Annotated in this window: 52 protein-coding genes (2 of these 52 only partly in view); 33 read left to right on the top strand and 19 right to left on the bottom strand. The window is 70.7% G+C overall.

Features of this window, described 5'->3' with window-relative positions:
* The 3 genes in view from FHR82_RS47240 to FHR82_RS04480 are tightly spaced (at most 14 nt apart) and all read right to left on the bottom strand, a layout consistent with a single transcriptional unit that may run on beyond the window.
* Positions 1-1,092, bottom strand: partial view of an FAD-dependent monooxygenase gene (locus FHR82_RS47240; protein WP_184808908.1) — the 5' portion only. The gene continues 129 nt to the left of window position 1, outside the view; only the first 1,092 of its 1,221 coding nucleotides appear in the window; it begins with the start codon at positions 1,090-1,092; the stop codon falls past the left edge of the window.
* Positions 1,089-2,933 (bottom strand): dihydroxy-acid dehydratase, encoded by a 1,845-nt coding sequence (gene ilvD, locus FHR82_RS04475; protein ID WP_184808909.1) that lies wholly within the window; start codon positions 2,931-2,933, stop codon positions 1,089-1,091. The genes FHR82_RS47240 and ilvD overlap by 4 nt, the downstream gene beginning before the upstream one ends.
* Before the next feature lie 14 nt (positions 2,934-2,947).
* A complete protein-coding gene (locus FHR82_RS04480; protein ID WP_184808910.1) occupies positions 2,948-3,439 on the bottom strand; it encodes a PH domain-containing protein in 492 nt (163 codons plus the stop codon).
* Positions 3,440-3,729: 290 nt separating this feature from the next.
* On the opposite strand from FHR82_RS04480, the gene FHR82_RS04485 reads away from it, so the two are divergent.
* From FHR82_RS04485 to cimA, 8 genes are all read left to right on the top strand, one after another.
* Entirely contained in the window at positions 3,730-5,571 is a 1,842-nt protein-coding gene (locus FHR82_RS04485; protein ID WP_184808911.1) for an acetolactate synthase large subunit, read from the top strand.
* An 83-nt stretch (positions 5,572-5,654) separates the two neighbouring features.
* The gene (gene ilvN / locus FHR82_RS04490) at positions 5,655-6,161 is read left to right on the top strand and encodes an acetolactate synthase small subunit (protein WP_184808912.1); all 507 of its coding nucleotides are present in this window, start codon (positions 5,655-5,657) and stop codon (positions 6,159-6,161) included.
* Between the two features lie 39 nt (positions 6,162-6,200).
* Positions 6,201-7,214: a ketol-acid reductoisomerase gene (gene ilvC / locus FHR82_RS04495; RefSeq protein WP_184808913.1), complete on the top strand. Its 1,014-nt coding sequence runs from the start codon at positions 6,201-6,203 to the stop codon at positions 7,212-7,214.
* A gap of 54 nt (positions 7,215-7,268) precedes the next feature.
* The gene (locus FHR82_RS04500; RefSeq protein WP_184808914.1) at positions 7,269-7,565 is read left to right on the top strand and encodes a DUF397 domain-containing protein; all 297 of its coding nucleotides are present in this window, start codon (positions 7,269-7,271) and stop codon (positions 7,563-7,565) included.
* Between the two features lie 31 nt (positions 7,566-7,596).
* Positions 7,597-8,286: a phage shock envelope stress response protein PspM gene (gene pspM, locus FHR82_RS04505; protein WP_184808915.1), complete on the top strand. Its 690-nt coding sequence runs from the start codon at positions 7,597-7,599 to the stop codon at positions 8,284-8,286.
* A 259-nt stretch (positions 8,287-8,545) separates the two neighbouring features.
* Positions 8,546-10,144 (top strand): phosphoglycerate dehydrogenase, encoded by a 1,599-nt coding sequence (gene serA / locus FHR82_RS04510; protein ID WP_184808916.1) that lies wholly within the window; start codon positions 8,546-8,548, stop codon positions 10,142-10,144.
* A gap of 107 nt (positions 10,145-10,251) precedes the next feature.
* Entirely contained in the window at positions 10,252-11,301 is a 1,050-nt protein-coding gene (locus tag FHR82_RS04515; RefSeq protein WP_184808917.1) for a 3-isopropylmalate dehydrogenase, read from the top strand.
* Between the two features lie 561 nt (positions 11,302-11,862).
* Positions 11,863-13,509, top strand: a complete 1,647-nt coding sequence (gene cimA, locus FHR82_RS04520) for a citramalate synthase (protein WP_184808918.1) — start codon at positions 11,863-11,865, stop codon at positions 13,507-13,509.
* Here the strand turns inward: cimA and FHR82_RS04525 are convergent.
* Positions 13,482-14,138: a S1 family peptidase gene (locus FHR82_RS04525; protein ID WP_184808919.1), complete on the bottom strand. Its 657-nt coding sequence runs from the start codon at positions 14,136-14,138 to the stop codon at positions 13,482-13,484. The genes cimA and FHR82_RS04525 overlap by 28 nt on opposite strands.
* Positions 14,139-14,241: 103 nt before the next feature.
* Between FHR82_RS04525 and FHR82_RS04530 the strand changes: the two genes are divergently transcribed.
* Positions 14,242-15,012, top strand: a complete 771-nt coding sequence (locus FHR82_RS04530) for a fumarylacetoacetate hydrolase family protein (RefSeq protein WP_184808920.1) — start codon at positions 14,242-14,244, stop codon at positions 15,010-15,012.
* Between the two features lie 52 nt (positions 15,013-15,064).
* The gene (locus FHR82_RS04535; RefSeq protein ID WP_184808921.1) at positions 15,065-15,445 is read left to right on the top strand and encodes a DoxX family protein; all 381 of its coding nucleotides are present in this window, start codon (positions 15,065-15,067) and stop codon (positions 15,443-15,445) included.
* Positions 15,446-15,530: 85 nt separating this feature from the next.
* On the opposite strand, the gene FHR82_RS04540 is transcribed toward FHR82_RS04535, so the two are convergent.
* On the bottom strand, positions 15,531-16,178 hold the full coding sequence (locus FHR82_RS04540) for a FadR/GntR family transcriptional regulator (RefSeq protein WP_446471753.1): 648 nt from the start codon (positions 16,176-16,178) through the stop codon (positions 15,531-15,533).
* A 114-nt stretch (positions 16,179-16,292) separates the two neighbouring features.
* On the opposite strand from FHR82_RS04540, the gene FHR82_RS04545 reads away from it, so the two are divergent.
* The 4 genes from FHR82_RS04545 (at position 16,293) to FHR82_RS04560 (ending at position 21,450) form a co-directional block, all read left to right on the top strand.
* Complete coding sequence (locus FHR82_RS04545; protein ID WP_184808923.1) at positions 16,293-17,600, top strand: ABC transporter substrate-binding protein; 1,308 nt, start codon at positions 16,293-16,295, stop codon at positions 17,598-17,600.
* A 100-nt stretch (positions 17,601-17,700) separates the two neighbouring features.
* Positions 17,701-18,549 carry a carbohydrate ABC transporter permease gene (locus FHR82_RS04550; RefSeq protein WP_221463283.1) on the top strand — a complete coding sequence of 283 codons (849 nt, stop codon included), beginning with the start codon at positions 17,701-17,703 and terminating at the stop codon, positions 18,547-18,549.
* A gap of 61 nt (positions 18,550-18,610) precedes the next feature.
* Positions 18,611-19,432: a carbohydrate ABC transporter permease gene (locus tag FHR82_RS04555; protein WP_184808925.1), complete on the top strand. Its 822-nt coding sequence runs from the start codon at positions 18,611-18,613 to the stop codon at positions 19,430-19,432.
* A 47-nt stretch (positions 19,433-19,479) separates the two neighbouring features.
* Complete coding sequence (locus FHR82_RS04560) at positions 19,480-21,450, top strand: alpha-galactosidase (protein WP_184808926.1); 1,971 nt, start codon at positions 19,480-19,482, stop codon at positions 21,448-21,450.
* Here FHR82_RS04560 and FHR82_RS04565 read toward each other — a convergent pair.
* Positions 21,443-22,423: a lactonase family protein gene (locus FHR82_RS04565; protein ID WP_184808927.1), complete on the bottom strand. Its 981-nt coding sequence runs from the start codon at positions 22,421-22,423 to the stop codon at positions 21,443-21,445. The genes FHR82_RS04560 and FHR82_RS04565 overlap by 8 nt on opposite strands.
* A gap of 74 nt (positions 22,424-22,497) precedes the next feature.
* Here FHR82_RS04565 and FHR82_RS04570 point away from each other — a divergent pair, with 74 nt between their 5' ends.
* Genes FHR82_RS04570 through FHR82_RS04590 form a run of 5 tightly spaced genes read left to right on the top strand, consistent with a single transcriptional unit; the run spans position 22,498 to position 29,684 of the window.
* Positions 22,498-24,618, top strand: a complete 2,121-nt coding sequence (locus FHR82_RS04570) for a DUF8189 domain-containing protein (RefSeq protein ID WP_184808928.1) — start codon at positions 22,498-22,500, stop codon at positions 24,616-24,618.
* Between the two features lie 22 nt (positions 24,619-24,640).
* Positions 24,641-25,342 carry an SDR family NAD(P)-dependent oxidoreductase gene (locus tag FHR82_RS04575; protein ID WP_221463284.1) on the top strand — a complete coding sequence of 234 codons (702 nt, stop codon included), beginning with the start codon at positions 24,641-24,643 and terminating at the stop codon, positions 25,340-25,342.
* A gap of 12 nt (positions 25,343-25,354) precedes the next feature.
* Positions 25,355-26,506: a galactonate dehydratase gene (gene dgoD / locus FHR82_RS04580; RefSeq protein WP_184808929.1), complete on the top strand. Its 1,152-nt coding sequence runs from the start codon at positions 25,355-25,357 to the stop codon at positions 26,504-26,506.
* The gene (locus FHR82_RS04585) at positions 26,503-27,387 is read left to right on the top strand and encodes a DUF4380 domain-containing protein (protein ID WP_221463285.1); all 885 of its coding nucleotides are present in this window, start codon (positions 26,503-26,505) and stop codon (positions 27,385-27,387) included. Before dgoD ends, FHR82_RS04585 begins: the two co-directional genes overlap by 4 nt.
* Positions 27,384-29,684 (top strand): glycosyl hydrolase family 95 catalytic domain-containing protein, encoded by a 2,301-nt coding sequence (locus tag FHR82_RS04590; RefSeq protein WP_184808931.1) that lies wholly within the window; start codon positions 27,384-27,386, stop codon positions 29,682-29,684. The genes FHR82_RS04585 and FHR82_RS04590 overlap by 4 nt, the downstream gene beginning before the upstream one ends.
* Here FHR82_RS04590 and FHR82_RS04595 read toward each other — a convergent pair.
* From FHR82_RS04595 to FHR82_RS04605, 3 genes are all read right to left on the bottom strand, one after another.
* The gene (locus FHR82_RS04595) at positions 29,660-30,121 is read right to left on the bottom strand and encodes a hypothetical protein (RefSeq protein ID WP_184808932.1); all 462 of its coding nucleotides are present in this window, start codon (positions 30,119-30,121) and stop codon (positions 29,660-29,662) included. The genes FHR82_RS04590 and FHR82_RS04595 overlap by 25 nt on opposite strands.
* Positions 30,122-30,195: 74 nt before the next feature.
* Entirely contained in the window at positions 30,196-30,777 is a 582-nt protein-coding gene (locus tag FHR82_RS04600) for a pyridoxamine 5'-phosphate oxidase family protein (RefSeq protein WP_184808933.1), read from the bottom strand.
* A gap of 193 nt (positions 30,778-30,970) precedes the next feature.
* The gene (locus tag FHR82_RS04605; protein ID WP_184808934.1) at positions 30,971-33,358 is read right to left on the bottom strand and encodes a Tex family protein; all 2,388 of its coding nucleotides are present in this window, start codon (positions 33,356-33,358) and stop codon (positions 30,971-30,973) included.
* A 169-nt stretch (positions 33,359-33,527) separates the two neighbouring features.
* Between FHR82_RS04605 and FHR82_RS04610 the strand changes: the two genes are divergently transcribed.
* The 3 genes from FHR82_RS04610 (at position 33,528) to FHR82_RS04620 (ending at position 36,244) form a co-directional block, all read left to right on the top strand.
* The gene (locus FHR82_RS04610) at positions 33,528-34,001 is read left to right on the top strand and encodes a MarR family winged helix-turn-helix transcriptional regulator (protein WP_184808935.1); all 474 of its coding nucleotides are present in this window, start codon (positions 33,528-33,530) and stop codon (positions 33,999-34,001) included.
* Between the two features lie 12 nt (positions 34,002-34,013).
* Positions 34,014-35,612, top strand: a complete 1,599-nt coding sequence (locus FHR82_RS04615) for a DHA2 family efflux MFS transporter permease subunit (RefSeq protein WP_311770868.1) — start codon at positions 34,014-34,016, stop codon at positions 35,610-35,612.
* 83 nt (positions 35,613-35,695) lie between these two features.
* On the top strand, positions 35,696-36,244 hold the full coding sequence (locus tag FHR82_RS04620; RefSeq protein WP_184808936.1) for a hypothetical protein: 549 nt from the start codon (positions 35,696-35,698) through the stop codon (positions 36,242-36,244).
* Position 36,245: 1 nt separating this feature from the next.
* Here FHR82_RS04620 and FHR82_RS04625 read toward each other — a convergent pair whose 3' ends face one another.
* Positions 36,246-37,289 (bottom strand): WD40/YVTN/BNR-like repeat-containing protein, encoded by a 1,044-nt coding sequence (locus FHR82_RS04625; RefSeq protein WP_184808937.1) that lies wholly within the window; start codon positions 37,287-37,289, stop codon positions 36,246-36,248.
* Positions 37,290-37,388: 99 nt separating this feature from the next.
* On the opposite strand from FHR82_RS04625, the gene FHR82_RS04630 reads away from it, so the two are divergent.
* Entirely contained in the window at positions 37,389-37,883 is a 495-nt protein-coding gene (locus tag FHR82_RS04630; RefSeq protein ID WP_184808938.1) for a PH domain-containing protein, read from the top strand.
* The gene (locus tag FHR82_RS04635) at positions 37,880-39,376 is read left to right on the top strand and encodes a PH domain-containing protein (RefSeq protein WP_184808939.1); all 1,497 of its coding nucleotides are present in this window, start codon (positions 37,880-37,882) and stop codon (positions 39,374-39,376) included. The genes FHR82_RS04630 and FHR82_RS04635 overlap by 4 nt, the downstream gene beginning before the upstream one ends.
* A gap of 17 nt (positions 39,377-39,393) precedes the next feature.
* Here the strand turns inward: FHR82_RS04635 and FHR82_RS04640 are convergent, their stop codons facing one another.
* Positions 39,394-40,143 carry a 23S rRNA (adenine(2058)-N(6))-methyltransferase Erm(C) gene (locus FHR82_RS04640; protein ID WP_184808940.1) on the bottom strand — a complete coding sequence of 250 codons (750 nt, stop codon included), beginning with the start codon at positions 40,141-40,143 and terminating at the stop codon, positions 39,394-39,396.
* A gap of 211 nt (positions 40,144-40,354) precedes the next feature.
* Between FHR82_RS04640 and FHR82_RS04645 the strand changes: the two genes are divergently transcribed.
* From FHR82_RS04645 to FHR82_RS04665, 5 genes are all read left to right on the top strand, one after another.
* On the top strand, positions 40,355-41,374 hold the full coding sequence (locus FHR82_RS04645) for an NAD(P)/FAD-dependent oxidoreductase (RefSeq protein ID WP_184808941.1): 1,020 nt from the start codon (positions 40,355-40,357) through the stop codon (positions 41,372-41,374).
* Positions 41,375-41,516: 142 nt separating this feature from the next.
* Positions 41,517-42,908, top strand: a complete 1,392-nt coding sequence (locus tag FHR82_RS04650) for an FAD-binding oxidoreductase (RefSeq protein WP_184808942.1) — start codon at positions 41,517-41,519, stop codon at positions 42,906-42,908.
* 38 nt (positions 42,909-42,946) lie between these two features.
* Positions 42,947-44,500: an acetolactate synthase large subunit gene (locus FHR82_RS04655; RefSeq protein WP_184808943.1), complete on the top strand. Its 1,554-nt coding sequence runs from the start codon at positions 42,947-42,949 to the stop codon at positions 44,498-44,500.
* Between the two features lie 45 nt (positions 44,501-44,545).
* On the top strand, positions 44,546-44,836 hold the full coding sequence (locus tag FHR82_RS04660; protein ID WP_184808944.1) for an NAD(P) transhydrogenase subunit alpha part 2: 291 nt from the start codon (positions 44,546-44,548) through the stop codon (positions 44,834-44,836).
* Positions 44,833-46,218 (top strand): NAD(P)(+) transhydrogenase (Re/Si-specific) subunit beta, encoded by a 1,386-nt coding sequence (locus FHR82_RS04665; RefSeq protein ID WP_184808945.1) that lies wholly within the window; start codon positions 44,833-44,835, stop codon positions 46,216-46,218. Before FHR82_RS04660 ends, FHR82_RS04665 begins: the two co-directional genes overlap by 4 nt.
* A 217-nt stretch (positions 46,219-46,435) precedes the next feature.
* On the opposite strand, the gene FHR82_RS04670 is transcribed toward FHR82_RS04665, so the two are convergent.
* Positions 46,436-46,960 (bottom strand): isochorismatase family protein, encoded by a 525-nt coding sequence (locus tag FHR82_RS04670; protein ID WP_184808946.1) that lies wholly within the window; start codon positions 46,958-46,960, stop codon positions 46,436-46,438.
* Between FHR82_RS04670 and FHR82_RS04675 the strand changes: the two genes are divergently transcribed.
* Positions 46,959-47,834: an oxygenase MpaB family protein gene (locus FHR82_RS04675; protein WP_184808947.1), complete on the top strand. Its 876-nt coding sequence runs from the start codon at positions 46,959-46,961 to the stop codon at positions 47,832-47,834. The two genes, FHR82_RS04670 and FHR82_RS04675, sit on opposite strands and share 2 nt — an antisense overlap.
* Before the next feature lie 230 nt (positions 47,835-48,064).
* Here FHR82_RS04675 and FHR82_RS04680 read toward each other — a convergent pair whose 3' ends face one another.
* Positions 48,065-48,406 (bottom strand): histone-like nucleoid-structuring protein Lsr2, encoded by a 342-nt coding sequence (locus tag FHR82_RS04680; RefSeq protein WP_184808948.1) that lies wholly within the window; start codon positions 48,404-48,406, stop codon positions 48,065-48,067.
* An 85-nt stretch (positions 48,407-48,491) separates the two neighbouring features.
* Between FHR82_RS04680 and FHR82_RS04685 the strand changes: the two genes are divergently transcribed.
* Complete coding sequence (locus tag FHR82_RS04685) at positions 48,492-49,442, top strand: pyridoxal-phosphate dependent enzyme (RefSeq protein ID WP_184808949.1); 951 nt, start codon at positions 48,492-48,494, stop codon at positions 49,440-49,442.
* Here FHR82_RS04685 and FHR82_RS04690 read toward each other — a convergent pair.
* Positions 49,432-50,745, bottom strand: a complete 1,314-nt coding sequence (locus FHR82_RS04690; protein ID WP_184808950.1) for a hypothetical protein — start codon at positions 50,743-50,745, stop codon at positions 49,432-49,434. The genes FHR82_RS04685 and FHR82_RS04690 overlap by 11 nt on opposite strands.
* Positions 50,746-50,907: 162 nt before the next feature.
* On the opposite strand from FHR82_RS04690, the gene FHR82_RS04695 reads away from it, so the two are divergent.
* Entirely contained in the window at positions 50,908-51,399 is a 492-nt protein-coding gene (locus FHR82_RS04695; RefSeq protein WP_184808951.1) for a DUF3145 domain-containing protein, read from the top strand.
* 19 nt (positions 51,400-51,418) lie between these two features.
* Positions 51,419-52,006 (top strand): hypothetical protein, encoded by a 588-nt coding sequence (locus FHR82_RS04700; RefSeq protein ID WP_184808952.1) that lies wholly within the window; start codon positions 51,419-51,421, stop codon positions 52,004-52,006.
* A gap of 7 nt (positions 52,007-52,013) precedes the next feature.
* On the opposite strand, the gene FHR82_RS04705 is transcribed toward FHR82_RS04700, so the two are convergent.
* The 5 genes from FHR82_RS04705 to FHR82_RS04725 form a co-directional block, all read right to left on the bottom strand.
* Complete coding sequence (locus FHR82_RS04705) at positions 52,014-52,943, bottom strand: peptidoglycan-binding protein (protein ID WP_221463286.1); 930 nt, start codon at positions 52,941-52,943, stop codon at positions 52,014-52,016.
* Positions 52,944-53,090: 147 nt separating this feature from the next.
* Positions 53,091-54,338 carry a beta-ketoacyl-[acyl-carrier-protein] synthase family protein gene (locus tag FHR82_RS04710; protein WP_184808953.1) on the bottom strand — a complete coding sequence of 416 codons (1,248 nt, stop codon included), beginning with the start codon at positions 54,336-54,338 and terminating at the stop codon, positions 53,091-53,093.
* A 40-nt stretch (positions 54,339-54,378) separates the two neighbouring features.
* Positions 54,379-54,630, bottom strand: a complete 252-nt coding sequence (locus FHR82_RS04715) for an acyl carrier protein (RefSeq protein WP_184808954.1) — start codon at positions 54,628-54,630, stop codon at positions 54,379-54,381.
* 52 nt (positions 54,631-54,682) lie between these two features.
* The gene (locus FHR82_RS04720; protein WP_184808955.1) at positions 54,683-55,657 is read right to left on the bottom strand and encodes a beta-ketoacyl-ACP synthase III; all 975 of its coding nucleotides are present in this window, start codon (positions 55,655-55,657) and stop codon (positions 54,683-54,685) included.
* Positions 55,658-55,665: 8 nt separating this feature from the next.
* On the bottom strand, positions 55,666-56,559 hold the 3' portion of the coding sequence (locus FHR82_RS04725) for an ACP S-malonyltransferase (protein ID WP_184808956.1). It continues 36 nt past the right edge of the window; the window shows 894 of its 930 coding nt (coding positions 37-930); its start codon lies beyond the right edge, outside the window; the stop codon is at positions 55,666-55,668.

Consider the following 56,559-nt stretch of genomic DNA (forward strand, 5'->3'; position numbering starts at 1 on the left):
GGCGCCGATCCGGCGACCGAGCTCGACCAGTGAGCGGGCGACCGGCCCGCGCCCGCGCTCGTACTCGGCGAGCGCGGCGTCCAGGTCGGCGTCCTGGTGGCCGGCCCACGCCCGGCCCAGCGCCAGTGCCTCCTGCAGGGCCTTCGTCGCGCCCGCGCCGGAGTGCGGCCGGGTGACCGCCCCAGCGTCACCCATGAGCAGCACCCGCCCGGCGACCAGCCGCCCGGCCAGCAGGTCGAACACCGGCTGCACCATGAGCTCGTCCCGCTCGGTGCGGCGGATGATCTCCGCGTACGCGGCCGGGAAGTGCCGGTCCACCACCGCGTCGAGGAAGGTGAGCAGCTCGTCGTCGACGCGGCGGACCGCCAGCTCGGCGGGCGCGGGGTCGGCGGGCATGCCGGGGATGCGGTAGTACAACCCCCAGGTCATCCGGTGTTCCGCCGTCGCGTCCGGCACCAGCACGAACAGGCAGTGGCCGTGTGGCAGGACGATCGTGGCGAACGACCGGTCGACCGGGCCGAGCCGGTCGACCAGGTCGGCCACGCGGTCGATCGGATAGCTCCCGCGCCACAGGCCGTACCCCGCGTACACGGGCCGGGCGGCCGGGTCCACCACGGCACGCACCACCGAGCGGTACCCGTCGGCGCCGATCACCAGGTCGAACGGGTGCCGCTGCCCGTCCGACGTCACGACCCGCGCCTCGCCGGGTGCGGACTCGACGCCGGTCACCTGGGTGCCGACCCGGTAGTCGGCACCGTCCACCCTGGCGCGCAGCGCCCGCCACAGCAGGCTCCAGTTGTGGTAGCGGGCGCGGAACGGCTGGCGCCACAGCTCCCGCCCGCGGTCGCCGTCGCGGACGAGCCACACCCGCTCGGTGTAGAGCATCGCGGGCAACCGAGGATCCACCAGTCCCGCCGCGTCCAGCTCGGCCCGCACCAGCTCGGGGATCCCTATGCCGTAGTTGCGGTCACGCAGCTCGTCCGGGTTGCGTTCGAACACCGTGACGGCACAGTCCAGCTCTCGCAGTACGTGTGCGGCCGCGCAGCCGGCGATGCTGCCGCCGACGATCCCCACTCTCGGCGGGACGCTCACTTGTTGACGTCGCGGACCGCTCCCTGCGACGCGTCCGTGGCCAGGCGGGCGTAGGCGCGCAGCGCCGCCGTCACCGGGCGCTGGCGGTCCACCGGCTGCCACGGCCGCTCGCTCGACTCCATCTTCGCGCGGCGGTCGGCCAGGACCGCCGGGTCGACCAGCAGTTCGAGGCGCCGCTCGTGCACGTCGATCAGGATGCGGTCGCCGTCCTCCACCAGGCCGATCGTGCCGCCGCCCGCCGCCTCCGGGGAGATGTGGCCGACCGAAAGGCCCGACGAGCCACCCGAGAAGCGGCCGTCGGTGATCAGTGCGCACTTCTTGCCGAGGCCCGCGCCCTTGAGGAACGCGGTCGGGTGCAGCATCTCCTGCATGCCCGGCCCGCCCGCGGGGCCTTCGTACCGCACGACCAGGACCTCACCCGGCTGGATCTGCTTGCCCAGGATCACCGACACGGCCTGCTCCTGGCTCTCGACGACCCGCGCGGGGCCCTCGAAGTGGAACAGCTCCTCGTCGATCCCGGCCGCCTTGATGATCGCGCCGTTCTCGGCCAGGTTGCCGCGCAGCACGGCGAGACCACCCTCGGCGGTGTAGGCGTGCTCGACGTCGTGGATGCAGCCACCGGCGGCGTCGGTGTCCAGCGACGTCCACCGGTTCGCCGTGGAGAACGCCTTCGTCGTGCGCACCCCGCCCGGCGCGGCGTGGAACAGCTCCACCGCCTCCTCGGACGGGGACGAGCCGCGGATGTCCCACGAACCCAGCCACTGCGCCAGCGACGGCGAGTGGATCGTGTGCACGTCCTCGTTCAGCTTCCCGCCGCGCCACAGCTCACCGAGGATCGCGGGGATGCCGCCGGCCCGGTGCACGTCCTCCATGTGGTAGTCCGAGTTCGGCGACACCTTCGACAGGCACGGCACGCGCCGCGAGATCGCGTCGATGTCGGCCAGCGTGAAGTCGACCTCACCCTCGCGGGCGGCGGCGAGGATGTGCAGCACCGTGTTGGTGGACCCGCCCATCGCCATGTCGAGCGCCATCGCGTTCTCGAACGCCGCGCGCGTCGCGATCGAGCGCGGCAGCACGGAGTGGTCGTCCTCGCCGTAGTACCGCTTCGCCAGCGCCATCACGGTGGTCCCGGCCCGCTCGAACAGCGCGCGGCGCGCCTCGTGCGTGGCGAGTGTCGAGCCGTTGCCGGGCAGCGCGAGCCCCAGCGCCTCGGTCAGGCAGTTCATGGAGTTGGCCGTGAACATGCCGGAGCACGATCCGCAGGTCGGGCACGCCGACTGCTCCACCGCGGCGAGGCCGAGCTCGTCGACCTTGTCGTTCGCCGACGCCGAGATCGCGGTGATCAGGTCCGAGGACGGGTGCGCGACGCCGTCGACGACGACCGCCTTGCCCGCCTCCATCGGCCCACCGGACACGAACACGGTCGGGATGTTGAGCCGCATGGCGGCGTTCAGCATGCCCGGCGTGATCTTGTCGCAGTTCGAGATGCAGACGAGCGCGTCCGCCGCGTGCCCGTTGACCATGTACTCCACGGCGTCGGCGATGACCTCGCGCGACGGCAGCGAGTACAGCATCCCGCCGTGGCCCATGGCGATGCCGTCGTCGACCGCGATCGTGTGGAACTCGCGTGCGGTGCCGCCCGCCGCGCGCACCGCGTCGGCCACGATGTCGCCGAGGTCGCGCAGGTGGACGTGGCCAGGCACGAACTGCGTGTACGAGTTGGCGATGGCCACGATCGGCTTGCCGAAGTCGCTGTCGGTCATGCCGGTGGCACGCCACAGCGCCCTGGCGCCCGCCGCGTTGCGGCCGTGGGTGGTGACGCGGGAACGGAGCTCAGGCACGGCTCCTCCAACTTCTATTCAGCCTTGGCTTCTTCCCGAGGCTCCGCCGGCTGCTCCTCGGCGGGAGCGGGGGCCTCGGTGGACGCTTCGGTGGGTGCTTCGGTGGGTGCTTCGGTGGGTGCTTCGGTGGGGTCGTCCAGCCGCCCGCCGCTGATCAGCGACAGGGCGGGGAGGTGGCGGGTGCGGACGTTGGGCAGCGGGAGTTCTTTCCCGGCCTCGTCGACGGCACGTACCCAGGACCGCGCCGACACCTTCAGCGCGCGCACGTCCGACCACGGCAGCACGTGCCTGCCGAACAGCGTCCGTGCCACGAGCCGGTCCCCGTCGGCGATGGTGCGGACCCGCAGGATCCAGGCGATCGTGAAGAGCGGGATCACGTAGACGGCGTACAGCCCGGGCGCGGCCCACGCGAACGGCGTGGCGGTGATGGCGAACAGCAGCGCACCCAGCACGGCCGTGGACGGGATCCGGAACACGAGCCGTGACGGCAGCTGGGGAACGGTCACATCTACATCGTGCCACGTCGCGCCGACGCCCCGGACCGCGCGGGTGGGCCCGGGGTCCACCATCCGAGATCACAATCCCGCAGAGTTGACGCCCCTAGGCCGACCGCACTAACGTCTGCGGCGTGCCCCAGAAGACCGGTCTCGTACTTCCCCAGCGCGTTCGACGCTGAGGAAGTCAGCTGCGTCGAACGCGCGACCCTCGTACGGCCCCACGTGGTCGACGGGGGTTTTTTCGTGTGTGAGGCACATCTGGAGAGCCTGGTAGAGACCCCGACAAGAGGCTGAAGCCGATGACCAGCGCGACACAGCGGCCGACCCCGGCCGCCGCAACCCCCGGGCCCCGCCCCGCGGGCCCCCGACCCAAACCAGCCCCACCGACCGGCACGCCGGTCCGTGTGACCGGCGCACAGTCGCTCGTCCGGTCCCTCGAGGCGGTAGGCGTCGAGGTGGTGTTCGGCATTCCGGGCGGGACCATCCTGCCCGCGTACGACCCGTTGCTCGACTCCACGAAGGTCCGGCACGTCCTCGTCCGGCACGAGCAGGGCGCCGGCCACGCGGCCACGGGATACGCGCAGGCCACCGGCAAGGTCGGCGTCTGCATGGCGACCTCGGGGCCGGGCGCCACGAACCTCGTCACGCCGCTCGCCGACGCCAACATGGACTCCGTCCCGGTCGTCGCGATCACCGGCCAGCAGTCCAGGGCCCTCATCGGCACCGACGCGTTCCAGGAAGCGGACATCTGCGGCATCACGCTGCCCGTCACCAAGCACAACTTCCTCGTGACCGATCCCGTGGACATCCCGAGGACGATCGCGGAGGCGTTCCACATCGCGAGCACCGGCCGACCCGGCCCCGTGCTCGTGGACATCCCCAAGGACGTGCTGCAGGAGACCACCTCGTTCTCCTGGCCGCCCGAGATGCGGCTGCCCGGCTACAAGCCGACGACCCGGCCGCACGGGAAGCAGGTGCGCGAGGCGGCGAAGCTGATCACCGCCGCCAAGCGGCCGGTGTTCTACGTCGGCGGCGGTGTGCTGAAGGCGGAGGCGTCGGCGGAGCTGCGTGAATTGGTCGAGCTGACCGGCATCCCCGTGGTCACCACGCTGATGGCCAAGGGCGCCTTCCCCGACTCGCACCGCCAGCACCTCGGCATGCCGGGCATGCACGGCGCGGTCGCCGCGGTGGCTGCCATGCAGCGCTCCGACCTGCTGATCGCGCTCGGCGCCCGGTTCGACGACCGGGTCACCGGCCAGCTGTCGACGTTCGCGCCGGACGCGGCCATCGTGCACGCCGACATCGACCCGGCGGAGATCTCCAAGAACCGCCGCGCGGACGTGCCCATCGTGGGTGACTGCAAGGAGATCATCGCGGAGCTGATCGCCGCGGTGCGCACCGAACTGGCCGACGGCGGCAAGCAGGCCGACCTCGCCAAGTGGTGGCAGCAGCTCGACTCGTGGCGGGACACGTTCCCGCTGGGCTACGACTGGCCGGACGACGGCGCGCTGTCCCCGCAGTACGTCATCGAGCGGATCGGCAAGATCGCGGGCCCGGACGCCGTGTACACCGCGGGCGTCGGCCAGCACCAGATGTGGGCCGCGCAGTTCATCAAGTACGAGAACCCCGCCACGTGGTTGAACTCCGGCGGTCTCGGCACGATGGGCTACGCGGTGCCTGCCGCCATGGGCGCCAAGTTCGGTCAGCCGGACAAGGTCGTGTGGGCCATCGACGGCGACGGCTGCTTCCAGATGACCAACCAGGAGCTGGCCACGTGCGCCATCGAGGGCGCGCCGATCAAGGTCGCCGTGATCAACAACGGCAACCTGGGCATGGTGCGGCAGTGGCAGAACCTCTTCTACTCTGAGCGCTACTCGCAGACCGACCTCGGCACGCACAAGCACCGCATCCCGGACTTCACACTGCTGGCGGAGGCGCTCGGGTGCGCGGGGCTACGCTGTGAGTCCAAAGAGGACGTGGACACCGTGATCCAGCGCGCGATGGAGATCAACGACCGGCCGGTGGTGATCGACTTCGTGGTCGGCAAGGACGCACAGGTGTGGCCGATGGTCGCCGCGGGCACCGGCAACGACGAGATCATGGCGGCGCGCGGCATCCGCCCCCTGTTCGACGAGGACTGATACCCCATGAGTGGAGCTTGCGGAACGAATCATCAGGCACAGGGCGACCGCGAGCGGCTCCCCGGAGCCTGCGAGGGGGAGTCATGAGCACACACACTCTTTCAGTCCTGGTCGAGAACAAGCCGGGTGTCCTCGCGCGCGTCGCGGGCCTGTTCTCCCGGCGTGGCTTCAACATCGAGTCGCTCGCGGTGGGCCCGACCGAGCACGCCGACGTCTCCCGCATGACCATCGTCGTCGCGGTGGACGAGCTGCCACTCGAACAGGTGACCAAACAGCTCAACAAGCTCGTGAACGTCATCAAGATCGTCGAACTCGACCCCCAGGTGTCGGTGCAGCGCGAGCTGCTGCTCGTGAAGGTCCGCGCGGACGCCACGGTGCGCACGCAGGTGCTGGAGACCGTGCAGTTGTTCCGCGCCAAGGTGGTCGACGTGTCGCCGGAGGCGCTGACGGTCGAGGCGACCGGCACCGAGGACAAGCTCGAGGCGCTGCTGCGGATGCTCGAGCCGTATGGCGTGCGCGAGATGGTGCAGTCCGGCCGGGTCGCCATCGGCCGCGGTCCGCGCTCCATCACCGCCACCGGCGTCCGCTAGTTTTTCTGTGATTCTTTGAGGAAGGAAGTACACACCAGCATGGCTGTCGAGATCTTCTACGACGACGACGCGGACCTGTCCATCATCCAGAACCGGCGGGTAGCCGTCGTCGGCTACGGCAGCCAGGGCCACGCGCACGCGCTGTCCCTGCGTGACTCCGGGGTCGAGGTCCGGATCGGGCTGCACGAGGGCTCGAAGTCGCGGGCCAAGGCCGAGGAGGAGGGCCTGACCGTCCAGACGGTCGCGGAGGCCGCCGCGTGGGCCGACGTGATCATGATCCTGGCCCCGGACACCAAGCAGCGGAGCATCTACGCCGAGGAGATCGCCCCGAACCTCAAGGACGGCGACGCGCTGTTCTTCGGGCACGGCTTCAACATCCGCTACGGCCTGATCACCCCGCCGTCCAATGTGGACGTCGCCATGGTCGCCCCGAAGGGCCCTGGCCACCTGGTCCGCCGCCAGTTCGTGGACGGCAAGGGCGTGCCGTGCCTGATCGCCATCGAGCAGGACGCGTCGGGCTCGGCCCAGGGCCTCGCCCTGGCGTACGCGAAGGGCATCGGCGGTTCCCGCGCAGGCGTCATCAAGACCACGTTCAAGGAAGAGACCGAGACGGACCTCTTCGGCGAGCAGGTCGTGCTCTGCGGTGGCACGACCGCGCTGGTGCAGGCCGGCTTCGAGACGCTGGTCAACGCGGGCTACGCCCCCGAGGTCGCGTACTTCGAGTGCCTGCACGAGCTGAAGCTGATCGTCGACCTCATGTACGAGGGCGGCATCGCGCGGATGCGGTACTCGATCTCCGACACCGCCGAGTTCGGTGACGTGACGCGCGGCCCTCGCGTGATCACGGACTCGACCCGCGAGGAGATGAAGAAGATTCTGGGCGAGATCCAGGACGGCACCTTCGCGAAGGAGTGGGTCGGCGAGGACGAGGCAGGCCGCCCCAACTTCCAGAAGCTGGTCGAGCAGGGCGAGCAGCACCCGATCGAGGAGGTCGGCAAGAAGCTGCGCGGCCTCATGTCGTGGGTCGACCGCCCGATCACCGAGACGGCCTGATCTCCCTGTCCCCGGTGGCCGCTCGCGTGGCGGCCACCGGGTACTTTGGTCGCCATGAGTGACGAACCGACCACCCGCGAGTCGGCCCCGATTTTCGACGACAAGGCACACGTGCGGGGCAAGCTCGACCTGACGAAGGCCGAGTGGCAGCGAGCCGCGGAACCGGACGCCGACCCGAACGGCGAGTACGTGGAGATCGCGTTCGTCCCCCACGACGACGGCAAGACCTACATCGCCATGCGCAACTCGAAGTTCACCGGCCCAAACGACACGGTCCTGGTCTTCACCGAGTCGGAGTGGGACGCCTTCGTGGAAGGTGCCAAGGCGGGGGAGTTCGACGAACCCTGGTGATGGGGGTCCGGCGGTCGTCGATAATCACGGCATGAACCGACCGCCGCGCCGCACGTACTCGAGGCTCGCCGCCGCGTGGATCATGTGGTGGAGCGCGTGGTCGATCGTCTCCGTCATCGCCACCGTCTCGGAAGTGGCGGGGGACTTCCCGGACGGCGCCAGCATCCTCGTCGGGATCCTCCTCACCATCCTCACCGCGTCGCTCGCCGCTGCCCGGGTGGTCATGAACCGGGCGGGCGACCGCCGTCCGGTTCAGGCCGCGAAGCCCGTGCGCGCCCTGGCCGCCGCCGCGCCGCGGCTCCCGGGCAAGAAGTCGGCGGCGCGGGAACCCATGCGGCGGCTCGCAGGCGCGGAGACCGCGCTGCGCGACCTGTTGCGGCAGCTCGGCGACGCCCCGGTGCCGCGGGAGGTCGTCGACGCCGCCCGGCGCACCGCGACCGAGACCGCGGACCGGCTCCGCGTGCTCGCCGCGAAGGTCGATGCGGTCGAGGCGGCGGTCGCGTACTCGCCTGCCGGGCAGCGGGCCGGTCTCGAGGACGGCACGCGGAGCATGCTCGCGCACCTGGAGCGCGGGCTGGACGGCTACCAGGAGCTGGTCGCCGCGGCCGGGCACCTCGTGCTCGCCGACTCGGCGATCCCGGTGCCCGACGGCCTCGTGGAGGCGACCGACCACCTCGCGGGACTCGCGGCGGCGCTGCGGGAGCTGTCCAACGGGCAGTGACGTCCCAGAATGTGGAACATCGTTCTGCCTCGACGGCCTGGTGCGCGCCCATGATGTGGGACGAACGGGGTGCGATCCGCGGGGAAAAATCGGGCATCCTGCCTGAAAGTCTCACCGACTGGGTGAACAAACCTCGTGTGGCGCTGTCGCCTGGCTCACCAGGTGGAGAAACGATTCAGCCAACCTCCTAGACTGCCCTCGGTTGGTTACAGCGCTGTAACCGCGCCCCCAACAACCGCGCAATCCTGGAGCCCGCGTCGTGACCCAGCAGCCTCGCCCCGTTGTCCTCATCGCCGAGAAGCTGGCGCCCTCGGTGCTCGACGTGTTCGGAGAAGAGGTGGAGGTCCGGCATGTCGACGGCACCGACCGCCCCGCACTCCTCGACGCCGTCGCGCAGGCGGACGCCCTTCTCGTGCGTTCCGCCACGAAGGTGGACGCCGAGGTGCTCGCCGCCACCACCAAGCTGAAGGTCGTCGCCCGTGCGGGGGTGGGCCTCGACAACGTCGAGGTGCCCGCCGCGACCGCGCGTGGCGTTCTCGTCGTCAACGCGCCGACCTCGAACATCGTCTCCGCCGCCGAGCACGCGCTCGCCCTGCTGCTGGCCACCGCCCGGCAGATCCCGGCCGCGCACGCCACGCTGCAGGACCACGAGTGGAAGCGCAGCAAGTTCTCCGGTGTCGAGATCAACGGCAAGACCGTCGGCGTCATCGGCCTCGGCAAGATCGGGCAGCTGTTCGCGCAGCGCATCGCCGGGTTCGGCACCGAGCTGATCTCCTACGACCCGTACGCCTCCGCTGCCCGCGCCGCGCAGCTGGGCGTCGAGCTGGTCACGCTCGACGAGCTGCTCGCCCGCGCGGACATCATCTCCATCCACCTGCCCAAGACCCCCGAGACCAAGGGCCTCATCGGCGCCGACCAGCTCGCCAAGGTCAAGCCGGGCGTGATCATCGTCAACGCCGCGCGTGGCGGGCTGATCGACGAGCAGGCGCTCGCCGACGCCGCGCGGGACGGCCGCATCGGCGGCGCGGGCGTGGACGTGTTCACCACGGAGCCCACCACCGAGAGCCCGCTGTTCGGCATCCCGAACGTCGTGGTCACGCCGCACCTCGGCGCGTCGACGTCCGAGGCGCAGGACCGCGCGGGCACGGACGTGGCGCGCTCCGTCCTGCTGGCGCTGCGCGGCGACTTCGTGCCCGACGCGGTGAACGTCGCGTCCGGTGGGGTCGTCGGCGAGGAGGTCCGGCCGTACCTGTCGCTGACCCAGAAGCTCGGCCTCGTGCTGTCGGCGTTCTCGTCCACCCCGCCGCTGTCGGTGGCGATCGAGGTCCGCGGCGAGCTGTCGAACGAGGACGTGTCGGTGCTGTCGCTGGCGGCGCTGCGCGGTGTGTTCTCCGGTGTGGTCGAGGACCAGGTCACGTTCGTCAACGCGACGCGGATCGCCGAGGAGCTGGGCGTCGACGTCACGCTGAGCAAGGTCGCGGAGAGCCCCAACCACCGCAGCCTGGTCACGCTGCGCGCGGTCTACCCGGACGGCGACACGCTCACCGTCAGCGGCACCATCAGCGGCATCGCCGAGGTCGAGAAGGTCGTCGAGGTGCGCGGCCGCTCGTTCGACCTGCGGGCCGAGGGCGTCAACCTGCTGCTGGAGTACGAGGACCGCCCCGGTGTCATGGGTGTCGTCGGCACGCTGCTCGGCAAGGTCGGGATCAACATCGAGGCCGCGCAGATCAGCCAGACGAGTGGCGGCGAGGACGCGGTCATGATTCTGCGTGTCGACCGCCCCGTCGACCCCTCTGTGCTGGAGTCCATCGGTGCCACGGCCCGTGCGACGATCATCCGCATGGTGGATTTCGGCTGACTTCCGACGTCGCGACACCACTCGGTTGGGTGGCCAGCACCGGTGATCGGACGTCTTCCCGGTAACCTTCACGAATCTGACAGAGCCCGATACTCCGGGAGGTATGCATGCGGCTCGCGGTGATCCCAGGTGATGGGATCGGGCCGGAAGTGATCGCCGAGGCGCTCAAGGTACTCAACGAGGTGGTGCCGGACGTCGAGGTCACCAAGTACGACCTTGGTGCGACCAGGTGGCACTCGACCGGCGAGCTGCTCCCGGAGTCGGTGCTCGGCGAACTCCGCCAGCACGACGCGATCCTGTTGGGCGCGGTCGGCGACCCGTCGGTGCCGAGCGGCATCCTCGAGCGGGGGCTGTTGCTGCGCCTGCGGTTCGAGCTCGACCACCACGTGAACCTGCGTCCGGCGCGGCTGTACCCGGGTGTGCAGAGCCCGCTCGCCAACCCGGGTGAGATCGACATGATCGTGATCCGGGAAGGCACCGAGGGCCTGTACGCGGGTAACGGTGGCCTGCTGCGCAAGGACACCCCGCACGAGATCGCGACCGAGGTCAGCGTCAACACCTCCTACGGTGTCGAGCGGGTGGTGCGGGACGCGTTCGCGCGGGCCGTGGCCCGGCCGCGCAAGCACCTCACACTGGTGCACAAGACGAACGTGCTGACCCACGCCGGTTCGCTGTGGTCCCGGGTGGTCGAGGAGGTGTCGCTGCAGCACCCCGACGTCACGGTCGCGTACCAGCACGTCGACGCGGCGACCATCCACATGGTGACCGACCCGAGCCGCTTCGACGTGATCGTCACCGACAACCTGTTCGGCGACATCCTCACGGACCTCGTGGCGGCGGTGACCGGCGGCATCGGCCTCGCGGCCAGCGGCAACATCGACATCACGAGGCGGAACCCGTCGATGTTCGAGCCGGTGCACGGTTCCGCACCGGACATCGCCGGGCAGGGCGTCGCCGACCCGACGGCCGCGGTGCTGTCGGTCGCGCTGCTGCTGGACCACCTCGGCGAACACGAGGCGGCCCGGCGGATCGAGGCGTCGGTGGCGTTCGACCTCGCGACGCGTGACCACCCGTCCCCGGGCAACACCTTCGCGATCGGCGACCGCCTGGCGGCCCTGGTCTCGTCGAACAACCCGACGACGAACGTCGAGCTGTAGTTCCACACACGGAAAGGGCGCCGCGGCTGAGGCCGCGGCGCCCTTTGTGTTGCCTCCGGCCCCCGGTTACCAGCCTCTCACGGCCCACCGACGATCCGGTCCGCGGTGAGGCCGGTTGTCCACAGGGGATGCGGTTGTCCACAGGCACGTCGGCGGATCGCCGGGTTCGTCGGTGCCTCCCGCTACGCTGGAAATCGGGGGCCGGAGGCCAAATGCGGCCGGCCATGGCGTCCACCCAATGCGTCCACTCAATGCGGCCGCCCGATCCGGCCACCCAATCCCGCTGCCGATCCCGCTGCCCGATCCCGTGCCTGGGCGCGGGTTCGCCGCGGATCGCTCGGCTTGCGGCCGGCGCGGCGGCGATCCGGGTGTCCCGGGATGTGGGAGAACCTGCTCATAACTTGGTAGCGCGACCGGCCGTGTGGCAGCATGCCATCGTGACCACCTCCACCGTGATCATTATCGCCGAGCGCGCCGGGTAGCTGAGCTACGCACCCGACGCGCTGACCTCTCGCATCCTGCGGGAGGTTTTTTTGTTGCCACACAACGAAAGGCACCGTCGTGAACCGCACGACCCCGGCCGGGACACCGCTCGGCGACGCGTTCCACGTGTTCGACACGACTCTGCGGGACGGTGCCCAGCGTGAGGGCATCACGTACTCCGTCGCCGACAAGCTCGCCGTCGCGCGGTTGCTCGACGAGGTCGGGGTCGGGTTCATCGAAGGGGGCTGGCCGGGCGCGTTGCCGAAGGACACCGAGTTCTTCGCGCGGGCACGGGAGGAGAAGTTCACGCACGCCGCACTGGTCGCGTTCGGGTCCACCCGGCGCGCGGGCACGACCGCCGACCAGGACCCGCAGGTGCGGGCGCTGCTCGACTCGCAGGCGCCCGTCGTCACGCTGGTCGCCAAGTCGGACCGGCGGCACATCGAGCGCGCGTTGCGGACCGACGTCACCGAGGCGTGCGCCATGGTGCGGGACACCGTGGCGTTCCTGACGAGCGAGGGCAGACGCGTCTTCCTCGACGCCGAGCACTTCTTCGACGGGTACGCCTACGACCCCGACACCGCGCTGAACGTCCTCACCGCCGCGGTCGAAGCCGGGGCGGACGTGGCCGTTCTCTGTGACACCAACGGCGGTCAGCTGCCGCTGAAACTGGCGGACACGGTCGGGGAGGTGATCGCGCGCACCGGTTTCCGGGTCGGCATCCACTGCCAGGACGACACGGGCTGCGCGGTCGCCAACAGTGTGGCCGCGGTACAGGCGGGCGCCACGCACGTCCAGTGCACCGCCAACGGCTACGGCGAGCGGGCAGGCAATGCCGACCTGTTCGCCGTGGTCGGCAATCTCGTCACGAAGCTCGGTATGCCGGTGATCCCGGCGGCCTCCGTGCCCGAGCTCTCGCGGGTCTCGCACGCGCTTGCCGAGATCGCGAACATCGCACCCGACACCCACCAGGCCTACGTCGGGTCGTCGGCCTTCGCCCACAAGGCGGGGCTGCACGCGAGCGCGATCAAGGTGGATCCGTTGCTGTACAACCACATCGATCCATCTGTCGTCGGCAACGACATGCGTGTGCTGGTGACCGAGATGGCCGGCCGGGCCAGCCTCGAGTTGAAGGGGAGGGAACTCGGGGTCGACCTGGCCGGCCAGCCGGCCGCGCTCACCGCGTCCGTCCGCAAGGTGAAGGAGCTGGAAGCGCGCGGCTGGTCGTTCGAGGCGGCCGACGCGTCGCTGGAACTGTTGCTGCGCAAGGAAGTGGCCGCCGCCACGGACGGTACGGACGCCACTGTGGACGCACCGCCGTTCCGCCTCGAGTCCTACCGGGTGATCCTCGACCACGGCATGGACGGCGAGATCGTCTCCGAGGCCACGGTCAAGGTGCACGTCGCCGACCAGCGCGTCATCGCGACCGCGGAAGGGAACGGACCGGTCCACGCGCTGGATGCCGCGCTGCGCAAGGCGTTGGCGCCACACCTGCCGTGGCTGACGGCCGTCAGGCTGTCGGACTACAAGGTCCGCATCCTGCCCGGCGCCGCGGGCACCGACGCGGTCACCCGCGTCCTGGTCGAGTCGAGCGACCACGAACGCGAGTGGACCACGGTCGGGGTGCACGGCAACATCGTCGAGGCGAGCTGGCTCGCGCTCTGCGACGCCTTGGTGCACAAGGCGATGCGGGTCGCTCAGCCGGTGACGAGCGTCAGCCCGTAGGCGGACAGGATCCGGTTCACCGGGTAGAAGTAGCTGGTGCCCGGCGTGGTGCAGATGCCGGAACCGCCGCCGAACGGCACACCCTGTGCCTGGTTACCGGTCACGTAGGCGATGCTGCGCTGCTGCGGGCAGATGTTCGTCTGGGTCAGGCCGCTGACCGTGCCCTCGGGGAACGAGATCGTCACGTTCTTGGCGGTCACCGTGCCGCACGTGATGCCGGCGGAGTGGCTCAGCAGGCACACGCGCCCGCCGACCGGCGTCTCCTTGGCCCCGGCGATCGGGTACCTGCTGCCCGCGTCGATCCAGCCGACCACGTCCCACGCGTCGGTGTTGCGGACCGCGACGACGACGTAACCACCGTCGAGCCCGCCGACGATCGAGCCGACGAGGACGTTGTCGCCGCTGTAGAGCATTGTCGAGGTCGCGGTGCCGCAGCCGTTGCCCGCGATGAGGTACTCGCGGCCGCCGTCGGTCGCCGCGAACGCGACCGTGCACCGTGCCGCGGCGGGGCCAAGCGGGTTGAACAGGACGCTGCCGCCGCCGATCGGGACGGGGGCCGCGGCCGCCGTGCCGGGCAGGCCAAACAGGCACGCCACCAGCACGGTGAGGGTGGCGATGAGTCGCCGCATGGGGTACTCCTTTGTACGCAGGGTGCCCTCGACACAACCAGGCGTGGCGGCCCGATGCCTATCCGGCAACCGGGCGACATGCGGCGTTTCGTAGGCTGCGGTGGTGCGTATTGCTCGAATTGCTCATCCGGGTGGGGTCGCGTTCGTCACCGTCGACGGGTCGGGGGACGACCTCGTCGCGCGTGAGGTGGCCGACCACCCGTTCGGCACGCCCACCTACACCGGCAAGTCGTGGCCCATGGCCGACGTGCGGGTGCTCGCGCCGATCCTGCCGTCGAAGGTCGTCTGCATCGGGAAGAACTACGCGGACCACGCCCGCGAGATGGGTGGTGAGCCGCCCGCCGACCCGGTGATGTTCCTCAAGCCGTCGACGTCGGTGATCGGTCCCAACGCGGCGATCAAGCTGCCCGCCGACTCGTCCAGAGTGGACTTCGAGGGCGAGCTGGTCGTGGTGATCGGCCGCCCGTGCCGGGACGTGACCGCCGCGCAGGCCAAGTCGGTGATCCTGGGCTACACGATCGGCAACGACGTCACCGCGCGCGACCAGCAGAAGGCCGACGGGCAGTGGACGCGCGGCAAGGGCCACGACACGTTCTGCCCGCTCGGCCCGTGGATCGAGACCGAGCTCGACCCGGCGGACCTGGCGATCAGCACGGCACTGGACGGCGAGGTCAAGCAGGACTCGCGGACCTCGCTGCTGCTGCACGACGTGCCGAAGCTGATCGAATGGGTGTCGCGCGTGATGACGCTGCTCCCCGGCGACGTGATCATGACCGGCACCCCGGCAGGCGTCGGCCCGATGACCGCGGGCCAGAGCGTGTCGGTCACGGTCGAGGGCCTCGGCACGCTGACCAACCCGGTCGAGGCCCGCTAGCGATCCGCGTCACGTCCAGTCACAGAAGCCGGGCGGCCGGCATCTGGTGGGCATGAACATTGCTTTGTGGATTGTCACCGGACTGCTCGCCGCCGCCTACTTCTTCGGCGGCGGCTTCAAGCTGATCACACCGAAGTCGAGGATCGAGGCGTTCGGCTCCAGCTCGAAGTGGGTCGAGGACTTCAGTACGGGCGCTGTGAAGGCCATCGGTACGTTCGAGGTGCTGGGCGCGCTGGGCCTGATCCTGCCCGCGGTGCTCGACATCGCGCCTGTGCTGGTGCCGGTCGCCGCCATCGGACTGGCCGTGATCATGCTCGGCGCGACGATCACCCGCGTCCGGCGGGGCGAGTACCGGATCATGGTCGCGGACCTGGTGTACCTGGCCCTGCTCGTCTTCGTCGCGTGGGGACGCCTCGGTCCTTCGCCGTTCTGACGAGTTGTCCACAGTCCGGCTCGAATGCCGTGAAAGACGCGTTCGGGACGTTGAGTGTCCCGAACGCGTCCTTCAGGGCGTTGGTCTAGCGGGCGTTCTTCAGGTCCTGCATTGACTGGTCCACCAGTGCGCGCATCGCTCGTTCGGCGGCGTCCGGGTCGTGGGCGGTCACGGCCTCGAGGACGGGGCGGTGGCTGGGGACCGGGTCCGACGGGTTGGCGTGGTGGACGAACTTGTCGCGTTCCGCGAGGCCGATCGCGATGATCTGGGCTATCTGCGCCAGGAAGTCGTTGTGCGTGGCCAGCAACAGCCTGCGGTGGAAGGTGATGTCGGCCGCCACCGCCGCGTCCACACCGTCCGCGGCCGCCATCGCGTCCAACGCTTCGGACAGGGCCGCGATGTCCTCGTCCGTCGCGCGTTCCGCCGCCATGCGGGCCGCCGCCGGTTCCACCACCGCTCGGACCTCGGTGAGCTGGTCGAACAGCGCCGGGTCGGCCGAGGTCGCCGTGTGCCAGCGCATCACGTCCGCGTCCAGCATGTTCCACGACGTCCTCGGCTGGACGAACGTGCCGCGCTTCTGCCTCGCGTCGATCATGCCCTTCGCGGTCAGGACCTTCAGTGCCTCGCGCAGGGCGGTCAGGCTCAGGTCCAACTCGGCGCGCAGGGTGGGCAGGTCGAGGATCGTCCCCTCGGGGTACTCGTTCGACATGATGCGGCTGGCCAGGGTCTCCACGGTCTGACCGTGGATGCCGCGCGGCCGGTGCTGGGACAACTCTCTCGACTCCCTTAAGTCGTAAATTACGAATACATCTTGACAGTGGAGACACCCGGTTGCAACCTTGTGCGCATGTCCCAACGGAGTGATGCGGGCCTGAGCAGAAGGCGGTTCCTGCGGAACGCCGGCCTCGCCGGGCTCGGTGTCGTGGGCGCGGGCCCACTTCTCAACGCGTGCGCGACCTCGGCCTCGTCCGGCCCGGTCACGCAGACCGGCGGTGCGGTCACCGTCCAGTCCAACCTGTCCGCCCCGGCGGCCAAGAGCGCGATCGACGCGCTCGTCACGGCGTTCAACGACCGCGGCGGTGCGTCGGCGTCGGTGAACACGGTGGCCTCCGAGACGTTCCGGACCCAGCTGCCAAGCTATCTCACCTCGGCGAACCCGCCCGACACCTACACGTGGTACCCGGGCTCCCTCCTCTCCGGCTACGCGGAGAAGGGCCTGCTGCTCGACGTCGGCGACGTCTGGCAGACGATGGGCGACTACAGCGAGGCCTTCCGCACGCTTTCCAGTGACGGCAAGGGCAAGCAGATCTTCGTGCCCACCACCTACTACTGGTGGGGCATGTTCTACCGGAAGTCGAAGTTCGCCGAGTGGGGTGTCACCCCGCCGGCGAACTGGACCGAGTTCCTCGCCCTCTGCCGGACGTTGCAGGGCAAGGGGATCGCGCCGATCGGGCTCGGCGCCGGCGGCAACACGCCGTGGATCGCGTCCGGCTGGTTCGACTACCTCGACATCCGGATCAACGGCGCCCAGTTCCACCGCGACCTGCTCGCCGGCCGCAAGCGCTTCGACGACCCGAAGGTCAAGCAGGTCTTCGCCACGTGGATGGAGGCGCTGCCGTACTTCGACCCGAGCGGCACCGCGGTCGCCTTCCAGGACGCCACCACGTCGCTGCTGCAGGGCCGCACCGGCATGCTGCTGATCGGTGCGTTCTTCGCCGACTCGGCGCCGAAGGACGCGCTCGGCGACATCGACTTCTTCCAGTTCCCGATCGTCGACCCGGCCGTGCCGGTGGCCGAGGAAGGCCCCACGGACGGGTTCTTCGCCAGCGCCAGGACTCCGCGCAAGGCGGAGGTGGCCGAGTTCCTCACGTACGCGGCCACCGCCGAGGGCCAAGACGTCTACATCAAGGCCTCGACCGGCACGGTCCTGCCGACCAACCCGGGCGCGAAGGACTCCGGCACCGGGCTGGTCACCAAAGGGCGCAAGCTGTTGCAGGACGCCAAGGAGCTCACGCAGTTCTTCAACCGCGACTCCTCCGACGCGCTGCAGCCGACCGCGGACTCCGCGCTCGTCCGGTTCATCCAGAACCCGAACGAGGTCGACTCGATCCTCACCGACTGGCAGTCGGCCGCGGAGAAGATCTGGAATGCCTGAGACCGGCAGCGCCACTGCCCTGAAAGACGCCTTCGGGACACTCAACGCCCCGAAAGCGTCTTTCAGGGCACGTCGGCCGGTTCGTCGCCGGGTTCCGCCGGTGTTGCTCTTCTTCCTGCTCGTGCCGCTCGCGGTCGAGGCGTTCTGGGTGTTCTGGCCCGCGCTGCAAGGGTTCTGGCTGTCGCTCACGAACTGGGACGGCGTCTCGCCGCCGACGTTCGTGGGGTTCGGGAACTTCTCGGAGCTCCTCGGCGACCCGATCTTCCGGGACTCCGCCCTCAACACCCTGATCTGGCTGGTGCTGTTCGGCGGGCTCTCCGCGGTGGGCGGTCTCGGCCTCGCCCTCCTCCTGCAGCGGGAAGGCAAGGGCGTCGGCTTCTACCGGGCCGCACTGTTCACACCGGTCGTGTTCTCACTGGTCGCCACGTCGCTGATCTGGCAGGCCCTGTACCAACCGGACGGGCTGCTCAACCAACTGCTCGGCGGCCTGGGCCTGGAGAGCTGGCAGCACGCCTGGCTCGCCGACCCCGACACCGCGCTGTACGCCGTGCTCATACCGGCGTTGTGGCGGCAGGTCGGGTACGTCATGGTCCTGTACCTCGCGGGCCTGAAGGGCATCGACCCGTCGCTGTTCGAGGCGGCGAAGATCGACGGCGCCGGCCGGTGGCAGCAGTTCCGGTTCGTCACGTGGCCGCAGCTGCGCAGCGTCAACTCCGTGGTCCTCTCGGTGATCATCATCGACTCGCTGCGGTCGTTCGACGTGGTGTGGTCGATGACCAAGGGCGGGCCGTACCACAGCTCCGAGCTGCTCAGCACGTACATGTACGCGGAGGCGTTCCAGTCGCTGCGGCTCGGGTACGCCTCGGCACTCGCGGTCGTGATCTTCGTGCTCGCGTTCGGCGTGATCGTGGCCTACCTGGTCCGCGCGTTCCGGGAGGATGACCAATGAGCGGAGCTTGCGGAGCGAATCATCAGGCACCGTGGCCGTTCGGAGCCTGCGAGGAGCGGCCATGAAACTGCGCCGTGACATCGGTTTCCACGCGGTCGCCGGGACGCTCTCGATCCTGTGGCTCCTGCCGATCGCGCTCGTGCTGCTGACCGCCATCCGCACGTTCGACGACATCGCGTCCAACGGGCTCGGCGCGATGCCCTCCTCGTTCAGCCTCGACTCGTTCGGTGCGGCGTGGCACGCGGGCGGCCAGTCGCGGGCCATGGTGAACAGCCTCCTCGTCACCGTGCCGACGGTGGTGCTGTCCCTCGCGCTCGCCGCCGCGGCCGCGTTCGCGTTGAGCCGCTACGACATCCCGTTCCGCCGCGCGATCATCCTCCTGATGCTGGCGGGGAACCTGCTGCCACCGCAGATCCTGCTCGTGCCGGTGTCGAAACTGTCCGAGCTGCTCGGGATCTACGACACGCTGCCCGCGCTCATCGCTGTGCAGGTCGGTTTCGGGCTCGGGTTCTACACGTTCGTGCTGCAGGGCTTCATGTGGGCGATCCCCGACGAGATCCAGCAGGCCGCGACGATCGACGGCGCGGGCGTGGTCACGATCTTCTGGCGGATCATCCTGCCGATGACCCGGCCCGCGCTGGCGGCGCTGTCCGCGCTCGCGTTCACGTGGATCTTCAACGACCTCCTGTGGGCGATCACCGTGCTGCGCACGGGCACGGTCATGCCGGTGACACCGGCGCTCCTCGGCCTGCAGGGGCAGTACGTGTCCAACTGGAACGTCATCGCCGCCGGTTCGGTCATCGCCGCGATCCCGACGGTGGCGGTGTTCCTGCGGTTCCAGAAGCACTTCATCTCCGGGCTCGCGGTGGGGGCGGTCAAGTGAGCGGATCCTGCGGAGCGCACCAACAGCAGTGCAGCTGGACCCACCGGATGGCGACCACCACGTACACGGTCGCGGTCGGCGAGAACTGGCCGGAACTGGTGGCGTGGGGGCCGACAGGAGTCGAGGACGGGCCCTCGCCGCTGGCCAACCACGGCCGGGTGCACTTCATCACCGAGGCGGACGCGGCACCGGTCGAGTACGCACCCCGTGGCACGCGGCCGTTCTCCGGCGCCGACCTCGTGCTGGCAGAGGACTCCTGGTGGCGGTTCGCGGACGCCACCGACGACCGTCTGACCTATGTGGACGGCGTGACCGGCGTGGAAGTCGTGCTGTGCTACGAGCCGGTGCCGGACACCGACGTGCTGCTGCGGTGGGTCGAGCTGACCAACCGCGGTGACGCGCCCCTGTCCGTCGAACGGTTCGGCTCGGCCGGGTTCTGCGTGCCCACGAACGGTGCCCGCCTCACGTTCCTCTCTGGACAGTGGGCGCAGGAGTTCCAGCGCCAGACGGTGAACCTGCCCGCGGGCAGGTTCCGCATCGGCAGCCGCTACGGCGTGCCCGGCCACAACTACGCGCCCTGGCTCGCCGTGCAGGACGCGACCGGTGGTCAGGCGTGGGGCCTCTCGCTGGCGTGGCCCGGTTCGTGGGAGATCGACGCCGAGGTCGACCCGACCGGCATGACCCGCGTCCGCGCAGGCCGCCTGCCACACCCGGGTCCGCTGGTCGTCGACCCCGGCGCCACCTTGACCTCCCCGAAGGCGGCGCTCGCCTACAGCGCGGAAGGACTCGACGGCCTCGCCCGCGTGTGGCACGCCTACGAGCGCGTGATCACCCGGCAGCGCACCAGGCCGGTGCTCTACAACTCCTGGGAGGCAACGGGTTTCGACGTCGACGCGGCCGGCCAGCTCGCGCTGGCGAAGGTCGCGGCGGACGTCGGCGCCGAGCTGTTCGTGGTCGACGACGGCTGGTTCACCGGCCGCCACGACGACACCGGTGGTCTCGGCGACTGGACCCCCGACGAGTCCGCGTTCCCCGGCGGGTTCGGCGGGTTCGTCGACGACGTCCGCGCGCTCGGCCTGGACTTCGGGCTGTGGGTGGAACCCGAGTCGGTGAGTCCGAAGTCGCGGCTCTACGCCGAGCACCCCGACTGGGTGTACCGGGTCGACGGCCGCCCGCTCACGTTGATCCGCAACCAGCTGCTGCTGAACCTCGGCCGCGAGGACGTGCTGGAGTTCGTGTGGTCGATGCTCGACCGGCTGCTGAGCAGCCATCCCATCAGCTACCTGAAGTGGGACATGAACCGCCCGGCGACCCCGCGCGGGCCCGGCGTGTCCGATCTGGACGGTGCGCACGTCCGCAACTACCTGGAGGTGCTGACACGGCTGCGGGCCGCGCACCCGGACGTGCTCGTCGAGGCGTGCGCGGGTGGCGGCGGCCGGACCGACCTCGCGACGATCGCGTTGTCGGACGTGGTGTGGCCCAGCGACAACACCGCGCCGCTCGACCGGTTGTCCGTGCAGGACGGGTTCCTGCTCGCGCACGCCCCGCACCTGATGAGCAGCTGGGTCACCGACGCGCCGGGGATCTTCGACGCGCGGCCGCGGTCGCTGCGGTTCCGGTTCGTGCTCGCGATGGCGGGTGTGCTGGGCATCGGCGCGGACGTGTCGCGGTGGACGGCCGCGCAACGAGATGAAGCAAGGGACCTCGTGGCGCGCTACAAGGAGATCCGCGAGGTCGTCCACACCGGTGAGGTGCACCGGCTGCCGGACGCCGTGCAGTACGTGACACCGGAGACGACCGTGGTGCTGGCGTGGAACACCGGCGCACTGCCCGGCATCCCGGAGGTGCCGGGCCGCCCGGTTCGCCTGCCGTTGACGGGATTGTCGACAGGTTCCCATGTGGACAGGGAGTCAGGCGCGCGGTACTCCGCCGCGCACCTGACCCACGTCGGCCTGCCCGTGCACTGGACGCGGGACCACGACGCGGACGTCGTGGTGCTCGACCATGTCGCTACCTGACGAGCACGCAGGTCGGCGTCCCCGTGGGATAGCTGACCTGCTCGCCGCCGCCCACCGGGAACGCCACGAGCGCGTCGCCCTTCTGCGCGGCCACGTACACGGTCCCGCCGGCGATCGCGAAGTGGCGCGGGAACGCGCCGCTCGGGTGGTCGGCCAGCGCGACCGGCTTCTCGCCGGAGATGTCGAACTCCGTGACGACGTCCGGGTTCCGGTTCGACAGGTACAGCTTCTCGCCGCGGATCTCCAGGTGCGCCACCCAGTTCGGCTCGTCGCCCGTCCACGGCTCCGTGGTCGCGGCCACGACGGTGACCGGCTCGAACGACCCGGGCATGGTCTCCCGCACCACGACCAGCGTGCCCGCGACCTCGCCCGCCACGTACGCGAGGTCGCTGCCGGGCTTGCGGTGCAGCTGGCGCGGCCCGGTGCCCGGCGGCATCGCCGAGATCGACAGCGGGTCGAGCTTGCCGTTCTCCGCCAGTTCGTAGCCGCGGATCTCGTCGGTGCCGAGGTCGACGACGTTCACGATCCGGTCCCGCACGACCGCCATGTGGACGTGCGCGGCCTCCTGCCGTTCGGGGTGCGGGCCGCTGCCCTCGTGGCGGACCAGGTCCGTCTGCCCGGTGATCGTGCCGTCCTCGGCCAGCGCGAACACCGACAGGCTGCCGCTGGAGTAGTTGCTGCACAACAGGTGCCGCGCGTCGGCCGACACCACAAGGTGGCACGGGTCCGCGCCGCCGGAGGAGATCGTGCCGAGCACCTCGAGGTCCGTCGAGACCGTCGTGATCTCGCCGTCGCCCAGCTCGTTCGTCGCGTAGACGACGGGTGCGCTCGGATGCGCGGTCAGCCACGACGGCGACGCCAGCTCCAGCGTGCGGTCGGGGGTGAGCGCACCGTCCGGCGAGCGGCGGAACGTGCTGATCCCGGCGCCGTTGCCGCCGGTGGCCGCTGTGTAACTGCCAACCCAGACATCCATGCGGTCACCGTATCCCATCGACGAAACATCAACTCGTAATTTAGTATTTATTCAACCGACGAAAGGTGTTCGGCATGCCAAGACCCCTGCTGACCGTGGCTGCTGTCGCCCTCACCCTCGCCGCGACCGTCGCCTCCCCGGTGGCCGCCGCCGCGCCCCGCGCGCCGATCGAGCACGCGGGGTTGGACCAGGGTGCACCGACGTACTACGACTCGGGCGCCGCCCGCACCCCGTACATGGGCTGGAACTCCTACTTCGCCGTCGGCGCCGCGTCCGAGGAGAAGGTGCTGGGCGTGGCCGACTTCCTGGTCTCCAGTGGTCTCGCGAAGGCCGGCTACGACATCGTGTGGATCGACGGTGGCTGGAACGCCAACCCGCCGCGCGACGGCGCTGGGCGGCTCGTGCCCGACCCGGCCCGCTTCCCGTCCGGGTTCCACGCGCTCGTGGACACGTTGCACGCCAAGGGGCTCCGCGCGGGCATCTACACCGACGCGGGTGCCTGGGACGGCGTGAACTGCGCGGCAGGCAGCGGCGGTGGCTACTACGAGGCCGACGCGAAGCAGTTCGCCGACTGGGAGTTCGACGCCATCAAGATCGACTTCCTGTGCGGGATCGCGCAGAACATGGACCCGGCCGTCGCCTTCACCCAGTTCAGCGCCGCCGTGCGGAAGGCGGGCCGCACGATGATCCTGAACCTGTGCAACCCGGTCACCGACGAGTGGGGCGTGCCGCACGGCCCGCACCAGGTGGCGGGCATCGCCTACACCTACGGCCCGCGCGTCGGCGACTCCTGGCGCACCAGCACGGACGTCGCGTTCGGCACGCCGTACGAGGGCATCTGGCGCGACGTGCTCCGCAACATGGACCGCAACGCCGCCCACCCGGGTGCGCAGGGGCCGGGGCACTACAACGACCCCGACTACCTCATCCCCATGCGGAAGACCGAGCAGGGCACCTACGAGCTGAACGAGGAGGAGTCGACCACCCAGCTCGTCATGTGGTCGGTCATGGCCTCGCCGCTCATCATCGGGTCGGACCCGCGCACGCTGCCGCAGTCGATGATCGACACCCTGAAGAACCCGGAGATCATCGCCGTCGACCAGGATCCCCTTGCCGTGCAGGGGGTCCGGATCGCCTCGGCAGGCGCCACGGACGTGTACAGCAAGGTCCTGTCCCGTGACGGCGAGCGGGCCGTGGTGCTGCTGAACCGCGGCGAGGCGCCGACCGAGATGACCGTGAACTTCGCCGACGCGGGCCTTCACGGCACGGTCGCGGTGCGGGACCTCCGGGCCCGGGCCGACCGCGGCACCGCGACGGACTCCTACACGACCACGGTGCCCGCGCACGGCACCGCGTTCCTGAAGCTGCGCGGCGAGACGCTGGTGCCGGGCACGGACCTCGGCGGCGACACGTCGGCCAGCCCGGCGCTGGTGCGGTGGGACGACAGCAGTGCCGCGGTGTTCGCCCGCGGCGCGGACGGCGCGCTGCGGCAGAGGTCCATGGTGGACGGTCAGTGGCGGAACTGGACCACGCTCGGTGGCCCCAAGGGCGGCAAGATCCTCGGCCAGCCCGCCGCGTTCGCGAGCCCCGGCCGGATCGACCTGTTCGTCCGCGGCACCGACAACGCCGCCTACCAGCGGACGCTCACGAACAACCGGTGGGGCGGCTGGCGCTCGCTCGGCGGCACGCTCACCGACTCGGTGTCGGTCGCGTTCACCGGGCCCGATCAGTGGACCCTCTTCGGACGCGGTGGCGACGGTCGCGTGTGGACCAGGGAGCGCACGTCCGGCTGGACCTCGATCGGGTCGCCGGACAACCTGCCGGTCTACGGCCGTCCCGGCGCGGCGACGGTCAGCGCGGGCACGTTCGTCTCGGTCCGCCACCAGGACGACTCCGTGTGGTACCGGCAGAAGACCGCGAACGGCTGGTCGGCGTGGACCTCGCTCGGCGGCGTGATCAGCGGCAGCCCGACGCTCGTCGAGAGCGCGGACCGCGTGTACCTGTTCGCGCGCGGCAGCGACTACACGCTCTGGCAGCAGAACTTCGCCGACGGTACGTGGGGTGGCTGGTTCAAGCGCGACCAGTACGCCAGCAACAGCATCGTCGGCGCGGTCGGTGCCGCGGAGGGTGAGAACGGGTCGGCGTGGATCGCCGTGCGCGGTCCGGACGACGGAGTTCATCAGGTGGTTGTGTGAACGGAGCTTGCGGAGTGAACCCTTGACGCAGCGGAAGTGTGCGGTGGTGACGGGCGCGGCGGCCGGGATCGGCGCCGCGACCGTCACCAGGCTGGTCGCCGACGGCTACGAGGTCGTCGGTGTGGACATCGCCGATCTGGCACCCGCCGGGCACGTGCATCCGGTGGTCGGCGACGTGTCCGATGAGGACACCTGGCGGTCCGTCGTGGACAGCGCGGCTCCGTTCGGTGGTGTGACCGCGTTGGTGAGCAACGCGTTCGCGGTCACCGTGAAGCCGTTGCACGAGCAGGACCGGGCCACGTGGGACCGGCAGCTGGCGGTGAACCTGTCGGCCGCCTACCTCGGGTTCCGGGCCTGTCTGCCGACCTTGCGGGCCGCCGTGCTGGTGTCGTCGGTGCACGCGAAGTTCGGGCTGCCGGGGCATCCGGCGTACGCGGCGACCAAGGGCGCGCTGGTGTCGCTCGCCCGGCAGCTCGCCGTGGAGTACGCGCCGGAGGTGCGGGTCAACGCGGTCCTGCCGGGGCCGGTGCTGACCGCCGCGTGGGACCACGTCAGCGGACCGGACCGGGAACGCAGCGCCCGCGCCACCCCCTCGGGGCGGCTCGGGGACCCGGCCGAGGTCGCGTCGGCCATCGCGTTCCTGCTGTCGGACGCGGCGTCCTTCGTGACCGGCGCGGAACTGCTCGTCGACGGGGGCTGGTCGGCGGCGAAGGACTCGTCCTGAGGGGGACATCCCATGAAGATCACGAACATCGAAACGTTCCTGGTGCCGCCGAGATGGCTGTTCCTCAAGGTCTCGACGGACGAGGGGATCGCGGGCTGGGGGGAGCCGGTCGTCGAGGGCCGGGCCGAGACCGTGCGTGCGGCCGTGCACGAGATGGCCGACCTGGTCCTCGGGCAGGACCCGCTGCGCATCGAGGACCACTGGCAGGTGCTGCGGCGCGCCGGTTTCTACCGCGGTGGGCCGGTGCTCTCCAGCGCGTTGTCCGGGTTCGACCACGCGTTGTGGGACATCGCGGGCAAGGTCCGGCAGGCGCCGGCGCACGAGCTGCTCGGCGGTCCGGTGCGGGACAAGGTGCGGGTGTACTCGTGGGTCGGCGGCGACCGGCCGCACGGCATCCACGCGGCGGTGTCCGCGCAGGTCGCGGCCGGGTTCACCGCGGTGAAGATGAATGTGGCAGGCCCGATGAACGCGATCGCGTCGCCCGGGGAGGCGGCCGCCGCGCTCGACCGGGCCCGGGAGGCACGGGACGCGCTCGGGCCGGACCGGGACCTCGCCATCGACTTCCACGGCCGCGTCTCGCCCGCGATGGCGCGGCGGCTGGTGCGGCTGCTCGAAGAGGTCCAGCCGATGTTCGTGGAGGAGCCGATCCCGCCGGAGCTGAAGGGCCCCGCGCTCGAGTCGGTCGTCAGGGCGTCGACGCTGCCGATCGCGCTCGGCGAGCGGCTGTACTCGCGGTGGGACTTCAAACCCGTGCTCGACGCGGGTGTCGCGGTGGTGCAGCCCGACCCGGCGCACGCGGGCGGGATCTCGGAGCTGCGGCGGATCGCGGCGCTCGCCGAGGTGTACGGCGCCGCCCTCGCGCCACACTGTCCACTCGGGCCGATCGCACTGGCGGCGAGCCTCCAGGTCGCGTTCGCGACGCCGAACTTCCTGATCCAGGAACAGAGTCTCGGCATGCAGTACCACGACGGCGGCGCCGAGCTGGACAGCTACCTCGTCGACACGTCGCCTTTCGCCTTCGTCGACGGGTATGTCGCGCGGCCGACCGGGCCGGGGCTGGGCATCGAGGTCGACGAGGCCGCGGTCCGGGCAGCGGACGCGGTGGGCCACGCGTGGCGGGCACCGGTGTGGCGGCACGACGACGGGGGCCTGGCGGAGTGGTGACCTGGCTCGACAACGGTGCCGTGCGCCTGGGGTTCGTGCCCGCGCTCGGCGGCCGCCTGCTGTCGTTCCGCTACCGGGACACGGAACTGCTGTGGCGCAATCGGTTGCTCCTCGACGACGACCTCGCACCCGTCGGCGAGCACGTGCTCGCGCCGAACCACGGGCGGATGGGGGACTGGGTCAACTACGGCGGAGACAAGACCTGGCCCGCGCCGCAGGGCTGGGACGGGCCGGACCAGTGGGCGGGCCCGCCGGACCGGGTGCTGGACTCCGGCCCGTACACGGTGGACCTCACCGACGGCGTGACCATGACCTCCGGCGCCGACCCACGCACCGGGTTGCGACTGACCCGCCGGTTTTCCCTGTCCAGCAACGGTTATGTGCTCAACCTGACAGCTGTCAACCTCAGTCGCCGGCCGGTGCGGTGGGCGCTGTGGAACGTCACGCAGTTCCCCGGGGGCGGCGACGTGCACGTGGCGCTGCGGGACCACCCGGACCCGGTCGTCGACCTCGTCGCGGGCACCGGCAACCCGCGCTGGTCCCGGGTGGGCTCCCGGGCGCTCGTGCCCGCGCAGGACGTGGTCGGCAAGCTCGGCTTCCCCGGCGCCGCCGGGACGCTGTCCTACGAGCGGGACGACCTGCGGACCACGTTCACGTTCGACGTCGACCCCGCCGCCACCTACCCGGACCTCGGTTCCCCGGTCGAGGTGTGGCTCGAACACCCCCTGCCGGAACCCCTTGCCGCGCTGGGCGGGCTCGACCCGCCTGCGCACATCGTCGAGTGCGAGGTGCTCGGTCCGCTGACCGACCTCGCACCCGGCGCCCGCACGTCTCTCCGAATCACCGTCGCTGTTGATGTCACTGTCGAGGAGCTTGGATGACCACCCGTCGCTCGTTCCTGCAACTGACCGGTGCGCTGGGCCTCGGTGCGCTCGCGCTGCCGACGTTCACCGCCCACGCCGCTCCGGCGAGACCCACCGCGAACCCCCTGGCCGCCGACCCGACGACGCTCTGGTATCCCGCACCCGCCGACGAGGCGAAGATCATCGAACAGGGCCTGCCCGTCGGCAACGGCCGCCTCGGCGCGCTCGTCGGCGGTGACCCGGCCAGGGACTTCCTGTACCTGACGGACGTCAGCCTGTGGACCGGCGGGCTGAACGACGCGCTCGACGGCGACGGCCAGTTCCCGTACGACGGCCGGTTCGGCACGTTCTCGTTGCTGGCCAAGCTGTACGTCGAGCTGCCGGGCCACACCGGTGTCACGGACTACCGCCGTGCGCTCGACCTGAGCAACGGCATCGTCACCGCGTCGTACACGCGGAACGGGCACCGCTACCGGCGTGAGGTCTACGCGAGCCACCCCGACGACGTGGTGATCGTCCGGCTCACCGGCCCGGACCTGACCGGCGCGATCACGTTGGCCGGTGCCCACGGCGAGCCGGTCGTCGGCGACGCACCGCACACGGCCGCCGTGTTCACCGGCTCGTTCCCGAACCGCCTGGCCTACAGCGGTGTCGTGACCGCCTACAGCCCGGACGGTGCCGTCGCGGTCGAGGGGAACAAGCTCGCGTTCCGGGGCTGTTCTGACCTCGTCATCGTGTTCTCCGGCGGCACCAACTACGTGCCCGACGCGTCCGCGGGCTTCCTCGACCCCGCCGTCGAACCGGCCGCCGTCGCGCTGGCCAAGGCCGCCGTCCGCGACTCCGGTGACGCCCTGCTGCACACGCACGTCGCCGACCACCGGTCCCGCTACGACCGCCAGCAGGTCCACCTCGGACAGTCCACACCGGAACAGCGGGCCATGGACACGTGGTCCCGGCTGCGGGCCCGCGCCGCCACCGACACCCCCGACCCGGAGCTGGAGGCCGCGTACCTGCAGTTCGGCCGGTACCTCACGATCACCGGCTCCCGCGACAGCCTGCCGATCAACCTGCAGGGCCTGTGGCTGGCGGACAACAACCCCGACTGGTACAGCGACTACCACACCGACATCAACGTCCAGATGAACTACTGGCTCGCCGACCGGGCCGCGCTGCCGGACAGCTTCGACGCGTTCGCCGACTACTGCGCGGCGCAGCTCCCGGCATGGACGAACCAGACGCAGGCGCTGTTCCAGGACCCGCGCAACCGCTTCCGCAACACGAACGGCCGCGTCGCGGGCTGGACGATCGCGTTCTCCACCAACATCTACGGCGGCAACGGCTGGTGGTGGCACCCGGCGGGCGGCGCGTGGCTGTGCCAGTCGCTGTGGCAGCACTACGAGTACACGATGGACCGCGCGTGCCTGGCGAAGATCTACCCGCTGCTGAAGGGGGCGTGCGAGTTCTGGGAGGCGCGGCTCGTCGACACCCCGGACGGGCTCGTCGACGACCACGACTGGTCACCGGAGCACGGGCCGCAGGACGCGCGCGGCATCAGCTACGCGCAGGAGATCGTGCACGACCTGTTCGGCCACTACCGCATCGCCACCGACACGCTGCGCCGCGACCAGTCCTACGGCCGCCGGATCTCCGCGCTGCGGGAGCGGCTGTACCTGCCGGCGGTCAGCCAGAAGACCGGGATGCTGCAGGAGTGGATGTCGCAGGACGACCTGGGGGAGACCACCCACCGGCACCTGTCGCCGCTCGTCGGGTTCTTCCCCGGCGACCGCATCACGCACGACGAGTCACCGGCCGAGCTGCTCGACGGGGTCCGGCAGCTGCTGATCACCCGCGGCATGGAGAGCTTCGGCTGGGGTTGTGCGTGGCGGTCGGCGTGCTGGGCGCGGCTGTGCGACGCGGACCGCGCCTACCGGTTGCTGCTGACGGTCATGCGCCCGTCGGTCGACTTCGCGAACGGCACCGCGCCGAACCTGTTCGACATGTACAGCTTCGGCGACCGCGCCATCTTCCAGATCGACGCGAACCTCGGCGCGCCGACGGCGATGCTGGAGATGCTGCTGTACTCGCGGCCGGGTGTGATCGACCTGCTGCCCGCGCTGCCGTCGGCGTGGCCGTCCGGCCGCGTGACCGGCATCGGTGCCTGCGGCGGGTTCACGGTCGACCTGACGTGGCGGGACGGCCGGGTGACGACGGCGGTGGTGCGCAGCGTCGGCGGCACGGAGACGGAGGTGCGGGCGGGTGAGTGGTCCCGCACGATCCGGTTGCGGCGCGGTCAGTCGGTGACGTTGCGGCCCTGAAGTCGGCCGGAAGCTGCCATGCCCACCGGGGTCGCCGGCCCGTGCCACTGCCCCGGTGGGGTGCGCACGTCGCTGAGCCAGGCGCGCACCTCGGGCTGGTAGAGCATGACGATCACGGCGAACCCGAGCGCGAGGTTGGTGATCCCGGCCGCCGACCCGGTCAGCAACGACATCAGCCCACCGGCCATCGACAGCCCTTCGACGACGATGACCGGGTAACGCGCCCAGGGGGTGCGCAGCACCAGGAACAGCGCACTCACGGCGAGCACGATGGACGCGAGCAGCGCGAAGCACACGACGGCGTACAGCAGCCCGGCTTCGGGTTGCCCGCCGAGCGCGTACAGCAGCACGGCGCCGCCGAACACGTTGAGGATGATCTGCACGAACAGGATCGCGAGGACCAGCCACAGGTAGTTCGGCAGGACGCGTCTCACCATGGTTCGCACGCTGCCAGGCGCGGCGGCACCGGCACAAGTGCGGTCCATGCCGGTGAGCGCCGGCCGCGCGACGGTTACGACGTCCGGGCGGGCAGTGGCACCGGCAGGCCGGGCAGCCCGTCGATGCTGGCCACGTTGGTGGGCTTGCCCGCGCAGTAGGCGGCGAACTCGTCCTCGGACTTGCGGCCGAAGTGCTGCGCGTGCTGGGTCCGCTCCTCGCGGTAGTCCATGAACGGCACCGCGAACCCGCAGCTGTCGCTCACCATGACGGCCTCGATGAGGATGATCGCCCGCGCGCCGGGCCCGTCCGCCCCGGCGAAGTGCGGGATCAGCTCGTCCCAGCGCGGGTCGTCCCGGAAGATCGGCGTCCCGCGCCCGTGCACCCTGAGCACCTTCGGCGGCCCGGTGAAGGCACACCACATCAGCGTGACGCGCCCGTTCTCCCGCAGGTGCGCGATGGTCTCGGCGTGGCTGCCGCCGAAGTCGAGGTAGGCGAGCGTGTGCTCGTCCAGCACGACGAGCGTCCCGTCCCTGCCCTTGGGCGACAGGTTGACATGCCCGTCCTCCGACAACGGCGCGGACGCGACGAAGAAGACCTTCTGTTCTTCGATGAACGTCCGCAGCCGTGGTGTGATCCCCTCGTAAACCTTCCCCATGCCCGCCAACCTACCTGGCGGGGAAGGGTGGGGTCGTGCCCGATGACCTCGGCTGACGTCTCTCGGGTGGCGGGGGCATTGCCAGGTCGACGGGATGGCAGCCGGTGTCCTGAAAGACGCTTTCGGGGCGTGGAGTGTCCCGAAAGCGTCTTTCAGGGCGTTGCCCGTTCGGTTCCCGGCAGCACCTCGAAGGTCACTTGGGTCGGTACCCGGCTCGCCGCAGGGCATCCGCCATCGCGCCACCGGCGCCCGACTGCTGCTGCCCCCGTCGCTGCTGGCCACCACCGCCACGTGACTGGCCGCCACCCGACTGGCCACCGCGCTGCTGGCCGCCGCGCGGCTGACCGCCACGGGCCTCACGCGGCTGCCGAGGTCCGGCGGGCTCCTCCTCCAGCCGCAACGTCAGTGAGATCCGCTTCCGGGGAATGTCCACCTCGAGCACCTTCGCTCGCACGATGTCCCCGGACTTGACCACCTCACGCGGGTCCTTCACGAAGTTCCGCGACAGCTGCGACACGTGTGCGAGCCCGTCGCAGTGCACGCCGATGTCGATGAACGCGCCGAACGCGGCCACGTTCGTGACGACACCCTCCAGCACCATCCCCACCTTCAGGTCGTTCAGCGTGTGGACGGCGTCGTTGAACGTCGCCGTCTTGAACGCCGGGCGGGGGTCGCGGCCCGGCTTGTCCAGCTCCGCCAGGATGTCCGTCACCGTCGGCAGGCCGAACTTCTCGTCCACGTAGTCGGCTGGGCGCAGCGACTTCAGCGTCTTGGAGTTGCCGATCAGCGATGCCAGTTCCACGCCCGTCGACGACACGATCCGGCGCACCACCGGGTACGCCTCCGGGTGCACGCTCGACGAGTCGAGGGGGTCCTCGCCGTCGCGGATGCGCAGGAAGCCCGCGCACTGCTCGAACGCCTTCGGGCCCAGCTTCGGCACCGTCCTCAGCGACGTGCGGGAGCGGAACGGGCCGTTCGCGTCGCGGTGGGCGACGATGCTCGCCGCCAGCGAGCCGCCGATGCCCGACACCCTGGTCAGCAGCGGGATCGAGGCCGTGTTCAGGTCGACGCCAACGCCGTTCACACAGTCCTCGACGACCGCGTCGAGCGAACGGGACAGCTTGGTTTCCGAGATGTCGTGCTGGTACTGGCCGACGCCGATGGACTTGGGGTCGATCTTCACCAGCTCGGCCAGCGGGTCCTGCAGGCGCCGGGCGATCGACACCGCGCCGCGCAGGGACACGTCCATCGACGGCAGTTCCTGCGACGCGTACGCCGACGCCGAGTACACCGAGGCGCCTGCCTCGGACACCATCACCTTCGTGAGCTTGAGTTCCGGGCTCTTCGCCAGCAGTTCCGCCGCCAGCTTGTCCGTCTCGCGGGACGCGGTGCCGTTGCCGATCGCGATCAGCTCGACGTTGTGCGCGCGGGCGAGCGCGTGCAGCTTCACCAGCGACTCGTCCCAGCGCTTCGCGGGCGCGTGCGGGTAGATGGTGTCGGTCGCGACCACCTTGCCGGTCGCGTCGACCACCGCGACCTTCACACCGGTGCGCAGGCCAGGGTCCAGGCCCATGGTCGTGCGGGTGCCCGCGGGGGCGGCCAGCAGCAGGTCGCGCAGGTTGGCGGCGAACACGCGCACCGCCTCGTCCTCGGCCGCCTGCCGGAGCCGGGCCCGCAGGTCCACGCCCAGGTGCACGATGATGCGGGTGCGCCAGGCCCAGCGCACGGTGTCGGTGAGGAACTTGTCCGCCGGTCGGCCCTGGTCGTCGATGCCGAACCGGGCCGCGATCCGCGCCTCGTACTCGGACGGGCCAGGCGGCTGCTCTTCGTCCCGGTGCGGGTCGAGCACCAGCTCCAGCATCTCCTCCTTCTCACCGCGGAACATCGCGAGGATGCGGTGTGAGGGGAGCTTGGTGAACGGCTCGGAGAAGTCGAAGTAGTCGGCGAACTTGGCGCCCTCGGTCTCCTTGCCTGCCCGGACCTTGGCGACGAGACGCCCCGTGTCCCACATGCGCTCGCGCAGGCCGCCGATCAGGTCGGCGTCCTCGCTGAACCGCTCGACGAGGATGTCGCGCGCGCCCGACAGCGCGGCCTGCGCGTCCGCGACGCCCTTGTCGGCGTCGACGAACACGGCCGCGGCGGCCTGCGGGTCGGTGTTCGGGTCGCTGAGCAGGCCCTCGGCGAGTGGTTCGAGACCTGCCTCGCGCGCGATCTGTGCCTTGGTGCGGCGCTTGGGTTTGTAGGGGAGGTAGATGTCCTCCAGGCGCGCCTTGGAGTCGGCGGCCATGATCTGCCCGGCGAGCTCGTCGGTCAGCTTGCCCTGCGTCCTGATCGAGTCGAGGACGGCGGCGCGGCGCTCCTCCAGCTCACGCAGGTAGCGCAACCGTTCTTCGAGGGTGCGGAGCTGCGCGTCGTCCAGTGCGCCGGTGACTTCCTTGCGGTACCGGGCGATGAACGGGACGGTCGAGCCGCCGTCGAGCAGCTCCACGGCCGAGCGCACCTGGCGCTCGGCGACGCCGATTTCCTCGGCGATGCGCAGGAAGACGGAGGGGGGAGTGGCCGTGGCTGTCACGGCGAGCATTCTGCCCGGCACCCCCGACAAGACCGATGGACGGGGGTTGCTTCGGTCCGTACACGACCGGTTGCTGGTTGCTATGCGTAGCAGGCGATCGCCGGAGTTACGCCAAAAGCGGAGTGAGACGCCAGGCACAGTCACTTGCAGTTAGTTGCGTCGGTGCGATCATTGTACCGTGCAAGTAACGCCGCTCTCCTCCGTCGAGTCTGTCACCGATCAGGTGATGGATTGTCTCGCGCGGCTCAAGAAGAGCGGTGAGGCGCACATATTGGGTGTCGCCAAAGGACTCGATCTGTCATTCTCCCAAATGCGTGCACTGTTCGTGCTCTCCGACAGCCAGGGGGAACTGGCTGTTCACGAGCTGGCCGGACTGCTCGGGCTGTCGATGGCGACCGCCGGGCGAGCTGTCCAGGCACTGGCCAGAGCCGAGATGGTCACGCGCAGGGAGGACGACCACGACCGCAGGGTCAAGCGCGTCCGCCTGTCCGAGCACGGCCGGCGCTTCGTCGGCGGTCTCCTCCAGGCGCACCGCGAGGCCGTGCGTGAGTGTCTCGAGTCGCTGAGCGACCACGAGCGGGAGCAGCTTTCACGGGCATTGGCGCCACTTCTCGCTCGGGGGGACCTGCCCACCACCACTTCTGGCTGCTAGAGGGGATTTCTTGTGACTGAGGTGCTCCCGCCGACGCCGTCGGCGGCAGGCGGTGCGGGCTCGGACAAGCTCGACCGCAGAATCCTCGCCATCGGGTCGGTCGTCGTCCTCGGCGCGATCATGGCGATGCTCGACATCACCGTGGTCAACGTCGCGATCGACCACCTGATCGGCGAGTTCAACACCACGCTGAACACCATCCAGTGGGTGGCCACGGGCTACACGCTGGCACTCGCGACCGTCATCCCGCTGAGCGGGTGGGCCGCCGACCGGTTCGGTACCAAGCGGATCTACCTGATCGCCGTCTTCCTGTTCATGGTGGGCTCCGCGCTCGCCGGCATGGCGTGGTCGGTCGAGTCGCTGATCCTGTTCCGTGTGCTGCAGGGTCTCGGCGGCGGCATGCTGATGCCGCTCGGCATGACGATCCTGACCAAGGCGGCGGGCCCGGACCGGATCGGCCGCGTGATGTCCGTGATCGGCGTGCCGATGCTGCTCGGCCCGATCGTCGGCCCGATCCTGGGCGGCTGGCTCGTCGACGACGTGTCGTGGCGCTGGATCTTCTTCATCAACGTGCCCGTCGGCATCGTGACGCTGCTGCTCGGCATGAAGATCCTGGAGAAGGACGAGCCGCGGCCGGCGGAGAAGCTCGACGTGCTCGGCCTGCTCCTGCTGTCGCCGGGTCTCGCCGCGCTGATCTACGGCCTCGCGCAGGTCCCGGCGCACGAGGGCGTCGGCCACCCCGAGGTGTACCTGCCCGCGGGCGTCGGCGCGGTGCTGGTGGCGACGTTCATCTGGCACGCGTCGCGCACCGAGGGCGCGCTGATCGACCTGAAGCTGTTCCGCGACCGGGGGTTCGGGATCGCGGCGGTGACGATGATCCTGTTCACGGTCGCGTTCTTCGGCGCGATGCTGCTGCTCCCGCTGTACTTCCAGCAGGTGCGTGGTGAGGGCGCGCTGGCGGCCGGTCTGCTGGTGGCCCCGCAGGGCATCGGTGCGATGCTGATGATGCCGATCGCGGGTCTGATCGTGGACCGGATCGGCTCGGCACGCATCGCGCAGCTCGGCATCGTCGTGATCGTCGGCAGCATGGTGCTGTTCACCCAGCTGGAGGGCGACACCACCTACATGGCGATCGGGGCCGCCCTGTTCGTGATGGGCATCGGCATGGGCATGACGATGATGCCGATCATGTCCGCGGCCTTGAAGACGCTGCGGCAGAAGGACGTGGCCCGCGCCTCGACGAGCCTGAACATCATCCAGCAGGTGGCCGCGTCGATCGGCACGGCGCTGCTGTCGGTGCTGCTGTTCAACGAGGTCAAGGAGAAGCTCGCGCCGCTGGCCGCGAACGCGCCGGCGGGCACGCCGGCACCGGACGTCGCGACCACGTCGATCGGCGACCTGCCGGAGCCGGTCCGCTCGCAGATCGCGGACCTGATGTCGGAGGCGTACTCGTCCACGTTCCTGTGGGCGCTGGTACTCCTGGCCGTCGCGTTCGTGCCCGCGCTGTTCCTGCCGCGCGGCAAGACCGTCTCGCCGGCTCCCGAGCCGCCCGCCGACGTGCTCCCCGAGGGCGCCGAGGCACCGCCGGTCATCGACGAGCCAGCGCGCTAGCCGTACCGCCATCGAAGGGCACCTTCAGGACAAAGTCCCGAAGGTGCCCTTCACGGCGTTCCCGGACCGTTTACTCTCCCCGCATGGACGACAAGACGGCCGATGTCACAGTGCTGCGGCGTGAGGTGCAGGCACTGCGGCACCGTATGCACCAGCTGGAGGTCGCCCTGTTCCGCGCGGTGGTGGCCGTCGGCGCGGCCGCGCTCGTGCTCGGCTACTTCCTGCCGTTCCTGTCCGCGACCGAGGAGGCGAGCAGCTCGGACGAGGACGAGACGATCGCGCTGATCCCCGCGATCGCCGGTCTCGCGGACGCCGGTGACGGCCCGTTCAGCGGTGAGGCGGCCATGGCCGCTGTGGTCGTCGGCGCGTTCGTCCTGGTCATCCTGGTCGCGTTGATCGCGCTGGTGCAGCTGTTCCGCGACCGGGTCAGCCCCCGCACGGTCCGGTTCACGCGGGTCTGCGGCATCGTCCTGCTCGTCGTGTGCGGGCTGGCGTGGCTGCTGGTGTTCGCCCTCGCCGGTCACTCCGAGGGCCGGTCGAGCGCGTTCTCCCCGGCCACCCTGTCGATCACGGTCGGTGGCGCCGCGACCCTCCTGGCCGCGGCACTCCACCCCGCCGACTGGCGCGACTGACTCAGCCCAGCGTCAGCGCACCCACCGCGCCCTTCGCGCCGGACGCCCAGCAGGCGCCGTCACGGGTGCAGTCCACCGAGTCGAAGCTGCCGTCGTGGAACTGGCGCCAGTGGCGGCCGCCGTCGACCGACACGTCGCTGCCGGTCGGGCCGACCGCGATCAGGACCGTGGGCAGGAACGGGTGGTAGGCGACCCCCGACCGGTAGCCCGCGGGTGCGGTCTCCGGCTCCCGCCACGTCTTACCGCCGTCGCGGGTCAGCGCCAGCGCGTCGGCGCCGGAGGTCGGGTTCGCGTAGTCGCCGCCGATCGCGATGCCGGTGCGCGGGTTGCGGAACGCCACCGCGAACACGCCCGCGCTCTCGCTGCTGGCCAGCGGCGTCTCCGACGCGGTCCACGTACGGCCGCGGTCGGAGGAGTGCAGCACCCGCGCCACGGTCGAGCCGCCGGTCGCGAGCCACGCGTCCTTGTGCCCGGCCACCGTCACGCACTGGCCGCTCGCCGAGAACTGGTACTCGCCGGGCAGCGCGGGCGGGAGCCCGGTGACGCGGGCCCACGTGCGGCCGCCGTCCGATGTGGTCAGCACGCGGAACTCGCCGTCGACCGGGTCGCCGACCGCGAGCCCGTTGCGGGCGTCCCAGAACGCGACGCAGTTGTAGAACGCGGCCGGTTCGGTGTTGCGGAACGTCTCCGTCCACGTGCGACCGCCGTCGGTGGTCCGGTAGATCCGCGACGACTCGCCAGGGCCGATCGACAGCGCGACCGCGGTCCTCGCGTCGAACGCCTCGATGTCGCGGAAGTCGAGGTCCTCGGTGTCCGGTGGGCCGACCCGCGCCCAGGTCCGGCCGCCGTCGACCGTCCTGAGCACGGTGCCCTTGGTGCCGGACACCCACGCGACGTGCCGGTTCACCGCCGACAGACCGCGGAACTGGGCGTCCGTGCCGGAAGGCAGCAGCCGCCAGGTCAGCGCGGTCGCGCTCGCGGTGGTCGGGACGGTGAGGAGTGCGGCCAGGACCAGCAGGGAGATCATCAGCGCACGCTTCTTCATGACCCGCAACCTAGCCGGACATATCCACCGATGGAATGACACGGAACCGGTCTCCAGGCCGACGTGGGCGCATTGTCCTGGTAAGTACCGTGACGCCCCATGGAGGCACAGGTGCGGTTGCGGCCGCCGACGAACATGGTCGACCCGCGGGCGAAGAGGTACTGGATGGCGGGGGAGGCGATCTCCAACGGGGTCGTCACGCTGGTGCTGGGGTTGCTGGCCTTCCTCATCGAGCCCGCGAGGCCGTGGCTGCTGCTCGCACTGGGGGTCGCGCTGCTCATCGGCATCCCGTACATGATCATCATGCCGATCTGGCGGTTCCGCGTGCACCGCTGGGAGATCACCGAGGACGCCGTCTACACCCGCTCCGGCTGGCTGTGGCAGGAGTGGCGGATCGCGCCGATGTCACGCATCCAGACCGTCGACACCAAACGTGGGCCGCTCGAACAGGCGTACCGGCTCTCGAGGGTGACCGTGACGACCGCGTCGGCCGCCGGGCCGCTCACCATCAAGGGGCTCGACCACGAGGTCGCGGCCGACCTCGCGGAGAAGCTCACCGAGGTGACGCAGGCCAACCGGGGTGACGCGACGTGATCGCGCTCGAGGACGGCTGGCAGCGGCTGCACCCCCGCACGGTCCAGGTCACCTCGCTGTGGGTGGCCGGGATCGCGGCGGGCATCGCGGTGCCGTTCGTGCTGGGCTTCGCGAGCGCGGCCGGGCTGGGCCTGATGCTGCTGATCGCGGCGGGCGGGATCGTGCTGGTGACCGGCATCGCGGCGGTTGCCGACCTGATGCGCTGGCGGCACACCGCCTACCGGGTGACCGACGAACGGGTGGAGGTGCGGTACTCGTGGGTGCTGCACTCGCACCGGTCGGTGCCGAGGGACCGGGTGCGGACCGTCGACCTGGTGAGCGACCCGGTACAGCGCATGTTCGGCGTGGCGAAGCTGAAGATCGGCACCGGTCAGCAGACGTCGGAGTCCAGCCACGTGACCCTCGACCCGGTCGGCAAGGCGGAGGCCGAGGTGCTGCGCAGGGAACTGCTGCGCAGGGCGGACAGCACGGAGTCCGCGGAGTCGGACGGCGACGAGATCTCAAGCCTGAGCTGGCGCTGGATCCGGTACGCGCCGGTGTCGGTGACCACGCCCATCCTCGGTGCGGCCGCGTTCGGTGCGGTCATGCAGGTGTCGGAGTGGTTCCAGTTGCAGGGCGCGGTGTTCACGACCGTGCGCGACCTGTTCGGCGGACTGTCGATCATCGGGCTGATCGCCGTCCTGGTGGCCGCCGCGATCGTGGTCGGCGTGATCGGCTCACTCGGGCTGTTCGTGGAGATGTGGTACGGCTACTCGCTGCGCCGCGAGGACGGCAACCTCGTGATGTCGCGCGGCCTGCTCAACACGCGGTCCCTGACGCTGGAACGGAGCAGGCTGCGCGGTGTCGAGGTGGTGGAGCCGCTCGGGGTGCGGGTGATGCGGGCCGCGCGCGTCGACGTGATCGCGACCGGCATGCGGCACCGGGCCGAGGACGAGAACACCGACCCGAAGACGCTGCTGCCCGCCGCGCCGTTCGACGTCGCGCGCCGGGTGGCGGCCGAGGTGCTGGGCTCGGAGGCCGCCACGGCGACGGCGGTCACCGGTCACCCGCGTGCCGCGCTGTGGCGGCGGGTGCGGTGGGGTCTGTACAGCGTGCTGGCGTTCACCGGCCTGCTCGCCGTGCTGGGTCTGCTGCTGACCGACGTGCTGCTGCACCTGGCGTGGATCCTCGCGGTGGTGCTCACGCCGGCCGCGGTGTTCCTGGCGTTCGAGTCGTACCGCAACCTCGGGCACGGTCTCGCCGAGAAGCACCTCGTGGCGCGGTTCGGCGTCGGCTCCCGGCGGACCGCGGCGCTGCTGCGGTCCGGCGTGATCGGGTGGACGATCTCCTCCTCGCCGTTCCAGCGGCGCGCGGGCCTGGTCACGGTCAAGGCGACGACCGCGGCCAGCCGGGGCGCCTACCCGGCGTACGACGTTGGCCTCGACGACGGGCTGCGGTTCGCCGACGAGGCCGTGCCCGGGTTGCTCACGCCGTTCCTGGAACCACGGCGGTGACGCCGGCCTCCTGAGCGTCACGGCATGCCGCGCGGAGGGCTGACGTTCCGGTCCGTCGCAAGGGTTTTCGCCAGCGCCAGCCACGTGTCCGTGGTGATCTCCGGCGCCGGGTCGTCGCCCAGCAGCCGCTGGGTGATCCGCGGTGGTGCCACGCCCCGCAGCGCCACCCGTGCCGGTGACCCTGGCCGCCGGTGGGCCGCCGACAGCAGCGCCCACAGGATGGCCGACACCCTGCGGTCCACGTCGGACCGGCGCCGGACCCCCAGGTGCGCGGCGTCCACCCGGGGCGCCGGCGTGAAGCACCCGGCCGGGACGCGTCGTCGCATGGTCAGTGCGAAGCGGCACGACCACCACGCCGACTCGGCGTCTCGTGGTCGTGCCGCGGTCAGCCGTTTCGCCAGTCCCCACTCGACCACCAGCTCCGCGCGGCAGAAGCCACTCGCGGCGGGGGTGAGCAGGCGGCGCAGCAGTGGCGTCGACACGGCGAACGGAATGCTTGCCACCACGGCGAAAGCGCGCCGCGGCAGCCGGACCGTGCGCAGGTCGTCGTGCACCACCCGCACGTGTGGGCGGTCGTCGAAGCGGCGGCGCAGGCCGGCCACGAACCTCGGGTCGCGTTCCACCGCCAGCACTCGTGACCCGGTGCGGGCCAGCGGCGCGGTGATGGTGCCGGGGCCCGCGCCGAAGTCGATCACCAGGTCGTCCGGGCCCAGGTCGGCCGCGGCCACCAGGGACGTGATCACGCGGCCGGAGGACAACAGGTGCACACCGGAAGAAGACGCGGCGGAACGCCGCGAACGGGAAGACATGAGTGCCTGGCTCCAAGCCGGAGAAACGAACGTGGGCTGCTTGGAGACAGCGGCGGGCGAACGCCGTCAGGAAAGAGGGAGAACCGCCGCTGTCAGCGACGGCGCAAACGTATCGACGCACTCATGCCGCCCACGTTAGTGAGCGCGGCAATCGAATTAAGCTCACCGCATGGTTGACGTCCTGGTCATCGGTGGCGGTATCGCGGGTGTCTCGATCGCGTGCGAGCTGGCCGCCGACGTGCGCGTGCTGCTCGTGGAGGCCGAACCCGAACTGGCCCGCCACACCACCGGCCGCTCCGCGGCCATCTACGCGCCGAGCTACGGCGGGCCGGTCGTCCGCGAGTTCACCCGGGCCAGCGAGCACCTCTTCGGCGACGGCGTCCTCACCCCGCACCCCGCGCTGTGGATCGCGGTCGACGACGAGGGGGTCGACCACCTCGGCGAGATCAGCGGCGACGGGAGGGCGGAACCGATCACCGCGCAGCAGGCCGTCGAGATGTGCCGGGTCCTGCGCCCGCCGCTCGCCGCCGCCGTCGACCGGACCGCCCAGGACATCGACGTGATGGCGCTGCACGCACGGTACGTCCGTGACCTGAAGAGCCGGGGCGGGGAGATCCGGACCGGCACCCCCGTCACCGACCTGCGCCGTGACGGTGCGGGCTGGGTCGCGGGCGGGATCAGGGCCGACGTCGTGGTCAACGCGGCCGGTGCGTGGGCGGACCGGGTCGCGGCCATGGCCGGGGTGCCGCCGATCGGGCTCGAGCCGAAGCGCCGCACGATCGCGTTCGTGCCCGCCGAGGCCGACCCGATGTGGCCGATGGTGGCCGACGCCGCCGACCGCTTCTACTTCCGCCCGGAAAGCGGTGGCCTGCTGGTCTCCCCGGCCGACGAGACGCCGAGCGAACCCTGCGACGCCAGGCCGGACGAGGTCGACGTCGCGCTGGCGCTCGAGCGGGTCAACGCCGCCACCACGCTCGGCCTGCGGACCGTGCGCACCGCGTGGGCGGGGCTGCGCTCGTTCGTGGCCGACCGCGAACCGGTCGTCGGCGCGTGGCCGGACCACCCGGGGTTCGTGTTCTTCGCCGGACAGGGTGGTTACGGCATCCAGATGGCCCCCGCGCTCGCCCGTACGGGTGCCGACATCGTGCTCGGGCGCACCACAGCCCCGGCGATCATGTTGCCGAGGTGACAAGACAACTAGTATCTGTCTCGCGGATCTCTGCAGGTAAGTCTTGGCCTGATCAGCAGTTACCTCAGGGGAACGTGACGGCACTCAGCCACCGACCGCCTGCGGTCCGCAGGTTTCGCTGGGTCAGGACCAACACTTTTGAATGCGGGGAGGCGGACCAGTGGACCTTGCGGCACGGCTCGAAGAGATCGTCGGGACCGCGAACGTGCTCACCGGCGACGCGATCGGCGACGACTACGCGCACGACGAGACGCTGACCGCGACGCCGACCACACCGGCGCACGTCGTGCGGCCGGGCAGCGCCGACGAGGTCGCGGCGGTCCTCACGGCTGCCGCCGAGGCTGGTGTCCCGGTCACCGCGCGCGGCAGTGGCAGCGGCCTGTCCGGCAGCGCCGTCCCGCGCGAGGACGGCATCCTCGTGTCGTTCGAGCGGATGAACGAGATCCTCGAGATCGACACCGTCAACCACGTCGCCGTCGTGCAGCCGGGCGTCACGCTGACCGAGCTGGAGGCCGCGACCGCCGAGGTCGGCATGGTCTACCCGGTGTACCCGGGTGAGCTCTCCGCGAGCCTCGGCGGCAACGTGAACACCAACGCGGGCGGCATGCGCGCGGTCAAGTACGGCGTCACCCGCCACCACGTGCTCGGCCTGGAGGCGGTCCTGCCGACCGGCGAGACCATCCGCACCGGCGGCAAGTTCGTGAAGGCCTCCACCGGCTACGACCTCACCCAGCTGATCGTCGGCTCCGAGGGCACGCTCGCGCTGGTCACCGAGGCCATCCTGAAGCTGCAGCCCCGGATGACCGAGCAGGCCACGGTCCTCGCGCCGTTTCCCGACCTCGCGTCGGTCGCGACCGCGGTGCCCAAGGTCGTCGGCTCCGGCATCGGCGCGCTGATCCTCGAGTACATCGACGCGCTGACCATGGGCGCCATCACCTACACCGCCGACCTGCAGCTCGGGGTCCCCGACGAGGTCAAGGAGAAGTCCCAGGCCTACCTCGTGGTGATGCTGGAGAACAACTCCGCGCAGCGCCTCGCGGAGGACGTCGAGGCGGTCGGCGAGCTGCTCTCCGAGCTGGGCGCGCTCGACGTGTACTCGCTGCCCGGCGGCGCGGCCCGCAAGCTCATCGAGGCCCGCGAGAAGGCGTTCTTCACCGCCAAGGGCGCGGGCGCCGACGACATCATCGACACCGTGCTGCCGCGTGCCGCGCTGCCGGAGTTCTTCGCGAAGGTCCTGGAGATCGCGCAGGGCAGCCAGACGCTGGTGGTCGGGTGCGGCCACGCCGGTGACGGCAACGTGCACCTGGCCGTGTTCCAGAAGGACGCCGAGGTGCGGCACCGGGTGCTGCACGACCTGTTCAGCGCGGGCATGGCGCTTGGCGGCGCGATCTCCGGTGAGCACGGCATCGGCCGGGAGAAGAAGCAGCACTTCCTCGACCTGGAGGACCCGGCCAAGATCGAGCTGATGAAGCGGATCAAGCAGGCTTTCGACCCGAGGGGCATCCTGAACCCCGGTGTCCTCTTCGACGCCTGAACGAAGCTTGCGGAGTGAACAGCGACAGGGAGTAACAGATGAACGGCGCCCAGGCGCTCCTGCGGACCCTCGTCGACGGCGGCGTCGACGTCTGCTTCGCGAACCCCGGCACCTCCGAGATGCACTTCGTCGCCGCGCTCGACGCCGTGCCGGAGATGCGGGCGGTCCTGTCGTTGTTCGAGGGCACCGTGACCGGCGCCGCCGACGGGTACGGCCGCATGGCCGACCGGCCCGCCGCGACGCTGCTGCACCTGGGCCCCGGCATGGCGAACGGCCTCGCGAACCTGCACAACGCGCGCCGCGCCCACACCCCGATGATCAACGTCATCGGTGACCACGCCCGCTACCACAAGGGTTTCGACGCGCCGCTGGAGTCGGACATCGACGCGCTGACCGGCTGGCTGCACGGCTGGTCCCGCACGTCGAAGGCGTCGGAGGAGATCGGCGCGGACGCGGCCGCCGCGATCGCCGCCGCGATGCAGCCACCCGGCCAGCTCGCGAACCTCGTGCTGCCCGCGGACGTCTCGTGGTCCGACGGCGGCGTGGTCGGCGAGCAGGTCGAGCCGGTCGCCGCACAGCCCGTCGAGGACGACCGCGTCGCGGAGATCGCGAAGATCGTGCGGTCCGGCGAGCCCGTGGTGCTGTTGCTCGGCCACGGGACCACCCGTGAGCAGGGCCTGCGCGCCGCGAGCCGCATCGCCGTGGCCACGGGCGTGAAGCTGTTCGCGGAGACGTTCCCCGCGCGCATCGAGCGGGGCGCCGGACTGCCCACCATCGAGCGGCTGGGCTACCTGGCCGAGCAGGTGCAGTGGCAGCTGTCCGAGACCAAGCACCTGGTGCTGGTCGGCGCGAAGTCGCCGGTGTCGTTCTTCGCGTACCCGGGCAAGCCGTCGGAGCTGGTGCCGGACGGGTGCCAGGTGCACGTGCTGTCGGTCCTGGGCGAGGACGGCACGGGTGCGCTGGAGCACCTCGCCGACCTGGTCGCCGCCGACGCGCGGCCGGTGCTGCAGGAGGCGACCCGGCCCGGGGTGCCGTCGGGTGCGCTGACGCCGCAGAACTGGACCGAGGTGATCGGCGCGCTGCTGCCCGATGGCGCGATCGTGTCCGACGAGGCCAACACGTCCGGGCTGATGATCCCCATGACCACCGCGGGCGCACCGCGCCACGACGTGCTGACGTTGACCGGCGGTGCGATCGGGCAGGGCCTGCCGGTGGCGGTGGGTGCCGCGGTCGCGGCGCCGGACCGGCCGGTCGTGTGCCTGCAGGCGGACGGCAGCGCCATGTACACGGCGTCGGCGCTGTGGACGATGGCCCGCGAAGGCCTCGACGTGACGACCGTCCTGCTGAACAACCGCGCGTACGCGATCCTGCGGATGGAGCTGTCGCGCGTCGGCGCCACCGAAGCGGGCCCGAGGGCACAGCAGCTGCTGGACCTGTCCGGCCCGGACCTCGACTTCGTGTCCATGTCCAACGGCATGGGCGTGCCGGCGTCGCGGGCGACGACGGCGGAGGAGCTGGCCGACCAGTTCGCGAAGGCGCTCGCCGAGCCGGGTCCGCACCTGATCGAGGCGATGGTGCCGCCGCTGCTCTGAGGCTGTTCCGACAAGAGAACCGGTGTCCTACAAGGGGGTGGGCCAATGCTGGTGCAGAACCTGGCGATCCTGGTGCTGGCGGGTTTCGTCGGCTTCGCGGTGATCTCCAAGGTGCCGAACACACTCCACACACCGCTGATGTCCGGCACCAACGCGATCCACGGCATCGTCGTGCTCGGCGGGTTCATCGTGCTGGGGCTCGGCGCGGAGGGGGTGCTGAACAAGATCCTGCTGGTGGTGGCGATCGCGTTCGGCACCATCAACGTGGTGGGCGGTTTCCTGGTCACCGACCGCATGCTCGGCATGTTCAAGGACAAGGACCGGTCCGGGAAATGAACGAGACGGTCATCCAGAGCCTGTACATCGTCGCGTTCGCCTTGTTCATCTACGGGCTCATGGGCCTCACCGGGCCCAGGACCGCGGTGCGCGGCAACAAGATCGCCGCCGCGGGCATGGTCGTCGCGGTGGTGGCGACGCTGATGACGCCCGGGCTCGGCAACTGGTGGCTGATCCTGCTCGGCGTCGCGCTCGGCGCGGTGATCGGCGTACCCGCGGCGCGGCGCGTGAAGATGACCGCGATGCCGCAGATGGTGGCGCTGTTCAACGGCGTCGGCGGCGGGGCGATCGCGTTGATCGCGTGGGTGGAGTTCCGCAGCAGCGGCGGGTTCGCGCACGAGGAGGCGTACGTCGCGGTGGCGTCGCTGTTCGCGGCGATCATCGGGTGCGCGTCGTTCTGGGGTTCGAACGTGGCGTTCGGGAAGCTGCAGGAGATCCTGCCGGGCCGGCCGCTGTCGGTCGGACGGCTGCAGCAGCCGCTGAACCTGCTGGTGCTGCTGGCTTCCATCGCCTGTGCGGTGTCCATCGTGGTCGGTGGCACGAGCGAGTGGCTCATGGGCGGCCTGCTCGTGTTCTCGTCCGTGCTCGGCCTGCTGGTGGTGCTGCCGATCGGCGGCGCGGACATGCCGGTGGTGATCTCGTTGCTCAACGCGGCGACGGGTCTGTCCGCGGCCGCCATGGGTCTGGCGCTGGACAACACGGCGCTGATCGTGGCGGGCATGATCGTCGGCGCGTCCGGCTCCATCCTCACCAACCTGATGGCGAAGGCCATGAACCGGTCCATCCCGGCGATCGTGGCGGGCGGCTTCGGCGGCGGCACGGTGGCGTCGGTGGCCGGGAACGGCGACCGCTCGGTGCGCCGGACGTCCCCGGCGGACGCGGCGATCCAGCTCGCGTTCGCCCGGCAGGTGATCGTGGTGCCGGGGTACGGGCTCGCGGTCGCGCAGGCACAGCACGCCGTGCGGCAGCTGTCCACTGCGCTGGAGGACAAGGGCGTGACCGTGTACTACGCCATCCACCCGGTCGCGGGCCGCATGCCCGGGCACATGAACGTCCTGCTCGCGGAGGCGGACGTGCCGTACGACCGGCTGCGCGAGATGGGCCAGATCAACGGCGAGTTCGGACGTACCGACGTGACGCTGGTGATCGGCGCCAACGACGTCACCAACCCGGCCGCGCGCACCGACCCGTCGTCCCCGATCTACGGCATGCCGATCCTCAACGTCGACGAGAGCAAGTCGGTCATCGTGCTGAAACGCGGGATGAGCCCGGGCTTCGCGGGTGTCGACAACGTCCTCTACTTCGACCCGAGAACAGCGATGCTCTTCGGCGACGCGAAGTCGTCGGTCTCCGACATCACCGAGGAGCTGAAGTCCCTCTAGCGTTCCGGCACTAGCCGAGGAACCCGGGGTCCGGCAGGCCGAACTGCGTGCAGAACTCGGTGTGCAGTCCGAGGATCTCCTTCAACGGCACGGGTGCGCGGCTCGTGGCGGCCAGGTCGGCCCATGGCCGAACCCTGTCAGGCGCGCGGTCGGGTAGCGCCGTGCACCCGAGGCCGAGCGGGTTGAGCGGCGGCGGACAGGCCGTCCGCCCGAGCTGTCAGCGAGTAGGCAACCGCGCGAGCAGCTCCTCGGTGGTGACGACCACGCCCAGCTTCGGGAAGACGTACTCGACCGCGAAGTCGTGGGCGTGCTGGTCGAGACCCGACATGGCGTCGGACACCAGGACGGTCGCGTAGCCGTGGTCGTCGGCGGCGCGGGCCGTGGACTCGACGCCGAAGTTCGTCGCGATGCCGCCGAACACGACCGTCTCGATGTCGTGCTCGCGCAGGGCCGCGTCGATGCCGCTGGACGGGAAGGCGCCCCAGCTGTTCTTCACCACCACCACGTCTCCCTCGGGCGGGGTGACGGCCAGCTCGCTGCCCTCGGGCTGCGTGCCGCCGGGGCGTTCGACACGGACCCACACCACGAGCCCGCCCCGCTCGCGGAACGCGTCCGCCAGCCGCACGCACCGCTCGAGGACCTGCTCGCCGGTGTGCGGCGTGGTCGGCAGCGCGATGATCCTCGGCATCAGATCGACCAGGACCATCGCCGTACGCCGCGGATCGAGGTTCAATGGGCTCATGTCCGCGAAGCCTAACGACGCCGGGATGTTCGGTCCGGACTCGGTGAGCTGGCAGCTGCACGCGGAGCCCGCCATGTGGCTCGCCGGCATCCGCAGCCTCTACCTGCAGGCACTGCACCCGCGGGCGGTCGCGGGCATCGTGCAGAACTCCGACTTCCGCGGCGACCCGCTCGGCCGCCTCGTGCGCACCGCGAACTTCGTGGGCGCCGCCACGTACTGCCCGCGTGCGGAGGTCGAACGGCAGGCGGCCAAGGTCCGCGCGGTGCACCGGTCGCTGCGCGGCACCCACGAGGGCCGGGTGTTCCGGATCGACGAGCCGGAACTGCTGCTGTGGGTGCACTGCGCGGAGGTGTCGTCGTTCCTGACGGTCGTGCGCCGCGCGGGCTTCCCGCTCACCGCGACGCACGCGGACCGCTACCTCGACGAACAGCGCAGGTCGGCGGCGCTGGTCGGGCTCGACCCCGACGAGGTGCCGGGGTCGGTGGCCGCGATGCGCGCATACCTGCTGGGCATGCGGCCGGTGCTGCGCCGCACCGACGACACCGACGCGATCTACGACTTCCTGCACCGCCCACCGGTCGGCGGGCGGCTCGCGCTGGGGCTGCCCGTGTACGAGCCGCTGGTGGGGCACCTGGCGTACTCACTGCTGCCGCGCTGGGCGCAGACCATGTACGGCCACCGCGGCTACCCGTACGCCATGAGCACGGCGATGATGAAGACGCTGTCGGAAACGTTGCGCGCGTTGCAGAAGACCATGCGGACCGTGGTCCGCGAACCACGGCTGGGTCCACTGGTGCCGCATCCCGTACTCGCGGCGCGACGGCTCGGTGACTGGGCGTTCCCATCGGCGCGGAAGCTACCGGCTGCCGCTTAGTGCTTCGTGCCACGCCTTCTGGTGTTCTGCTCGGTGTGGTTCGTCCTCGCCGGACGGGCCTCCTCGCCGGAGGGGCAACTACTATCCAACCCACAACCACCACGTGTTGCGTTCACCAGTTGAACCCGCCCTCTGGTGGTGTCCTGAAAGGCGCTTTCGGGCGCTCAACGTCCCAATCGGGACTCTCGCGACACCGGCAGCGGTCCGTGGCGCTCGCTGTGGGAGGCGGGTTAGTTGCCGTGGGCTTCCTGGAAGCGCATCACCAGTGCCTGCGGGACGCGGCCGCGCTCGGCGACCTGCTCGCCCTGGCTGCGGGCCCACTCGCGCACGGCCTGCGTGTCCGGCTTTCCGTTGCCGTTGGTGGCCTTCGGCGCGCTCGCGCCGCGCTGCTTGCGGCCGCCGACGCGCCTGCCGTGACCGACGAACTCCGCTAGCGTGTCGCGCAGCTGTGCGGCGTTGTCGGCGGAGAGGTCGATCTCGAACTCGACCCCGTCGAGGGCGAAGGTCACGGTCTCGTCGGCTTTTCCGCCGTCAAGGTCGTCGACCAGCTCGAGAATCGTTCGCTGCGCCACAAGGTCCTCCGCATCGGATCAGAATCGAACAACCAGAGCTTAGCGCGGTGTGGCGGCGCGACCCGCGCGGCGGCAGACTCGTCGTGTGGATTTGTCGTCGTTTCCCAGAGTCCCCCTCGGTTCCTGGCCGACCCCGCTCGACCCGTGTCCCCGCCTGAGCGCGGAGCTCGGCGCGACCGTGCTGGTGAAACGGGACGATGTCGGCGGAATCGGGCTCGGCGGCAACAAACTGCGGAAACTGGAGTTCACGCTCGGCGCCGCGCTCGCCGGAGGCGCGGAGAAAATCGTCACGTTCGGTGGTCTGCAGACCAACCACGGCAGGCTCACCGCGGCTTCGTGCGCACGCCTGGGGTTGCGCTGCGAACTCGTGCTGACACGTTCCGTGCCGCGTTCCGGGTTCGCCTATGAGCGGTCCGGGAACGTCGCGCTCGACGAGCTGTTCGGCGCGACCGTGCATCTGTGCGACACCGACGAGGAGGCCGCCGCGCTCGCGGCGGCGCTGGCCGACGAGTCGACCGTGACGCTGCCGGTCGGCGGGTCGAGCGGGCTGGGTGTGCTCGGGTACGTCGCCGCCGCGGCCGAGCTGGCCGAGCAGCTGGGCGACCGGAAGGTCGACCGGATCGTCTGCACGCTGGGCAGCGGGGGCACCGTCGCGGGCCTCGCGCTCGGCGCGGACATCCCGATCACGGCGGTCTCCGTGTCCAGGGAGTCGGACGCGGCGATGGCGGTGCTGGAGGAGGTGGCTGGCCTCGGCGCCGAGGTGCTGGGGCTCGACGAGCCGAAGCTGCTGCACGTCACCGTCGACGACAGCACGCTCGGCGAGGGCTACGGCGTGCCGACCGACGAGGTGTGGGCCGCGTTGCGCCTGTTCGCGCGCACCGAGGGCATCGTGCTCGACCCCGTGTACACCGGGAGCACGGCGGCCGCGCTGATCGCGGGCGTCCGTCCCGGTGAGACGGTCGTGTTCTGGCACACCGGTGGCGTACCGGCCCTGTACGGGTACGCGCCCGACCTGGCCGCGGAAGCTAGGCGTTGACCTGGATCTCCAGCGCGCTGTTGGCGATCTTCGTCAGGGTCGCGTCGTCCGCTGTGGACGGCTCGCCGACCCACACGGCCTGCACGAGCTTGAGGCTGTTGCCCTCGCGGCCGCTCGCGAACGCGGCCGACTCGAAGAACGGCTTCGCCTTGCCGGGCCACGGGTCGCCCTCGGTCGACGCGTCGGCGATCGCGCCGCTGCCCGGCTTGTCGGCGACCGCGTTCAGCTCGCCCGCCAGCACGGTCTCCGGGAACCGCAGCACGGCGACGAGCACCGCGGCGCGCTTGCCGTCCGTTGTGGACTCGTAGCGCGCCCGCACCAGCTCGGAACAGCGGTTGCGCTCCAGCCACACCTGCACGTCGCCGTACGCGTGCGCCGCGCAGTCGGTGTCGGTGACGGTGCCCCTCGGCTCGAACGTGAGCCCGTCGACGATCACCCCGCTCGTCTCGGTGCGGGTCGAGGCTGCGCCCTTCGTGCCCTCGTCCGCCGACCCGGACGACGCGACGGCGTACACGATGCCGGTGAGCAGCAGCAGGGCCACCAGCACCGCGGCACCGGTAGGCAGCCAGTGGAGCGGCTTCTGCTTGGGCTTCCCCTTCGACGGGCCAGCCGCGGCGGGCCGCTGGGCGGTCTGCACGCGGGGGATCAGGGTGGTGCTGGCGGCGGCCATCTCCGGGACCGCGGCACTGGTGAAGCCCTCACCGGAGAGGTCGACGTCCTCCAGGTCCGGCGCGAGCGCGGCGATGATCGCGCGGGCCTGCGTGATCGTGCACGGCCGCTGGTGGACCGCCAGCTCGCGGGCCGCGTTCAGGAGGGTCTTCGGCTCGGGGTGCAGGATCCGCACGCCACGCAGCAGGTCGGAGGTCGGCTGGTGGACCTGCGACACGTACGGCCCGACGGCGACGACCATGCCCACCGGCAGCGGCTCGACCTTCGCCTCCTCGAGCCTGCGCCGGAGCGCGCCGACCACGGACACCGCGTCCGCGGCCGGGTTGACCGCGCCGTCGCCCCTGGTGAGGGGCCAGCCGTCGGTCTTCCACTGCCCGGACAGCGGCGCGTCGAGCCGAACCGCGGGGTCCGGCAGGTCGACACCCACCACGACCAGCACGCCACGCGGCAGCACCACGACGGCATCGACTGACCGGTCGACGCCCTTCGGTTGTAGCCCGACCAGGGCGATTCCGCCCACGATCGAGTGACCGCGACCCCACGACGTGAGCGCGGCGCGCACGTCGGCGCCGACGGTCGACGCCTCGTCCCCGATCCGCACCACCCGCACCGCGCACCCCCTGACAGAACGCATGCGGACCGACCGGCCCGACGGCACAACGGTAGCCAAGGCCCGATAGTGTGGCGTAACTGCCCGTGGTCAGGGCACAATGGACCAGCGTGTGTGTCACTGAAGATCAAGCTGTCACGAGGACGTAGGGGAAGACGAATCCTCGTCGAGCAGCGGAGGTCAGCAGTGAGCACTCGTGGCGTTGTGTACGTCCACTCGTCGCCGTCTGCGGTATGTCCGCACGTCGAGTGGGCTATTTCAGGCACCCTTGGCGTGCGCGCGAACCTCCAGTGGACCGCGCAGCCCGAGGCAGCCGGTCAGCTCCGCGCTGAGTGCGGGTGGACCGGTGACCCGGGCACGGGTGCCAAGCTGGTCGCTGCCCTGAAGGCCTGGCCCATGCTGCGCTTCGAGGTCACCGAGGAGCCGAGTCCCGGCGTCGACGGGGAGCGCTTCTGCTTCGCACCCACCCTCGGCCTGTGGCGCGCCCGCACGAGCGCCAACGGCGACATCGTCGTGGGCGAGGACCAGCTCAGGTCCATCGCGGGTACCGCACGTGCCGGCGAGCAGTTCGCCCACCGCGTCGACGAGCTGCTCGGCGCGTCGTGGGACGCCGCGCTGGAGCCGTTCCGGCGGGCAGGCGACGGCGCTCCGGTGACCTGGCTGCACCACGTCGGGTAGACGTGGCAGTCTTGCCGACGTGTCCACGGGGTCCCCTCGGCAGCTGTGGCTGCTGCCGGTGCTGCTGATCACGGTGATCGCGACCGCCCTCGGCGGTCTGCTGGCGCGTGACCTGTACTCCGAACCGGTCACCCCGCCGCCCGCCACGGTCGTGGCGACGTCCCCGTCGCCCGGTCCGCCCGAGGAACAGCCGGGTCCGGCGGACGTGCGCGGGACCGCCGACGCGGTCGTGCACCCGCTCTACCACACGCTGCGGAAGCTGCTCCAGACGTACTTCAACGCGGTCAACGCGAAGGACTACGCCCAGTGGTCGTCCGCGGTGACCTACGAGCGGCAGACCAACCAGCCGGAACAGAAGTGGCGAGACGAGTACGCGAGCACCAAGGACGGCAACATCGTCATGCACCGGGTCGAGGCCCGAGGAGACGGGACCGCCCGGGTGCTGTTGACGTTCACCAGCACCCAGGCGGTGACCGACGCTCCTCAGGAGCTGCCGGAACCGTGCATCCACTGGAACGTGGTGTGGGCCTTCTCGACCGAGGACGGCGAGTGGAAGCTGGCCGCCGGGCCCGCGTCCGCCACGCCCCAGCACGAGGCCTGCGGCTGACCGGGGGCTACGAGGTGCAACCCGACGTCGGCAGGCTCGACAGGCTCGGCGGCGCCACCCCGTCGTAGATCGCCAGCAGGAACGGCTGCGGGCAGCGGGCCACGCCGTCCGAGGTCCGGATCTCGACGTGCAGGTGGGGCGCACCGGAGTTGCCGGTGTCGCCGGTCGTGCCGACCCGGGTGCCCGCGCTCACCGACGCGCCGTCGGCCACCGAGCGGGCCGAGAGGTGGCAGTAGACGAACCGGGAGCCGTCGGGCCGCAGCAGGCGCAGGCCGATGCCGCAGGACGCGCTGTCGAAGTGGTCGGCGACGGTGGCCGTGATCGCGTACGCGGGCACGTAGGACACGATCAGGTCGACCGCCGGCGTGCTGTTCCAGTGCGGGCCCGCGTAGTCCCCGCGGCTCGCCGCCGAGCGGTCCAGTGGGAGTGCGTAGCCGCTCGGGTTGCCGCCACCCCCGCCGCCGACGAGGGTCTGCCACGTCTGCGGCCCGACCTGGCCGTCCACCCCGAGGCCGTGCGCGCTCTGGAAGTTCCGCACCGCGCGGTCGGTGCCCGAGCCGAACTGCCCGTCCACGGCGAGACCGGCGCCGTACCGGTTGAGCTGGGTCTGCGCCGCGCGCACCGCCTCACCCGTACTGCCCTGGCGGACGGCGACGATCAGCCTCGGCCACGTCTGGGAGCCCACCGTCCCGTCCGCGGTGAGGCCGTTGGCGCTCTGGAAGGCCACCACCGCGGACCTGGTGGCCGAACCGAACGCGCCGTCGGCGCTGATGCCGTGGCCGTGGTGGCGGAGCAGGTACTGCACGGTCGTCACGTTCGGGCCACTGGCGCCCTGACCGACGGACGGCCAGGCGGGCAGCGCGCTCGCCTGCGGGGCGAGCAGAAGGGTGGCGGCCAGGACGGCCACCAGCATCGAGAGGAGCCGGGACATTCGCATGGGTACGGCCTTTCGAGCAGGGGGACGAAAGGGTCGGAAAAACACTAACCAACCGTCGTCGCCCGCTGTACCGGCAAAGGCACGAATGCCACGAAGGGCACCTTCGGGACGTCGACCGTCTCGAAGGTGCCCTTCAGGGTTTGGCTCTTACGCGGCCGTGAAGACCAGCGCCACGTTGTGTCCGCCGAAGCCGAACGAGTCGTTCATGGCCGCGACCAGGTCCAGCTTCCTGGCCTCACCCGCGACGACGTCCAGTTCGACCTTCGGGTCCTGGTTCTCCAGGTTCCGGGTGGCCGGGATGATCCCGTGGTAGATCGCCAGCAGGGTCACGATGCTCTCGACCGCGCCCGCGCCGCCGACCAGGTGGCCGAACGAGCTCTTCGGCGCGGTCAGCACCGTGTGGTCACCGACCGCCTTCCTGATCGCGACCGCCTCGCCGACGTCGCCGACGACCGTCGACGTGGCGTGCGCGTTGACGTGGCCGATGTCGGCCGGCGTGAGGCCCGCCTCCCGGATCGCCTTGGTCATCGCGTTGATCTGGCCGATGCCCTCGGGGTGGTTGCCCGTGATGTGGTACGCGTCGGACGTGATGCCGGTGCCCGCGAGCTTGCCGTACACCCGCGCGCCACGGGCCCGTGCGTGTGCCGCGGACTCCAGCACCAGCACACCGGCGCCCTCACCGAGGATGAACCCGTCGCGGTCGACGTCGAACGGGCGGGACGCCCGCTCCGGCTCGTCGTTGCGCAGCGAGAGGGTGCGGGACTGCGCGAAGCCGGCCACCGTGATCGGGTGGATGCACGCCTCCGCGCCGCCCGCGACCACCACGTCCGCGCGACCGGATTGGATCATCTGGTACGCCTGGGCAAGGCCCTCGGCACCGGACGCGCAGGCCGACGCCGGGGAGTGCACCCCGGCCCTGGCCCGCAGTTCGATGCTGACGAGTGCCGCGGGCCCGTTGGGCATGAGCATCGGCACGGTCAGCGGTGACACCTTGCGCAGGCCGTGCTGTTCGAGCAGGTCGTCCTGGTCGAGCAGCGTGACCGGACCACCGATGCCCGTGCCGATCGCGACACCGAGGCGGTCGGGGTCGACCGGCTCGTGCTCGTCGGACGGCAGCTCGTACCCGGCGTCCGCCCAGGCCTGCCGGGCCGCGATCACCGCGATCTGCTCGCAGCGGTCCATCCTGCGCAGTTGCACCCTGGGCAGGACCTCGGACGGCTCCACGGCCAGTGGGGCCATGAGCCGGGACGGCAGGTTGTACTTCTCCGCCCACTCGGTGTCGTTGGTCTTGATTCCGTTGCGGCCGGCGATCAGCCCGTCCCATGTGGACGTGACGTCACCGCCGAGCGGAGTGGTCGCTCCGATGCCGGTGACGACAACTTCGACCGTGCTCATGGCGTCTCCGTGATCCTTCTCAGGGTGTTCGGGGAAACCGTCAGGCGTTCTTCGAGACGTACGTGACGGCGTCCCCGACGGTCTTCAGGTTCGCGAGCTCCGCGTCCGGGATCTTGACCTCGAACCGGTCCTCGGCCTGCACGGCGATCTCCACCATCGACAGCGAGTCGATGTCCAGGTCGTCCACGAAGGACTTCTCGGCGGTGACCTCGTCGGCCTCCACGCCGGCGACCTCTTCGACGATCTCGGCAAGGCCGGCCAGGATCTCCTCGTCGGTGGGCTTCTCTGCCATGCTTCTTCTCTCCTTTGTCGATCCGGACCGGACGGCCCGGAAGTTCGGTGGGTTACGGGCAGACGACGACCTGGCCCGCGTAGGACAGGCCCGCGCCGAACCCGATGAGCAGCGCCACGTCCCCGGAGTGGATCCGGCCCGCGGCCCGCATGTGGTCCATCGCCATGGGCACCGACGCGGAGGAGGTGTTGCCGGAGGTCACGATGTCGTCGGCGACGACCATGTCCTCCCGCGCGCCTTCCTTCCGCAGCTTCTTCGCGATCGCCTCGACGATCCGCAGGTTGGCCTGGTGGGGGATGAGCACGTCGATGTCCGAGGGCTTGAGCCCGGCCAGGTCCAGCGCCTGCATCGCGATGGGCGCGATCTTCGTGGTGGCCCAGCGGAAGACCGACTGGCCCTCCTGGTAGATGTTCCGCTCCTCGGTCATCCCGATCATGTCGACGAGGTCGCCCGCGGTGCCCCACGCCACCGGGCCGATGCCCGGCTCGTCGGACGGACCGACGACCGCGGCGCCCGCCGCGTCGGCGAAGATGATCGCGGTGGAGCGGTCGGTCGGGTCGACGATGTCGGACAGCTTCTCCGAGCCGATCACCAGCGCGCGCTTCGACGAACCGGAGCGGACCAGGTCGGAGGCGACGCCGAGCGCGTAGCAGAAGCCGGCGCACGCGGCGTTGAGGTCGAACCCGCCCGCCGCCTTGATGCCGATGAGGTCGGCGACCTGCGCGGCCGCGTTGGGGATCGGCGCGATGGTCGTGCAGTTCGCGACGATCACGGTGTCGAGGTCGGCAGGCGTGAGCCCGGCGGCGGCGATGGCCTTGGAACCCGCCTCCACGGCCATGCTGACGACGGTGTCCTTCTCACCGGCGAAGCGCCGCTCGACGATGCCGACACGCTCGCGGATCCACTCGTCGTTGGTGTCCATGATCTTGGACAGGTCGTCGTTGGTGACGACGTTCTCCGGCTGGGCGCTGCCGATGCCGAGGATGCGGGTGCCGGGAACGCCGGTGGCGATCCGCAGTGCGGTCATGGTGGAGGTCACTCCTCGTCGGCGGTGGTGAGGGCGGCGGCCACCTTCGCCAGGTCGTCCGGGGTCTTGAGCGCTGCGGTGGTGGTCCCGGTGAGCTCGCGCTTGGCGAGGCCGGTCAGCGCTCCTGCGGGTGGCAGCTCGGCGGTGGCGTGCACGCCCAGCTCCTTCATGGTGGCCATGCAGAGGTCCCAGCGGACCGGAAGCGTGACCTGATTCACGAGCCGTTCGAGCACGTCGGCACCGCCCGTGACGCGCGTGCCGTCGGCGTTGGACAGCAGCGTGCGCGCCGGGTCGGCGACGGTCACGTCCTTGGCCTTGGCCCGGAGCGCTTCCTGCGCGGTCGCCATGTAGCTCGTGTGGAAGGCACCGGCCACCTTGAGCTTGATGACCTTCCTGACGAAGTCGGGCTTCTCGGCGACGGCGGCGTCGATCGCGTCGACGGGCCCCGCGGCCACGATCTGGCCAGCCCCGTTCATGTTGGCCGCGGTGAGGTCGTGCTCGGCCAGCCAGGCGACGACGTCGTCCGGCTCCCCGCCCATGATCGCGGCCATCCCGGTGGGCGCGATCTCGCACGCGGCGGCCATCTCCCGCCCGCGCACGGCGGCGAGCGCGACGGCGTCGTCCGCGGTCAGCACCCCGGCGACGGCCGCGGCGGCCAGCTCACCGACGGAGTGCCCGGCGACGACCACGTCGTCGGGCAGCGTGACCCGGGTGGTGAGCACCTCGTAGGCGAGCAGCGAAGCGGCCACGACGAGCGGCTGCGTGACGGACGTGTCCTTGATCGCGTCGGCGTCCGCGACGGTGCCGAGCGCCACGAGGTCAAGGCCGGCGAGCTCGGACCACGTGGTGAGCCGCTCGCGGGTGCCGTCCACTTCGAGCCAGGGGGAGAGCATGCCTGGAGT

Origin of the sequence: Actinophytocola algeriensis, assembly GCF_014203735.1 — a bacterium.
GTDB classification, from domain to species: Bacteria; Actinomycetota; Actinomycetes; order Mycobacteriales; family Pseudonocardiaceae; genus Actinophytocola; species Actinophytocola algeriensis.

Bases quoted from the DNA above. Each gene is read 5' to 3' on its own strand.
- FHR82_RS04710 (WP_184808953.1), bottom strand. From the start codon at position 54,338: ATGAGCACGGTCGAAGTTGTCGTCACCGGCATCGGAGCGACCACTCCG.
- FHR82_RS04605 (WP_184808934.1), bottom strand. From the start codon at position 33,358: ATGCTCGCCGTGACAGCCACGGCCACTCCCCCCTCCGTCTTCCTGCGC.
- FHR82_RS04560 (WP_184808926.1), top strand. From the start codon at position 19,480: ATGGCGACCACCACGTACACGGTCGCGGTCGGCGAGAACTGGCCGGAA.
- FHR82_RS04555 (WP_184808925.1), top strand. From the start codon at position 18,611: ATGAAACTGCGCCGTGACATCGGTTTCCACGCGGTCGCCGGGACGCTC.
- FHR82_RS04665 (WP_184808945.1), top strand. From the start codon at position 44,833: ATGAACGAGACGGTCATCCAGAGCCTGTACATCGTCGCGTTCGCCTTG.
- FHR82_RS04500 (WP_184808914.1), top strand. From the start codon at position 7,269: ATGAGTGACGAACCGACCACCCGCGAGTCGGCCCCGATTTTCGACGAC.
- FHR82_RS04690 (WP_184808950.1), bottom strand. From the start codon at position 50,745: ATGCGTTCTGTCAGGGGGTGCGCGGTGCGGGTGGTGCGGATCGGGGAC.
- FHR82_RS04705 (WP_221463286.1), bottom strand. From the start codon at position 52,943: ATGCGAATGTCCCGGCTCCTCTCGATGCTGGTGGCCGTCCTGGCCGCC.
- FHR82_RS04595 (WP_184808932.1), bottom strand. From the start codon at position 30,121: ATGGTGAGACGCGTCCTGCCGAACTACCTGTGGCTGGTCCTCGCGATC.
- FHR82_RS04715 (WP_184808954.1), bottom strand. From the start codon at position 54,630: ATGGCAGAGAAGCCCACCGACGAGGAGATCCTGGCCGGCCTTGCCGAG.
- FHR82_RS04590 (WP_184808931.1), top strand. From the start codon at position 27,384: ATGACCACCCGTCGCTCGTTCCTGCAACTGACCGGTGCGCTGGGCCTC.
- FHR82_RS04525 (WP_184808919.1), bottom strand. From the start codon at position 14,138: ATGCGGCGACTCATCGCCACCCTCACCGTGCTGGTGGCGTGCCTGTTT.
- FHR82_RS04675 (WP_184808947.1), top strand. From the start codon at position 46,959: ATGTCCGCGAAGCCTAACGACGCCGGGATGTTCGGTCCGGACTCGGTG.
- FHR82_RS04515 (WP_184808917.1), top strand. From the start codon at position 10,252: ATGCGGCTCGCGGTGATCCCAGGTGATGGGATCGGGCCGGAAGTGATC.
- FHR82_RS04670 (WP_184808946.1), bottom strand. From the start codon at position 46,960: ATGAGCCCATTGAACCTCGATCCGCGGCGTACGGCGATGGTCCTGGTC.
- FHR82_RS04655 (WP_184808943.1), top strand. From the start codon at position 42,947: ATGAACGGCGCCCAGGCGCTCCTGCGGACCCTCGTCGACGGCGGCGTC.
- FHR82_RS04720 (WP_184808955.1), bottom strand. From the start codon at position 55,657: ATGACCGCACTGCGGATCGCCACCGGCGTTCCCGGCACCCGCATCCTC.
- pspM (WP_184808915.1), top strand. From the start codon at position 7,597: ATGAACCGACCGCCGCGCCGCACGTACTCGAGGCTCGCCGCCGCGTGG.
- ilvC (WP_184808913.1), top strand. From the start codon at position 6,201: ATGGCTGTCGAGATCTTCTACGACGACGACGCGGACCTGTCCATCATC.
- FHR82_RS04485 (WP_184808911.1), top strand. From the start codon at position 3,730: ATGACCAGCGCGACACAGCGGCCGACCCCGGCCGCCGCAACCCCCGGG.
- ilvN (WP_184808912.1), top strand. From the start codon at position 5,655: ATGAGCACACACACTCTTTCAGTCCTGGTCGAGAACAAGCCGGGTGTC.
- FHR82_RS04660 (WP_184808944.1), top strand. From the start codon at position 44,546: ATGCTGGTGCAGAACCTGGCGATCCTGGTGCTGGCGGGTTTCGTCGGC.
- FHR82_RS04570 (WP_184808928.1), top strand. From the start codon at position 22,498: ATGCCAAGACCCCTGCTGACCGTGGCTGCTGTCGCCCTCACCCTCGCC.
- FHR82_RS04545 (WP_184808923.1), top strand. From the start codon at position 16,293: ATGTCCCAACGGAGTGATGCGGGCCTGAGCAGAAGGCGGTTCCTGCGG.
- FHR82_RS04650 (WP_184808942.1), top strand. From the start codon at position 41,517: ATGCGGGGAGGCGGACCAGTGGACCTTGCGGCACGGCTCGAAGAGATC.
- FHR82_RS04620 (WP_184808936.1), top strand. From the start codon at position 35,696: ATGGACGACAAGACGGCCGATGTCACAGTGCTGCGGCGTGAGGTGCAG.
- FHR82_RS04645 (WP_184808941.1), top strand. From the start codon at position 40,355: ATGGTTGACGTCCTGGTCATCGGTGGCGGTATCGCGGGTGTCTCGATC.
- FHR82_RS04625 (WP_184808937.1), bottom strand. From the start codon at position 37,289: ATGAAGAAGCGTGCGCTGATGATCTCCCTGCTGGTCCTGGCCGCACTC.
- FHR82_RS04630 (WP_184808938.1), top strand. From the start codon at position 37,389: ATGGAGGCACAGGTGCGGTTGCGGCCGCCGACGAACATGGTCGACCCG.
- dgoD (WP_184808929.1), top strand. From the start codon at position 25,355: ATGAAGATCACGAACATCGAAACGTTCCTGGTGCCGCCGAGATGGCTG.
- FHR82_RS04535 (WP_184808921.1), top strand. From the start codon at position 15,065: ATGAACATTGCTTTGTGGATTGTCACCGGACTGCTCGCCGCCGCCTAC.
- FHR82_RS04565 (WP_184808927.1), bottom strand. From the start codon at position 22,423: ATGGATGTCTGGGTTGGCAGTTACACAGCGGCCACCGGCGGCAACGGC.
- FHR82_RS04600 (WP_184808933.1), bottom strand. From the start codon at position 30,777: ATGGGGAAGGTTTACGAGGGGATCACACCACGGCTGCGGACGTTCATC.